The organism is Psychrobacter frigidicola (genome assembly GCF_007997305.1).
In the GTDB taxonomy this organism is placed as follows: Bacteria; Pseudomonadota; Gammaproteobacteria; order Pseudomonadales; family Moraxellaceae; genus Psychrobacter; species Psychrobacter frigidicola.
In genome coordinates this window covers 749,729-807,399 of sequence record NZ_VORZ01000001.1, presented here as the reverse complement: position 1 = coordinate 807,399, position 57,671 = coordinate 749,729, and the positions used below count along the sequence as shown (strand labels likewise).

At 42.9% G+C, this 57,671-nt stretch carries 44 protein-coding genes, 1 other RNA gene and 1 pseudogene (2 of these 46 running past the window's edge); 23 read left to right on the top strand and 23 right to left on the bottom strand.

From position 1 onward, the window contains the following. The 4 genes and pseudogenes from ES754_RS03290 to ilvA all read right to left on the bottom strand — a co-directional run. A protein-coding gene (locus ES754_RS03290; RefSeq protein WP_147222025.1) for a low molecular weight protein-tyrosine-phosphatase crosses the window boundary here: on the bottom strand, positions 1-44 show its 5' end (the start). Its footprint begins 454 nt before the window's first position; the window shows 44 of its 498 coding nt (coding positions 1-44); it begins with the start codon at positions 42-44; the stop codon falls past the left edge of the window. A 223-nt stretch (positions 45-267) separates the two neighbouring features. Next, complete coding sequence (locus ES754_RS03285) at positions 268-708, bottom strand: RNA-binding S4 domain-containing protein (protein ID WP_147222023.1); 441 nt, start codon at positions 706-708, stop codon at positions 268-270. 117 nt (positions 709-825) lie between these two features. Further along, positions 826-984 (bottom strand): annotated as a pseudogene (locus tag ES754_RS12190) (excalibur calcium-binding domain-containing protein); the annotation flags it as partial. A gap of 327 nt (positions 985-1,311) precedes the next feature. Further along, the gene (gene ilvA, locus ES754_RS03275; protein ID WP_147222021.1) at positions 1,312-2,865 is read right to left on the bottom strand and encodes a threonine ammonia-lyase, biosynthetic; all 1,554 of its coding nucleotides are present in this window, start codon (positions 2,863-2,865) and stop codon (positions 1,312-1,314) included. 342 nt (positions 2,866-3,207) lie between these two features. Between ilvA and rpiA the strand changes: the two genes are divergently transcribed. After that, positions 3,208-3,867 carry a ribose-5-phosphate isomerase RpiA gene (gene rpiA, locus ES754_RS03270; protein WP_147222019.1) on the top strand — a complete coding sequence of 220 codons (660 nt, stop codon included), beginning with the start codon at positions 3,208-3,210 and terminating at the stop codon, positions 3,865-3,867. Between the two features lie 104 nt (positions 3,868-3,971). Here rpiA and argF read toward each other — a convergent pair whose 3' ends face one another. From argF to dnaB, 3 genes are all read right to left on the bottom strand, one after another. Beyond that, positions 3,972-4,895, bottom strand: a complete 924-nt coding sequence (gene argF / locus ES754_RS03265; protein ID WP_147222017.1) for an ornithine carbamoyltransferase — start codon at positions 4,893-4,895, stop codon at positions 3,972-3,974. A 215-nt stretch (positions 4,896-5,110) separates the two neighbouring features. Beyond that, positions 5,111-6,217, bottom strand: a complete 1,107-nt coding sequence (alr, locus tag ES754_RS03260) for an alanine racemase (RefSeq protein ID WP_147222015.1) — start codon at positions 6,215-6,217, stop codon at positions 5,111-5,113. Positions 6,218-6,380: 163 nt separating this feature from the next. Further along, positions 6,381-7,781, bottom strand: coding sequence for a replicative DNA helicase (gene dnaB / locus ES754_RS03255; protein WP_147222014.1), 1,401 nt, complete (start codon positions 7,779-7,781; stop codon positions 6,381-6,383). Positions 7,782-8,117: 336 nt separating this feature from the next. Here dnaB and pdxA point away from each other — a divergent pair, with 336 nt between their 5' ends. The 3 genes from pdxA (at position 8,118) to ES754_RS03240 (ending at position 11,168) form a co-directional block, all read left to right on the top strand. Next, a complete protein-coding gene (pdxA, locus tag ES754_RS03250) occupies positions 8,118-9,197 on the top strand; it encodes a 4-hydroxythreonine-4-phosphate dehydrogenase PdxA (RefSeq protein ID WP_147222012.1) in 1,080 nt (359 codons plus the stop codon). A gap of 153 nt (positions 9,198-9,350) precedes the next feature. Continuing rightward, a complete protein-coding gene (gene rsmA, locus ES754_RS03245; RefSeq protein WP_147222010.1) occupies positions 9,351-10,214 on the top strand; it encodes a 16S rRNA (adenine(1518)-N(6)/adenine(1519)-N(6))-dimethyltransferase RsmA in 864 nt (287 codons plus the stop codon). A 117-nt stretch (positions 10,215-10,331) separates the two neighbouring features. After that, the gene (locus ES754_RS03240; RefSeq protein ID WP_147222008.1) at positions 10,332-11,168 is read left to right on the top strand and encodes a symmetrical bis(5'-nucleosyl)-tetraphosphatase; all 837 of its coding nucleotides are present in this window, start codon (positions 10,332-10,334) and stop codon (positions 11,166-11,168) included. Between the two features lie 70 nt (positions 11,169-11,238). On the opposite strand, the gene ES754_RS03235 is transcribed toward ES754_RS03240, so the two are convergent. The 8 genes from ES754_RS03235 to ES754_RS03200 form a co-directional block, all read right to left on the bottom strand. After that, positions 11,239-13,698, bottom strand: coding sequence for a site-specific recombinase (locus ES754_RS03235; protein ID WP_147222006.1), 2,460 nt, complete (start codon positions 13,696-13,698; stop codon positions 11,239-11,241). A gap of 374 nt (positions 13,699-14,072) precedes the next feature. Continuing rightward, complete coding sequence (locus tag ES754_RS03230) at positions 14,073-15,854, bottom strand: acyl-CoA dehydrogenase C-terminal domain-containing protein (RefSeq protein ID WP_147222004.1); 1,782 nt, start codon at positions 15,852-15,854, stop codon at positions 14,073-14,075. Positions 15,855-16,112: 258 nt separating this feature from the next. Further along, on the bottom strand, positions 16,113-17,906 hold the full coding sequence (locus ES754_RS03225; protein WP_147222002.1) for an acyl-CoA dehydrogenase C-terminal domain-containing protein: 1,794 nt from the start codon (positions 17,904-17,906) through the stop codon (positions 16,113-16,115). 296 nt (positions 17,907-18,202) lie between these two features. After that, a complete protein-coding gene (locus ES754_RS03220) occupies positions 18,203-19,894 on the bottom strand; it encodes a putative bifunctional diguanylate cyclase/phosphodiesterase (protein ID WP_147222000.1) in 1,692 nt (563 codons plus the stop codon). Positions 19,895-20,024: 130 nt separating this feature from the next. Continuing rightward, on the bottom strand, positions 20,025-20,921 hold the full coding sequence (locus tag ES754_RS03215; protein WP_147221999.1) for a 16S rRNA (uracil(1498)-N(3))-methyltransferase: 897 nt from the start codon (positions 20,919-20,921) through the stop codon (positions 20,025-20,027). A gap of 301 nt (positions 20,922-21,222) precedes the next feature. Beyond that, positions 21,223-22,071 (bottom strand): methylenetetrahydrofolate reductase [NAD(P)H], encoded by an 849-nt coding sequence (gene metF / locus ES754_RS03210; RefSeq protein WP_147221997.1) that lies wholly within the window; start codon positions 22,069-22,071, stop codon positions 21,223-21,225. A 29-nt stretch (positions 22,072-22,100) separates the two neighbouring features. Then, complete coding sequence (gene ahcY / locus ES754_RS03205) at positions 22,101-23,525, bottom strand: adenosylhomocysteinase (RefSeq protein ID WP_147221995.1); 1,425 nt, start codon at positions 23,523-23,525, stop codon at positions 22,101-22,103. A 359-nt stretch (positions 23,526-23,884) separates the two neighbouring features. Further along, complete coding sequence (locus tag ES754_RS03200; RefSeq protein ID WP_147221993.1) at positions 23,885-25,822, bottom strand: TonB-dependent receptor domain-containing protein; 1,938 nt, start codon at positions 25,820-25,822, stop codon at positions 23,885-23,887. Positions 25,823-26,229: 407 nt separating this feature from the next. Here ES754_RS03200 and ES754_RS03195 point away from each other — a divergent pair, with 407 nt between their 5' ends. Next, complete coding sequence (locus ES754_RS03195) at positions 26,230-28,173, top strand: mechanosensitive ion channel family protein (protein WP_227677725.1); 1,944 nt, start codon at positions 26,230-26,232, stop codon at positions 28,171-28,173. 70 nt (positions 28,174-28,243) lie between these two features. On the opposite strand, the gene ES754_RS03190 is transcribed toward ES754_RS03195, so the two are convergent. The 5 genes from ES754_RS03190 to ES754_RS03170 form a co-directional block, all read right to left on the bottom strand. After that, on the bottom strand, positions 28,244-28,885 hold the full coding sequence (locus tag ES754_RS03190) for a DNA-3-methyladenine glycosylase family protein (RefSeq protein WP_147221989.1): 642 nt from the start codon (positions 28,883-28,885) through the stop codon (positions 28,244-28,246). 145 nt (positions 28,886-29,030) lie between these two features. Further along, the gene (locus tag ES754_RS03185) at positions 29,031-29,762 is read right to left on the bottom strand and encodes a Smr/MutS family protein (RefSeq protein ID WP_147221987.1); all 732 of its coding nucleotides are present in this window, start codon (positions 29,760-29,762) and stop codon (positions 29,031-29,033) included. An 89-nt stretch (positions 29,763-29,851) separates the two neighbouring features. After that, the gene (gene trpC, locus ES754_RS03180; RefSeq protein ID WP_147221985.1) at positions 29,852-30,763 is read right to left on the bottom strand and encodes an indole-3-glycerol phosphate synthase TrpC; all 912 of its coding nucleotides are present in this window, start codon (positions 30,761-30,763) and stop codon (positions 29,852-29,854) included. 87 nt (positions 30,764-30,850) lie between these two features. Continuing rightward, positions 30,851-32,017 carry an anthranilate phosphoribosyltransferase gene (gene trpD, locus ES754_RS03175; protein ID WP_147221983.1) on the bottom strand — a complete coding sequence of 389 codons (1,167 nt, stop codon included), beginning with the start codon at positions 32,015-32,017 and terminating at the stop codon, positions 30,851-30,853. A 68-nt stretch (positions 32,018-32,085) separates the two neighbouring features. Continuing rightward, entirely contained in the window at positions 32,086-32,709 is a 624-nt protein-coding gene (locus ES754_RS03170) for an anthranilate synthase component II (protein WP_147221981.1), read from the bottom strand. A 450-nt stretch (positions 32,710-33,159) separates the two neighbouring features. Between ES754_RS03170 and glnA the strand changes: the two genes are divergently transcribed. Continuing rightward, positions 33,160-34,569 carry a type I glutamate--ammonia ligase gene (glnA, locus tag ES754_RS03165; protein WP_147221979.1) on the top strand — a complete coding sequence of 470 codons (1,410 nt, stop codon included), beginning with the start codon at positions 33,160-33,162 and terminating at the stop codon, positions 34,567-34,569. A gap of 230 nt (positions 34,570-34,799) precedes the next feature. After that, positions 34,800-35,567, top strand: a complete 768-nt coding sequence (locus tag ES754_RS03160; protein ID WP_147221977.1) for a DUF4124 domain-containing protein — start codon at positions 34,800-34,802, stop codon at positions 35,565-35,567. Between the two features lie 172 nt (positions 35,568-35,739). On the opposite strand, the gene ES754_RS03155 is transcribed toward ES754_RS03160, so the two are convergent. After that, positions 35,740-36,453, bottom strand: a complete 714-nt coding sequence (locus ES754_RS03155) for an SIMPL domain-containing protein (RefSeq protein ID WP_147221975.1) — start codon at positions 36,451-36,453, stop codon at positions 35,740-35,742. 287 nt (positions 36,454-36,740) lie between these two features. On the opposite strand from ES754_RS03155, the gene ffs reads away from it, so the two are divergent. The 13 genes from ffs to ES754_RS03090 all read left to right on the top strand — a co-directional run bounded on the left by ffs (position 36,741) and on the right by ES754_RS03090 (position 53,421). Further along, an RNA gene (gene ffs, locus ES754_RS03150) (signal recognition particle sRNA small type) lies at positions 36,741-36,837 on the top strand. Positions 36,838-37,123: 286 nt separating this feature from the next. Further along, on the top strand, positions 37,124-37,720 hold the full coding sequence (locus tag ES754_RS03145; protein WP_147221973.1) for a LemA family protein: 597 nt from the start codon (positions 37,124-37,126) through the stop codon (positions 37,718-37,720). 79 nt (positions 37,721-37,799) lie between these two features. Beyond that, complete coding sequence (locus ES754_RS03140) at positions 37,800-40,826, top strand: M48 family metalloprotease (RefSeq protein WP_147221971.1); 3,027 nt, start codon at positions 37,800-37,802, stop codon at positions 40,824-40,826. A gap of 111 nt (positions 40,827-40,937) precedes the next feature. Continuing rightward, positions 40,938-41,816, top strand: a complete 879-nt coding sequence (locus ES754_RS03135; RefSeq protein WP_147221969.1) for a hypothetical protein — start codon at positions 40,938-40,940, stop codon at positions 41,814-41,816. Positions 41,817-41,894: 78 nt separating this feature from the next. Continuing rightward, positions 41,895-43,004 carry a 3-phosphoserine/phosphohydroxythreonine transaminase gene (gene serC, locus ES754_RS03130; RefSeq protein WP_147221967.1) on the top strand — a complete coding sequence of 370 codons (1,110 nt, stop codon included), beginning with the start codon at positions 41,895-41,897 and terminating at the stop codon, positions 43,002-43,004. A gap of 195 nt (positions 43,005-43,199) precedes the next feature. Then, positions 43,200-44,231, top strand: a complete 1,032-nt coding sequence (locus ES754_RS03125) for a LysM peptidoglycan-binding domain-containing protein (protein WP_147221965.1) — start codon at positions 43,200-43,202, stop codon at positions 44,229-44,231. Between the two features lie 444 nt (positions 44,232-44,675). Beyond that, positions 44,676-46,508 carry an extracellular solute-binding protein gene (locus ES754_RS03120; RefSeq protein ID WP_147221962.1) on the top strand — a complete coding sequence of 611 codons (1,833 nt, stop codon included), beginning with the start codon at positions 44,676-44,678 and terminating at the stop codon, positions 46,506-46,508. 162 nt (positions 46,509-46,670) lie between these two features. Further along, on the top strand, positions 46,671-47,450 hold the full coding sequence (gene gloB / locus ES754_RS03115) for a hydroxyacylglutathione hydrolase (RefSeq protein WP_147221960.1): 780 nt from the start codon (positions 46,671-46,673) through the stop codon (positions 47,448-47,450). Positions 47,451-47,548: 98 nt separating this feature from the next. After that, complete coding sequence (gene yejB, locus ES754_RS03110; RefSeq protein WP_147221959.1) at positions 47,549-48,616, top strand: microcin C ABC transporter permease YejB; 1,068 nt, start codon at positions 47,549-47,551, stop codon at positions 48,614-48,616. Continuing rightward, the gene (locus ES754_RS03105; protein WP_227677727.1) at positions 48,616-49,716 is read left to right on the top strand and encodes an ABC transporter permease; all 1,101 of its coding nucleotides are present in this window, start codon (positions 48,616-48,618) and stop codon (positions 49,714-49,716) included. The genes yejB and ES754_RS03105 overlap by 1 nt, the downstream gene beginning before the upstream one ends. Position 49,717: 1 nt before the next feature. Next, positions 49,718-51,430, top strand: coding sequence for an ABC transporter ATP-binding protein (locus ES754_RS03100; protein ID WP_147221957.1), 1,713 nt, complete (start codon positions 49,718-49,720; stop codon positions 51,428-51,430). A 164-nt stretch (positions 51,431-51,594) separates the two neighbouring features. Continuing rightward, positions 51,595-52,008 carry an alternative ribosome rescue aminoacyl-tRNA hydrolase ArfB gene (gene arfB / locus ES754_RS03095; protein ID WP_147221955.1) on the top strand — a complete coding sequence of 138 codons (414 nt, stop codon included), beginning with the start codon at positions 51,595-51,597 and terminating at the stop codon, positions 52,006-52,008. A gap of 225 nt (positions 52,009-52,233) precedes the next feature. Beyond that, a complete protein-coding gene (locus ES754_RS03090; RefSeq protein WP_147221953.1) occupies positions 52,234-53,421 on the top strand; it encodes a sugar transporter in 1,188 nt (395 codons plus the stop codon). Between the two features lie 104 nt (positions 53,422-53,525). Here ES754_RS03090 and folE read toward each other — a convergent pair whose 3' ends face one another. Then, positions 53,526-54,122, bottom strand: a complete 597-nt coding sequence (folE, locus tag ES754_RS03085) for a GTP cyclohydrolase I FolE (protein ID WP_227677728.1) — start codon at positions 54,120-54,122, stop codon at positions 53,526-53,528. A gap of 333 nt (positions 54,123-54,455) precedes the next feature. Here folE and ES754_RS03080 point away from each other — a divergent pair, with 333 nt between their 5' ends. Together ES754_RS03080 and ES754_RS03075 are read left to right on the top strand one after the other, a co-directional pair. Next, entirely contained in the window at positions 54,456-55,271 is an 816-nt protein-coding gene (locus ES754_RS03080) for an enoyl-ACP reductase FabI (protein ID WP_147221950.1), read from the top strand. Positions 55,272-55,410: 139 nt separating this feature from the next. After that, positions 55,411-56,112: a YoaK family protein gene (locus ES754_RS03075; protein ID WP_147221948.1), complete on the top strand. Its 702-nt coding sequence runs from the start codon at positions 55,411-55,413 to the stop codon at positions 56,110-56,112. 42 nt (positions 56,113-56,154) lie between these two features. On the opposite strand, the gene ES754_RS12075 is transcribed toward ES754_RS03075, so the two are convergent. Continuing rightward, positions 56,155-56,316: a hypothetical protein gene (locus ES754_RS12075; RefSeq protein WP_170231070.1), complete on the bottom strand. Its 162-nt coding sequence runs from the start codon at positions 56,314-56,316 to the stop codon at positions 56,155-56,157. 246 nt (positions 56,317-56,562) lie between these two features. Here ES754_RS12075 and ES754_RS03070 point away from each other — a divergent pair, with 246 nt between their 5' ends. Further along, positions 56,563-57,671, top strand: the 5' portion of a protein-coding gene (locus ES754_RS03070) for an SLC13 family permease (RefSeq protein WP_147221946.1). 313 nt of this gene lie beyond the right edge of the window; the window shows 1,109 of its 1,422 coding nt (coding positions 1-1,109); the start codon lies at positions 56,563-56,565; its stop codon lies off the right edge, out of view.

Sequence of the window (57,671 nt, the reverse complement as noted above, 5' to 3'; positions counted from 1 at the left end):
CAAACCAACAATACAGAGGTGGGTGTAGACGCTTTAATCAGCATAGTATGACCTTTTATGACAGCAAAAAAAACATGCCATAAGAAACCAATATTGATAATGTGGTTTATTAGCATGCAAATAGGTAAGTAAATCAGCCCTCAGCCTAACCCTTAATACCTTGAATGGCAATAGTCTAAGATAGACAATAGGGTCATTAGTCATATTGAGGCTGATCTTATAGTTTATTCAATATTTCAAATAGCGTGTGAGTAAAATTTAAATTTTTTAATCTTGATTGCTCTTAAAGCGCTGCAAATCACGGCGTTGCTTTTTATCAGGTTTACTATCAGGACGTGCGAGATTAGCAAGTTTACGCTGCTCGCTATGATAAGCGCGGCGCTCAATGCTATCTTCAGTCTCTGTGTAGAGCACTTGAGCGGCGCTAGCATTCCCGCGCTGAAGGGTTAAAGCCTCGACAATGACAGTTTTTTCAGTCATAGCCGTAGCTGAGCCTTGTCTGATATTAAGCTCATCGCCAATCGCTACTTCTTTACTGGTCTTGACCCGACTGCCTGCATAATGCACACGCCCGCTTTCAATGGCTTCTTTAGCTAGGGTGCGCGTCCGGTAAAACCGTGCTGCCCATAACCATTTATCAATACGCATGCGCACGGCATTAGGTTGGCTATGACTGGGCTGATTGTGGTTTTTATTATGTTTACTCATCAAAACCTCACTGATATCAATAACGTAAGACAATAATGGTGATTTTTTTATCAATTAAAAGGGTGGTGCACTATTAAAATAAGAGTCAATTTGACCATTTCTTTGTACTGCCATGCGTTATTTGCACCACTGTTGCTCACAGGGAATGCCATCATTATTACCATCCATTTTAGTATTTGGACAGTGTTGTATGAAGTAAGTCGCTTCCGCGCATGACGTCATTTGCGTACAATGCTGTCTGCCATCACAACTAAAACTTGACGTTGCTGTAACTGGCAGCGTAGGTGATGAATTCACAGTTGCACCTGATATCGAACTGGGGTCTTCATCAACATAAGACGGTGGTATATCCTCAAAATCATCGAAGTTAACAGAGGTAAGTTTGGAGGTCGTCGATGTATTGGACGCCACATTAGTCGTAGTGTTCATGTCAGCGTTATCGGCTTGAATTATTCTATAACCTACAAGAGTCAAAGTAAGCAACACCACAACCATCAATAATTTTTTCATATCTGCTCAATATTTAACCGCATGAGACACTTTCCAACAATAATCTTATCAATTGAAAAGTGTCTAACCTAACCGGTGTGTTCGCTATTTTAATTACTTTAAGAATAACTGATAGCCGACATTGTCACTGATGGTCGTACAGTCATAGCCGATATCTAGTAGGGCATCTTGTAGCAAGCGTGAATTATTTTCAGAGGCTTGTAGACCTACTAATACCCGACCTTCAGCTGCGCCATGATTGCGATAATGAAATAAAGTAATATTAAAGTCGTCGCCTAACTTTTCTAAAAAGGTTAATAGTGCGCCTGGACGCTCGGGAAATTTTATTTTTAATAACTGCTCATTTTCAACATGGGCATGACCACCTATTAAATGACGAATATGTGATTTAGCAATATCATCATCGGTTAGGTCATGGGCGGGATAGCCATCAGCTGCCAATTGCTCACTAATAATTTGCCGTTCTTTATCGCCTTCTTTTAAGGCAATACCGACAAAAATAGCGGCGGGCTCCATCGAGTCTGGTGACAGTTGGTTGTCCGCACGATAGTTAAACTCAGTAATATTACGACCATGTAAACTGCGGCAGAAGTCTAAGAATGCGCCAGTTCTCTCAGGAATAGTGACCGTAAAGATGGCTTCTTTTTTCTCACCAATCTCAGTACGTTCAGCGATATAACGCAAGCGGTCAAAGTTCATATTGGCACCGCAAATGATACCGACGCAATTTTTATCTTGTAGGTTATTGGCCTTAAGGTATTTTTTCATACCAGCAACGGACAACGCACCCGCTGGCTCAACGATGCTACGATTTTCTTCAAACACATCTTTGATAGCGGCGCAGACTTCATCATTGGTACAAGTGATAACTTCTGGCTCAACCACAGCGCCTGAACCATCGCTTTTTTGGGTACGTACCACATCAAACGGCAATTCGCCAATTTGGGCAACCGCAACCCCATCGACGAATAAACCGACTTGCTCAAGTTTTACCCGCGTGCCGGCTTTAAGTGCCGCTTGCAAACAGGCAGATTGGTCGGATTCTACCGCGACAACTTTAACATGAGGCGCCACTTCACCCAAAAATGCCGCAATACCAGATATCAGACCACCACCGCCTACCGCCACAAATACATAATCCATATCGCGCCATTGTTGGGTTAACTCAAGTCCAATAGTACCTTGGCCAGCAATCACCAATTCGTCATCATAAGGCGGTACAAAGGTCAGACCCTCACGCTGTGCGCGGTCAATGGCGTAACGGTTAGCCTCATCAAAGCTATCACCGTGCAAATCAACATTACCGCCCAATGCTTTGACCGCACTCACTTTAATGTCAGGCGTGGTGGTGGGCATGACAATGATATTATTCAGCCCAAGTTTACGCGCAGAATACGCCACGCCTTGCGCATGATTGCCCGCTGAGGCGCAAATGACCCCACGTGCTTTTTGCTCGTCGCTCAACTGACTGATACGATTATAAGCACCACGCAATTTGAATGAAAAAACCGGTTGCAAGTCTTCACGTTTCAGGCGAATGTCATTAGCAAAACGCTGGGTCAACTTGGGTGCAGGCTCAAGTGGGGTTTGAATGGCCACATCATAAACGGTGGCTTGCAAAATGGCGCGTACCCAGCGTGACAACATAATGACTCCTAATCTAGGTGATTAATAAACGAATACTAAATGAGTATAAAAATTAAATAGATTAGCCTATGCTGATTTTTGGCATCTTGCAAGGCACAATTGCAGTTTTTAATATCATTTTTACAGGACGATTTAGTTTATAGCGTGCTTTATAATAAAAATGGCTTATAAATGAAGTCTAAATAGCGATTGAGTATCAACTAGGCACTCACTAAACAGCGACTCCATTAAAATCAGCGTCACACCGATATCTGTCATAGCCAGCGGTTAGCGCTATCAGCTATAATAGCCGCGCATTTTGCCTCTTTTATAGTGTTACCTTTACCTTGCCAAGGATTTATAATGAGTGATCAGCACGCACAAAAGCAAGCCGCTGCTAAGGCCGCGCTACGTTATATTGAAGACGATATGATACTTGGGGTGGGAACAGGCAGTACGGTGAACTGCCTGATTGAATTGTTGCCCAGTCTTAGGCTTACCGGTGCAGTTGCCAGCTCACAAGTAACCGAAGACAAACTGCGCGCGCTTGGCATAGAGATAGTTGATCTAAACTTTGCGGGTACGCTGGATGTATATATTGATGGCGCGGATGAAGTGAATGCTGATTTGCAGCTGATTAAAGGTGGCGGTGGGGCGTTGACGCGCGAAAAAATAGTTGCTGCGGCCTCTAATAAGTTTGTATGTATGGTCGATGATAGTAAAATGGTGGAGTTTTTGGGCCGCGAATTCCCCGTACCCATTGAAGTATTGCCGCAAGCGCGCTCTTATGTGGCACGCCAGTTGGCGCAGCTAGGCGGTGAGCCGGTATATCGTGAGAACTTTGTTACTGATTATGGTAATGTAATTTTAGATACGTATGATTTGGATGTCAGTAACCCATTGGCGCTTGAGCAGCAATTAAATAATATTGTTGGTGTGGTCTGTAATGGTGTATTTGCCGCCAATCAGGCGGATATCTTGCTAAAAGCAGGTAGTAATGGGGTTAAAAAAATAATGCGCTAATTTATTAATAATGTTTGCGTAATGATTTACAGCTCAATATATATGAATAATAAAAAAGGCAGATTATGATATGTAATCTACCTTTTTGTGTGATTAATGTTCAGTTAATGAGACAGTTTAATTTTATCTTTTAATAAGAATTCCATCAATGCTTTTTGCGCATGTAAGCGATTTTCGGCTTCATCCCATACTACTGAGCGTGGGTCGTCTAACATATCGTGAGAAATCTCTTCGCCGCGATGGGCTGGCAAGCAATGCATAAATACGACGTCAGGATCAGCTTTGTCTAATAGTGAGGGCGTCACTTGATAAGGAGCAAATCGGCGCGCGCGTGTGCTTTGCTCGGACTCTTGTCCCATACTTGCCCAAACGTCAGTGACAATTAAGTTAGAGTCTTTAGCAGCATCTTGTACATTTGGCACTAGGCTCACGCAGTGCGAAAAGCGTTCCATTAGTTTTGGGTCGGGCTCAAAACCATAGGGAGCCGCCACGCGCAACTCAAAACCAAATTGATTGGCAGCTTGCATATAGGATGCGCACATATTATTGCCGTCACCGACCCAAGTAACGATCTTATTTTCGATACTGCCGTGATGCTCATAATAAGTTTGCATGTCGGCAAGCAGTTGGCAGGGATGAAATTCGTCAGTTAGTGCATTAATGATGGGTACGCTAGAATACTCAGCAAAAGTTTCAACTTTTTCGTGCCCAAAGGTACGAATCATGATGATATCAACCATACTCGATATCACACGTGCTGAGTCCTCTAACGGCTCGCCGCGACCAAGTTGGGTATCATTGGGCGATAAAAATATGGCGCTACCACCGAACTGTCCCATGCCGGTCTCAAAAGAGATGCGGGTACGCGTGGATGACTTCTCAAAAATCATGCCCAAGGTACGGCCAACAAACGGCTGATAAATCTCACCGGCATGTTGCATTTTACGCAATACGCTGCCGCGTTTGATAAGGTTTTCTAGCTCTTGTTTGGTTAAATCAGATAAGGTCAAAAAATGGCGCAAACTCATAGCAATCGATCACAGTCAATGAAAAAAGATACGTTATCACCTACTAATCGGCATAGCACAATGACCGATATGGCAATGATAACAAACTTTTAGTATAGCGTAATTAATAGCAATGTAAACGTCAGATTTCGTCAAAATAAATACAGGACTCAAGCCAATAGTTCAGGATTACTACTAAGTGTTGTATTCTAGCTTTGCCTCTAAATATTGAAGCTTTAAATACGTTTTGGGCGCGCACTCAAGCGGCACAGTAGCTCATAGCCAATAGTACCGGCATGAGTAGCGACTTCGTCAACTTGCGGCATTGCACCCCATAGAATTACTTTACTATTTAATCCAATATCTGTAGGAATATCACTGACATCAACGACAATCATATCCATTGCCACTTGGCCGCAGATAGGACATGAATAGTGTTGGTTCCTTACGTCATCAATAATGCAAACATAAGCACCCTCACTGAATAGACGTGGATAGCCGTCGCCATAGCCAACGCTGATCAAGGCGATTCTAGTCTCTTTGGTCGCAGTCCAGCGGCTACCATAGCCGACAGCGTTACCAGCGTTAAGTGTCTGCAAAGCCATGATTTGCGCGCTAAAATCCATCGCTGCTCGCAAGTCTAAATCAGCTGCACATTGATTATTAACTGGCGAGCTGCCGTATAACATAATGCCAGGACGCACCCAATCGTAATGGTAGTCAGTAAAATTGACAATACCAGCTGAATTACAGAGCGAGCCTTTAATTTCAACACAGACGGTTTCTTGTAGTAGCTTTAGCATGCTTGAGAAACGCTGTATTTGGACGGCATTTAAGGGATGGTCACGGTTGTCAGCATTAGCAAAATGAGTGGTTAGAATTAGCTGATAACCCGCAGCATGTAATTGTTCTGCCACCTGTACAATGGCATTGTCATCAAAACCCAGACGGTTCATACCCGTATTATATTTCAGCCACACCTGCCGAGTTGGGCTATCCATTTTTGGTATATTATCAAGCGCCCATTCTAACTGCGGTGCATGGTGAATCACACAGCTACAATCATAATCGATAGCCTGTTGCCACTCATCCGCGTAAAACACTCCTTCGATTAAACCAATTGTCTTATCCCAGCCTAACTGCCGTGCTTCTAGAGCTTCATCGAAAGTGGCCACTCCAATCCCATCTGCCTGTTGCAATGCGGGCAGTACCGCTTTGACACCATGACCATAAGCACTGGCCTTGACCATAGCCAAAACCTTGGCATTAGGGGCGCGCTGTTTGACTTGATTTAAATTATGAGTAATGGCGGCAGGATGGATGGTAATCGTAGCGGTGCGCATAGTTGACTTCTTTGTTAGCAGGGTGGTAAAGCTACTGATGAATTAAAGCTATTCTCGTTAACAGCGATTGACGTTCAGTAGCAACTTGTTGTTAATTGCTGTATTAAAAATAAGGTTAGGCTTATTTTTAATTGTTTTGTCTAATATTGACCATAAGTGAGCATTACTCATCATCAAAACTAGCCCCTTGATAATACTCAGGGGTTAAGTTAGTAAAGCGCGTAAATTGCCCTTCAAAAGCCAAGCGTATAGTACCAATAGGACCATTACGCTGCTTACCAATGATGATTTCAGCCACGCCTTTATGGTCGGAGTTTTCATTATAAACCTCGTCACGGTAGATAAACATAATCAAATCGGCATCCTGTTCGATGGCACCAGACTCACGCAAATCTGACATGATAGGACGTTTATTCGGACGGTTCTCCAAGCTACGGTTCAGCTGTGATAGGGCAATTACTGGGCACTCAAGCTCACGTGCTAGGGCTTTAAGACTACGCGAAATCTCCGAGATCTCCCCAACGCGGTTGGTATCAAGACCAGGTACTTTCATCAATTGCAGATAATCGACGATGATAGCGCCTAATTTTCCATCGTGGTTTTTGGCGATACGGCGACAGCGTGAGCGCAGCTCTGATGGCGGTAGGGCAGTACTGTCATCGATATACAAATGCTTGGATTGCAGATGTTGAATAGCGTTCATCATCTTCGCCCATTCATCTTCATTCATTTGGCCTGAACGCAGATGGGTTTGATTGATCGCGCCCCACGATGACAATAGACGCATAACAATTGATTCTGCTGGCATCTCCATTGAAAATACCACTACTGGCAAGTCTTCATTGAATAAAATACCTTCTGCTAAGTTCATCGCAAAAGTAGTCTTACCCATAGAAGGACGTGCCGCAACAATAACCAAATCACCTGCCTGTAGCCCTTGAGTTTTATTATTAAGCTCCACGAACGGGGTTTGCAAACCAATCATACCATCAGGGTTGGATTTCAGCTCCTGAATTTTATCAATAACATTAGTCAATACCGAAGTGATACCAACGGGACCGCGCTGTTCAGCACGCTTATTATGCTGCTCATTAATACTAAAAACTTTAGCCTCTACACTATCTAGAATATCACTCACCGACTGATCTTTAGGGTTATAAGCTAAAGTCAGCATGTCATTGCCAGTGGTGATGAGCTGGCGTAAGGTTGATAACTCACGCACGCGCTGGGCATAGGCGGTCAGGTTAAATAGAGTCGCCGGGCTTTGGCTTAAAATATCAGCTAAATAGCTGTCACCGCCGGCACTTTTTAGCAGTTTTTGTGCTTCCAGCCAATCATGCACCATGACCGTATCATACGGCTCATTCACTGCTGCTAAGTGGGCAATCGCTGCAAAAATGTGCTGATGGCGTCCGGCATAAAAGTCGTCTTTGGTGACAATATCAGCAATTTTGTCATACGCCTCTTCAATACTCATCAAAGAAGCCAATAATGCCTTTTCGATATCAATATTATGCGGCGGTTGCTGATTCAGTAAGTCGTCAGTTTTTTCGGTGTCTGCCATGAGTGCCTAATTTATTTATAAGTCAGTATTTTATAAGTCATTATTTTTAAAAGGTAGTATAGACAGCTAGTAACACATTGCGGTCAAGAATATGTCGGGTGTCTACCATAGGTGTACCAAAACGCGTTCTAATAGCTCTGTATTTGATGCTACAATCAAAAGCGAAAGTCTACCACATTATGACCGTTCTGAGTTCTGCTATGCCAACTTTCTATATATTCCTCAGTCAGCTCCACCGCTTGAACAGTCAACTCAGATACCAATTAAAAGACTACCATTTAAATAAAAAACACAATAAAAACCGATATTTACTCTATTAATAAGGATGTTTATCATATGCAAAAACTACCGTTATTGATTACTACTGGCGAACCTGCTGGTATTGGTATGGATGTTGTACTGATTTTAGCGCAAGAAGGAAAATTGCAAGACTTTGCTCGCCCTATTTGGGTAACAGCCGATGCTGAGGCTATGCAGACGCGGACAGATAAACTGGTTGCAGCTGGTGTGCTAAATATATGTCCTGCTTGGCAAAAAGTCGATGCCCAAGTAGATGCTCATGATTTTATAGAGAAGCTATCACAGCAGCCGACTGCTACGGATACAGATAGCGCATTTATATTACTCGATGTGCCTTGCGGTGCCCCTGTGGTTGCGGGTCAAATTGATATTAATAATGCGATAATGGTAGCGCGGCAATTAGAGATTGCCCATCAGCTAGCGGCAAGTCATACCGTAGCTGCTATTGTTACTGGCCCTCTACAAAAATCAGCGTTGATTGATGCCGGTATTAAGTTATTAGATGGCACGATGTTCAGCGGTCATACTGAGTTTTTTATGCAGCAAAGTGGCTGTGATAAAGTGGTCATGATGCTTGCCAATCAAGCGATGAAAGTAGCACTAGTGACCACTCATTTAGCCCTTAAAGATGTGCCAGCAGCCATCACCAAAGATAATGTACGGCAAACCGTGCAAATTGTGCTGGATGACATGCAGTCAAAGTTTGGTCTTAAAAAACCGCGAATTTTAGTGTGTGGTCTCAATCCCCATGCAGGCGAAGGGGGGCACTTAGGAATGGAGGAGATTGAAATTATTAATCCGGTGTTGCAGGAGTTTATTGCAAAAGGCGCTGATATCTCTGAAGCCATGCCTGCCGATACCTTATTTACCCCACGACATTTACAGGATTGCGATGCGGTGATTGCTATGTTCCATGACCAAGGGTTACCGGTCTTGAAGTCTCACGGATTTGGTGACACAGTCAATTTAACCTTAGGCCTACCTTATATACGTACTTCAGTCGACCATGGGACAGCGCTTGATTTAGCAGGGCGTGGCGGCGCAAGTGCTACTAGCTTATACCAAGCCTTAGTAATGGCAGATGAGATGGCTAACAAAACGCTGCTGCCAGCATAAATGACCATAATATTAAGGGTACAGCGCTTTAGGTAATTCTATTATTATCTGTGTGAACTCATGACCTTTATAAAGAATTAATCGCATTGCTAAAATGCAGCCTGATTATCAGCTGTGCTATAATTTAACGTTAACAATTAACAAGAATTTTTTATGTCTACACCTTCGTTTGATGCCAAGACACTTGCTGCCAGTTTACGCGCCGCAAAACACCAACCACGTAAACGCTTCGGTCAGAACTTCTTGCATGATCGTAGCGTTATCCGTGAGATCGTTGAGAGTATCCGTTTAGAGCGCGATGACAATCTGATAGAGATTGGTCCTGGGATGGGGGCATTAACTGAGCCATTATTGGCTGAAGTCGATGCGATGACTGTGGTTGAGCTGGATCGTGATTTGGCGGATAGCTTGCGCATTCGTATCGGGGCCAATAGCCATCCTAACTTTACGATTATCAAAGATAATGCAATGAATATTGATTATCGGGAATTGTATAGTCCTGAACGCGGTAAGCTACGAGTAGTTGGCAATCTGCCTTATAACATCTCCACACCTATATTGTTTCATTTGCTCAGTTATGCAGATGTCATTCAAGACATGCATTTTATGCTGCAAAAAGAAGTGGTGGAGCGTATCACTGCTGATGTCGGTAGCAAAATCTATGGTCGCTTATCGGTTATTATGCAGTATCATTGTGACACTGATTATTTATTGACCGTCCCAAGAGGCGCGTTTAATCCACCGCCAAAAGTTACGAGTGCGGTTTTTCGTTTGACGCCTCATATTGATAAGCCTATTGTGGCAGAAGATGAGCAGTACTTTGCTATTGTGGTACGTGAGACCTTTAATCACCGCCGTAAAACCTTGCGCGCTATCTTTAAAAACTCAACGTTGCTACCCACGTTAAGCGAAGATGATTTTGCCGTCTGTGGGATTGATCCACAAGCCCGTCCAGAAACGCTGAGTGTCAGTGACTTCGTAGCGCTCAGTAATCATGCTAAAAACTTAGATGCTTAATATTTTAATGGCATTATTTTAGCTACATTAATTCGATAACCGTTATTTAAATAGCCTTTACTTTAATAATAATTATTTAAATAATAACCAACAGTAATCATCAATCATTGAGACTTTATGAGTTTTCGCCATCAATATGTCATCGGTGACCTACAGGGTTGCCATGCTGCATTTCGTCACTTCCTTAAAAAATTAGATTTTGACCCTACCCAAGATAAATTATGGTTTGCTGGGGACTTAGTCGCGCGCGGTGAGGACTCGCTGAATACCTTACGCGATGTTAAGGCGCTGTGTGAGCAAGGGGCGGCTGCAACCGTTTTGGGCAATCATGATTTGAATTTGATTGCTGTGTGGCGCGGTGCAACTAAAATGCGTAAAAAGGACAAAACGGCACCGATTTTTGCCGCTAAGGACAAAAACGAGCTGCTGGAATGGTTACGCCATCAGCCGATACTGGCTTACCCTGATGAACATACGGTATTAGTACACGCTGGTATTCCGCCCCATTGGGATTTAGATGAGGCAGCTGAGTACGCAAAGCAGCTAGAGGCGCAGTTGCAAGGCAGTCTATATCAGCTTGATCGTGTGCTCCCGCATTTATATAACAATAAAGCAGATGATTGGAATGCGGATATCAATGGTTTTACGAAAATACGAGCGATTGCTAACTATTTCACCCGTATGCGTCTATGTAAACAGGACGGTACTTTAGAATTTACCTTTACGTCCAGCCTTGATGATGCAATGCCGGATGATTTTTCGCCATGGTTTGAATGGCAAGTACCCCGTGAGCGGAAGATATTATTTGGACATTGGGCGGCGCTAAAAGGTAAGGTCGACTTACCTTATGCGCGCGCACTTGATGGCGGCTGCGTTTGGGGCAATCATCTATTGGCATATCGCTTAGAGGATGGCAAAGTGTTCACCTCAAGCGCAAAATGTCCTATGCCGTAGCTTTCTTCTTATTGTTTATTGCATGTATCAACTTAAGTAAGCAATGAAAGCCGTCCTAAGCTAGAGCCAATTAATTGGGCAGTTTAGGCGGCTTTTTTGGTTTTGGTAATGGGGTTTTGGCATCGCCAGCAGCTTTGGTATCAGGGCTTATATTGCTGCTTAAGCTACTGTTTTGACCGTCGTTATTAGTCTCTAATGTTTTGGTGTTTTTATCATATTGGATGTCATCGGTGTAGGGAACGCTATTTAACTCTTCATCTATGAGGCCATCGTCGAGATCAACGACCTTTTTGGGTGAAGGGGTAGATAACGTGATATGTGCTGCCTGTCCTACACTAATATCATCACCTGGAGGTTGATTGGCATAATATATGTCTGTTTCCGCTGTGCCTGTTTGCTTAGATTTTGGCAGAATCTTAACGTCTGATAAGCGTCTGATGACGTAATCTCTTGGTAGCGGTTTGCCAGTTTTTTGAGCGGAGTTATCCTCAAAAATCATCCGACCTTGGCTATCAATACGGGCATATTTCATGGGCTTATCACGCGGCCAAATGAAATCAGAGGGATGGCTAACCACATGGCTAAGAATAAGCTTTAGTAACCGGCTCCATTCAAAGAAACGTACCTCTTTAGAGCGCAATGCCACAAATAACGCCAGCGAAAAGCTGACCATTAAGTTGACCATACCAATCAAGGCGACCCCAAGGATAGATACTAGTATTAAAGGCCAGCTCATCTGCGATGAGGACAAGTTGAAAAGTCCATGCGCTAGATTGGCAGAAGCAAAAGCGATATGACGGATATCAATGGGTAAACCGAATAAGAAGCCAACAGTAGCGGTACTGCCTAAAAAGACCCCAAATATAAAGTTACCCATAATAGCGCCCAGATTGGCTTCTATAAAGACGCCTAAACGCTGTAGCCAGGCATGAGGGAGTAAGCTTTTTAGCAACCGATGTCGGTGTATACGCGCCCCAATTTGATTATAAACCGCCAAATTATCATAGTAGCCAGCAATAAGTCCGGATAAGAATAAATACACCCCAGCAATAGCAGCATGGGGTAGGGCTAATGAGGTAAAGGGGTTAAGCTCATGCAGTAAGTGACCAGCCTTATCCGTATTAATCATTGGCACGCCACTAAAGTGTAGCCACATGTATGAGACAAGCAATGCAACCGGAATGGCCATCATGATATTACCCATGATAGCGATAAATTGGGTACGGAGAATATCGACTACCAGCTCTGAGAGTTTAGTCAGCTGATGCGATTTTTTACCAGAGCCGTCGGATATCGTTGAGGCAATAGCGGCAGCCGTCATGGCTGGCTGCTTGGTGGCGACAGTACCACGGATGATATGAATAAACACGAAACCCAAACCATAAATCATACTGTTGACAAAGGCGCGACCCATAGGGGCAATGGCCAATTGATAGGCTAATATTTTTGTGGTCGCCATAAAGGCAATCACAAAGCCGCCAATTGACGCTTTTCTAAACATTTTTCGATAGCCAGCTCTATCGGTACTAATATAGTGCTCACCAACACGACTGGCGTTTTCAGTCACCTTTCGTGATAACAATTTGGTGCTATTGTCGATTAAATAACCAATGCTATAGCGGCGATTGGCCGTAATAACCAAGGTTTGAATCAGCTCAATAATAGCCCGATCACGCTTAAGACCATCAACCGAGACCAGCTTGGTTAAGATACGAATGCGTTGTAAGCTTTGATCGAGGCGCAGCATCATGTTGGTCAGACGAATAGAGATACCCGTTTTATAAATACGCTTACGGACGGTTGCGACAATATCTTCACATTGCTCTAGCATGACGAGTAAGGGTGCGGAACTAACCGCTTGTTCAGGGGTGATATCAGTTAGATTATCTAACTCGTGCGCTTGCCTATATTGATTGACGAACAATACCGCTTCCTGATTTTGGGCAACAAACGACGCAGAATAGTTTAAAATTTGCGGATAAGCTTCCATTAAGTCCGGATGCAGGCCTATGCCACTGACCCGATACGATAAAATAACGATGGCGTTTAGGATATTGTTTTTAGCGGTCGCGACCAAATCTAAATGTTCTTCTTCAACTTTGAGTAACTCGACCAGCGTATCCCATTTGTCTTTGTCAATACTGGCAAGCCAATGTTCATCTTGGCGTTTATCAAATAAGTACCCTACCAGTTCAACGACCGAATCATCTTGCGGTAATAAAGGCAAAAATCGATGACCAATTAAGCGCCGTAGACTACTAAAAAAACCTTCATCTGACATGATGCCGGTATCGGTATATAAGGCAATTTGCCGATATTGAATAATCAGTTTTAATACAAAGCTAGAGAGCCCGTCGCCATATTCTGGATGCTGTTGCAAAATATCGATGAGGGTTTGTATGTTTTTATTGGCAAGTGCTGGATTCTTGTCAGACACTCGCAGCTCATCAATTAAGCGCTTGAGCACTGAGGGATCAGGCACTTCACTTAAGGCGGTAATCTGCTGTAAAATATGTTTTATGTCCAACACCTCGTACCCTTTATAGTTATGTAAATAGCGGTTAGCGGTATTTAGTATTAAGTGATCTAATATTAAATAATCACAGCAGGATGGTTATTCGTAGAAAAAGAACGGACAGCTGATAGGTGTTTTTGTTTTTAGATGCTAAATTTTTAAGTACGACTATTTAAGTACGACTCGAGGATAAACAACCTTGGTTCTAAGGCAGTTTAATCTGAACTGCGTATAGAGGGTTAATTATTTTGTTAGCAGTTATTTTGCAGATTATTTTTGGTAAAAAAAGGACAGTGATAACACTGTCCTTTTTAACACTTTGCTGTTAGCGTGGCAATCACTAATTATCTACCATTGCTCATCATCTGACTAATAGTAAACAGATCTCTTTAAACAGAGGCGCCAAAGTATTTGAGATCGAAGTTCATCATCGGGTCACTACCAGCTTTTACCATTTGTGCATGAGCGTCAATGCGTGGCAAGATACGACCAACGAAGTAATCAGCAAGCTTAGCTTTATTGGTATAGAACTCGCCTTCTTGACCGTTTGCCGCTTCTACCATCATGGCAAACATATACGAGTAGCACAGGTAACCAAAGGCATGCATGTAGTCAACCGCACAGCCATTGATTTCACTTTTACGAATGCCGATATTAGCCAAGACCGTTTTAGTTAACGCTTCAACGGTCTCGGCCGCGTCTAAAGTAGCTTGTTTGATACCATGCTCAGCGCTCATAGAGGCCACATAATCACGAATTTCACCTAAAAAGTTGATGACATATTTACCCTCATTACGGGCAACTTTACGGCCTAATAAGTCAAGCGCTTGAATACCGTTGGCACCTTCATAAATCTGTGCGATACGGGTATCACGAACGATTTGCTCCATACCCCATTCGCGCACATAACCATGACCACCAAAGACTTGCTGGCAATCAATGGTCGCCTCTAGCGCTTTATCCGTTAAGAAGGCTTTAGCAACTGGTGTCAACAATGACACACGGGCAGCAGCAATTTGTGCCGCCTCTGGGTCAGTACTGAATTTTTCGGTATCAAGTTGTTTGGCCACATACATCGCAAAGCAGCGTGACGCTTCAGAATTGGCCTTAGCGTTCAACAGCATTCGACGGACATCAGCATGATGAATAATAGCATCAGCAGGCTTCTCAGGGCTTTGAAGTTGGGTATCGCTACGACCTTGCGCACGATCAAGGGCATAAAGAGCGGCATTTTGATACGCCAGCTCAGAGCCACCAAGGCCTTGCAAGCCCATAGTCACGCGCTCATAGTTCATCATGATAAACATAGAGGACAGACCGGTATTTTCCGCACCAACCATCCAACCTTTGGCATCATCAAAATTCATGACACAAGTGGCTGAAGCTTTGATGCCCATTTTATGTTCAATTGAACCTGCTGCTACAGAGTTACGTGCGCCTAAGCTACCGTCTTCGTTGACCAAGAATTTTGGTACGACAAACAGTGAAATGCCTTTGGAGCCTGCTGGCGCGTCTGGAGTTTTTGCTAATACTAAATGAATAATGTTTTCGGTTAAGTCGTGCTCACCGCCAGTAATAAAGATTTTGGTACCGGAGATGCTAAAGCTGCCATCATCATTAGGCGCGGCTTTAGTCTTAATAATACCTAGATCAGTACCCGCATGTGGTTCCGTTAAGCACATCGTACCTGACCAGTAGCCTGCATACATTTTTTCTAAATAGGTCTGCTTTAGCTCTTCTGAGGCGGCTGCATTTAGACACAAGGTTGCGCCAACCGTGAGGTTAGGGTAGAGCGCAAAAGATTGGTTGGTAGTAAAAACCATCTCTTCGGTCAGCATAGTGACCATTTTTGGGAAGCCTTGACCGCCGTATTCAGGATTACCACCAAGGCCAACCCAGCCTGATTCAGCATATTGCTGGTAGGCTTCTTTAAAACCTTCTGGCGTGGTTACCACGCCATCGCCTTGATACGTCGCGCCTTCTTCATCACCGCTACGGTTAATTGGCAGCATGACATTTTTGGACAACTTTGCCATTTCTTCTAAAATCATATCGACTGTTTCCATGTCGACATGTGCCAAATTATCATTGTTTTGCCAAAACTCAGGGGCTTTAAAAACGTCTGTTAAGATAAAGCGCATATCATTGAGGGGAGCATTATAAATAGACATAAACATTCCTTTGATTCAAATAAATAAAAATTAAGTTTGTTAGTGTTTTCAATTGTTTTGTGAGCTTAACCTTAATAATTGATAGCCAAAGTTTAGCAAATTAGGCTATTAACTTGTGTATCTCTTCGTGAATTGTGCGTGCACGGAAAATTTTATTGACTACATGAATAATTGAAAACGGCAACACACCAAAGCATGTTGCCGAATAGAGTTAGTATTAAAGCTACTATGTTTGAAGCTACTTAACCGTTTGCTCAATTAAAAAGCAAATTGATCAACGTCCATGCTCATGTAGGGCTCAACGCCTGTAGCGATACGCTGTACATACGTAGTAGTGCGTGGTAACAATTTAGCAAAATAGAACTGTGCGGTTTTGATTTTAGCGTCGTAGAATGCTTGTTCGCCCGTACCGTCAGCAATGGCAGTTTGCGCCACCAGTGCCATACGTGCCCATAAGTAAGCCAGAGTCACGTAACCACTAAAATACATGTAATCAACCGCTGCGCCGCCTACTGCTTCAGGGTTTTCGGTGGCTTGTATACCAATATGTGCGGTTAAATCACCCCATTCTTTCACGTGTTGCGCAAGGGGACGGATAAATTGACCCATCTGCTCATTATCTTTATTTTCTTCGCAAAACTGTTGAATTACTTGAACGAAGTTTGCTAAGAGTTTGCCTTGTGAGTCTAAGACTTTACGACCCAGTAAATCAAGTGCTTGAATTTCAGTCGTGCCTTCATATAAACAGGCGATACGGGTATCACGGACGTTTTGCTCCATGCCCCATTCACTGATATAACCGTGGCCACCATACACTTGTATGCCATGGTTGGCGGCCTCTAAACCAGTTTCAGTTAAGAATGCTTTGGCAATGGGTGTCAATAAGGACAGCATTTGATCGGCAAATTCAAGGTCGTCGCCACTGCCTTTTGCAACAGTATCGACGAAATGCGATAAATAATACATTAACGCGCGACCGCCTTCTGCAAAGGCTTTTTCGGTCAATAACATGTTACGTACAGCAGGATGGACGATAATAGGGTCAGCGACTTTATCTGGCGCTTTGGCACCTGATAGTGAACGCATCGCAAGGCGATCTTTAGCGTAAGATAATGAACCTTGGAATGCATATTCAGCTGCTGTTAAACCTTGAATCGCAGTACCGATACGGGCCACGTTCATAAAAGTAAACATGCACTGTAGGCCACGGTTTTCAGGCCCAATTAGATAGCCATTTGCCCCATCGAAGTTTATGACGCAAGTCGCTGAAGCTTTAATGCCCATTTTGTGCTCGATAGAGCCGCATGTTACTTGATTGATATCACCCAAACTGCTGTCTTCATTAACCATGACTTTCGGTACGATGAATAATGAGATACCTTTCGTGCCAGCTGGTGCGCCAGGAAGACGTGCCAAGACTATATGAATAATATTATCCGTTAAGTCATGCTCACCGGCTGAGATAAAAATCTTTTGGCCAGTGATGCTATAAGTACCATCGTCATTCGGTTCCGCTTTGGTACGGATAGTACCTAAGTCAGAACCTGCATGCGCTTCGGTAAGGCACATCGTACCTGACCATTCGCCAGTCACCATTTTTTCTAAATAGGTATTTTTTTGTATATCCGTACCATGATGCTCGATGGTTTGAATCGCACCATGGGATAGACCGGGGTACATCGAGAATGACCAATTGGCGGTACCTACCATCTCATTAATAACGGTGGATAATGAGAACGGCATATTTTGCCCACCAAATGCTTCTTCAGCAGACAATGCTGGGAAGCCAAGTTCACAATACGCTTTATACGCTTCTTTAAAACCTTTTGGGGTAGTGACTTTACCATTATCAAAATGACAGCCTTCAGCATCGCCGCTTTGGTTCAGAGGCGAGAGCTCGTTTTCTGCAAAGCTTGCTGCCATCTCAAACAAACTGTCCATTAATTCACGGTCAGTTTCTTGGAATTCTGGAATGGTTTTATAATGATTTTCACTATCAAGTAGCTCATGCATGACGAATTTGATATCGCGTAGGGGTGCTTTATATTGCATAACGTCCTGTCCTATTTTGAATATGAGGTTTAATATGACCGAATGACACTCTTGCAAATAGCTCTTTTAATCAATGAGGCAATGTTTGCTCGGATCATATTTACTCATAAAAGATAGGCGTTAACAGTGGATTATACAAGTTTGGTGCTAATACTGATAAGTCATCAACCTTTCTTGCATCCTACAGTTAATAAACGACAGTAAGCAAAAACTATCAGTATAAGTAATAAAAAAACTAATTTTTATTAATAAGTTATCATTAATTTCGAAGGGTTTTTCAAGTGGTACAGCTACTTTTATTTGCGCTCTTTAGATAACATTTCTGTAGCAGCGTCAGCAGTGATAGGGCGACTAAACCAGTAACCTTGGCCATAGGTACAATCAATTTCTACTAATAAATTACGTTGTGCTTCAGTTTCGATACCTTCAGCAATTACTTTCATGTCTAGAGCAATCGCCAGGTCTAAGATAGCTTTAACGATAGCAAGTTGGATACGGTCACCCACGATTTTGGAGATGAAACTTTGATCAATTTTGATAAAGTCAAACGGATATTCTTGCAAATAGCTGAGTGAGGCGTAACCGGTGCCAAAATCATCTAATGCTAAGCAAATACCGAGCGCTTTAATCGCATTTAATTGCTGCTTAACGCTAGCATGACGTAGCATTAAGGAAGATTCTGTCACTTCGATATGTAATTGATGCGGATGAATAAAATGCTGAGTAAATAAGCTGCTAACAAAGTCAAAGAACTCAGGATGGCTAAACTCTGTGGCGTCAGCATTAATGCATATATGTTGAGTAAAGCCCATGGCTTGCCAGATGGACAGCTGCTTAGCGATTTGCATGGACATTTGACAGAACAACTCAAACGTTAGTTTAAGTTTAATAATGGCGTCAATAAAGTCGATAGGTTTGAGTAAACCACGTGTCGGGTGCTGCCAACGTACCAAAGCCTCAAAACCAGTTGTTTCCCCGGTTGCAAGCACCACTTTTGGCTGATAATAAGGAATAAATTGACACTCATTGATAGCCGTGCGTATTTCAGATTCTAACTGCAGGCTGTCGCCGTTGACATCCTTTAGCCTTTTATGATACCAACAAACATCGTCACCGCCGTGCTGCTTAACATAATTCAGCGCTTTTTCAGCCTTAGTGATTAAGTCAGTGAGTTGATTGCCATGTTCAGGAAAATAGCTGACCCCGATAGAGACATGCAAGTAAATAACATTGTTGTCAAGTGAAAACGGACGCTCACATATCTGCATCAGACGGTCAAGCTGGTGGCGCACCATATGCGCATCATCAAATTCAAAGAGTAGCGCAAAATCATCACCGCCAAAATGTGAAAAACAGCGTAAGTTATCCATCTCAAGCTGATCGACTCGTGCTACAAAATTTTTAACTAAATTATCGACATTATCAGGCCCTAAAGTGCTGGCAAGGATACGGTAGCGATCGATATTTAGACGCACGACCACTACCTCTTCATAGCTCTCCAATAACAGTTCACTGGTTTGGCTCAAAAATATTTTACGATTGGGTAAGCTGGTTAATGGATCGTAGTTCAGTAAATGTGCCAATTCCTCTTTTTCTTGAATCTCAGCGGAGATATCGCGCACCATGCCGATATGATAAAGCGTTCCTTCAACAGACATTTGGCGAAAAGTCATATGACAGTTTAATGTTCGCCCATAACGGGTTGCCATGGCAAAGTTATTTTCATAAAAACCATCATGGTTTAAATGGCTGATGATGTCCTTCAAAATTGTACGTTCTTGATCAGATAAAAATTCGGCAGCATAAATGCCAAGTGGGCGCCCAATTAAAAATGGTTCATGATAGCCAATCATAATCTCATAGGTCGCATTGACTGATAGGTAGCATAGATTACTGTCTAATATGAATATCGCATCATCTAGACTATCGCACAATTGGGTGAGTAATTGCTGCCTAATGGGTTCAGTAATCGGTGAAAACGTATTCATAACATCGCCTTATGGCAGTTAAGATAAGCGCTACAAAATCAGTACACGATACTAATAATAATGATAACCGTAAAAAATATTATTTTTTATAGGTTGGTAAATACTGGTTTTAGATAACTTTAAACTCTATCTAAGGCATAAGTGCATGCAAGGTAGCAAGTGCGACTACTGGAGCTGTCTCCGTACGCAGCACTCTAGCACCGATTTGCCACGGCATAAAACCTGTACGCTCAGCTTTGGCACATTCATCATCACTAAGGCCGCCCTCAGAACCAATTAATAGCTCAATGTAAGGTTTATCTTGAGCTAATACGGCTTGTTTTAATATTGATAACAACGCCGCTGGCATCGATGGTTGACCTGCTGCAGGCACGCTTAACATCAAACGCAAGTCTGCTGGCTTTTTTAAAATTTGATAATAAGAATCTTGACTAAGTTTGTCGACAATAGGACTGACTGCCATATCTGTATTTAATTGTACATTGTCTAAAGAGGATAGCCACTCATTGATAGGCAAGGGGGCGAGAATAAGGGGTGGACGGTTCAAGCCGCACTGCTCACAGGCGGCAATCGCCACTTGTTGCCAATGCAGTAGTTTTTTATCCACCTGCGCAGGCTTTAGCGATACCTCGCCATGCTGGCTGGTCAGTAGTTGAATGGCGGTGACCCCCAGCTCTGTTGCCTTTTGGATAGCGTAATCCATGCGTTCACCACGGCTCATGACTAAGCCGATTTTACTAATAATAGGTGCCGTGTGATCTTCGTCTATGTACGCTAGCAAGGTCACAGTCGCTTGTTTTTTACTGATGGTTTGCAGCTGCACATGATACTCACCGCCAAAGCCATCGAATAAAATACCTTCATCGCCGATATTTGCGCGCAATACACGACACCAATGATGGTTAATGCTCTCGGTCAACATGATATTAGTACCGATAGAAAAGCTGCTCAACTTATGGTAGCGGTGTTCAGTATTGTTAGAGCGGCTGTCCTGCACATTATCAAGCGCATAAAAAAAACGTCTCACGTTATTTCATTCCTATTATTTAAATAATAAATAATTCTTAATTTTTTTAAATTATTGGTATTAGGTTGATTATTAAAAATATAAGCCTTTTAACAACCAACCTAATACCAATAGTGACTGTTTGCATTGTAGCGCAGTTTGCTGAGGAAATAAAAACCAAGCGATGTTAAATATTGGTGTGAATTAGCTAGGTTAAGCAATCACGTTAGGTGATTGTCTTATTTATTAATATCAAAAAAATTCTATAAAAAAACTGGCGCTCCTAAGAACGCCAGTTGATTAATCAATAAATTTTAAAAGATTAAGAGGTAAGCCCTAATGCTTCCACTAAACGTTTATTGGGCTCAACCTTATTCATGCTATAAAAGTGCATGGCTGGCACGCCCTCGGCAATCAAACGCTCGCATAAGCGATAGACTACATCAAAGCCAAATTCGCGAATAGCCTTGCTATCATCGCCAAAGTCAGCCAACTGCTTGCGCACATAACGCGGGATATCAGCGCCACAGCTATCAGCAAACCGCATAAGATTGCTAGAATTGGTGATCGGCATGATGCCCGCTACCAATGGCTGAGCAACCGTATCGATACCACGTTTCTCTAAGGTATCACGCAGATACAAATAACTATCAGCGTTATAGAAGAACTGGGTAATCGAAGCGTTGGCACCTGCTTGATACTTATTGACCAAGTTGTCGACATCGGACTCAAAGCTACGTGCCTGTGGATGCATCTCAGGGTAGGAAGCCACTTCGATATGGAAGTGATCTCCTGAATGCTCACGAATGAACTTTACCAAATCTAAAGCAAATGGCAGCTCACCCATACCGACTTGACCTGATGGCAAGTCACCACGAAGCGCAACAAGGCGCTTGATACCTAAGCTTTTATAATGCTCAAGTAATTCGGCGATTTGCGCTTTGTCATCACCAATACAAGACATGTGCGGTGCAATATCAGTGTTACCACGTGCACACAAGGCTTGAACAATATCCAAAGTACGACTGCGCGTTGAGCCGCCGGCACCATAAGTCACCGAAAAATACGCAGGTGACAGCTTATTTAGCTCATCATAAGTACTGAGCAGCTTTTCGTGTCCTTGCTCGGTTTTAGCAGGGAAAAACTCAAAAGAAAAAGCGGGCTTACTCACAGTCGTGCTCCTCAGTACTAATATTGATATTAGTATTTATATGCATCAGGTTTGAACGGGCCTTCAACAGGCACGCCTAAGTATTCAGCTTGTTTGGCGGTAAGCTTAGTTAGCGTACCGTTAAAGCCAGCTACCATAGCTGCTGCTACTTCTTCATCGAGCTTTTTCGGGAGTACTCTGACGTATAGATTGTCAAAACGCTCATCGACTGGCAGTTCAGCAAACTTCTCTTCGAACAGATACATTTGCGCCAATACTTGGTTAGCAAATGAGCCGTCCATCACGCGCGATGGGTGACCAGTCGCATTACCTAAGTTCACTAAACGACCTTCAGCCAATAGAATCAGATAATCATTCACATCGTCTGAGCGGAAGATTTGATGGACTTGTGGCTTAACTTCTTCCCAGCGCCAGTTTTCACGCATGAATTGGGTATCAATTTCGGTATCAAAATGCCCGATGTTACAAACGACCGCACCTGGTTTTAGCGCCGCTAGCATGTGTTTGTCACAAACGTGATAGTTACCAGTAGTGGTGACTATCATGTCGGTGTCCTCTAACAGACGAGTATTGATGTTTTCTGCGCCGCCAGTATTGTCGCCATTAATGTACGGTGATAATACTTCGTAGCCGTCCATACAAGCTTGCATGGCACAGATGGGATCAACTTCTGATACGCGTACAATCATGCCTTCTTGACGTAAGCTTTGGGCAGAACCCTTACCAACGTCACCATAACCGATAACTAAAGCGCGACGACCGGCGAGGAACATATCCGTACCGCGTTTGATGGCATCGTTTAAGCTATGACGGCAGCCGTATTTATTGTCATTTTTAGACTTAGTAACGGCATCATTAACGTTGATAGCAGGTACTTTTAGCGTGCCTTTATTGAGCATCTCTATTAAGCGATGCACGCCAGTAGTTGTCTCTTCTGAGATACCATGCATGGCATCAAGCATTTGCTCGTATTCATTGTGAATTAGTGCGGTCAAATCACCGCCATCATCCAAAATTAAGTTTGCATCCCAAAGCTGACCTGACTCTTCACCGCCAACGTGGACTTGTTGACGTAAGCACCATTCGTACTCTTCGTCAGTCTCGCCCTTCCAAGCGAATACAGGAATACCGGCAGCAGCAATGGCCGCAGCAGCATGGTCTTGGGTTGAGAAGATATTACATGACGTCCAGCGTACTTCAGCACCGAGCGCAATCAAGGTTTCGATAAGTACGGCAGTCTGAATGGTCATGTGAATACAGCCGACGATTTTCGCGCCTTTGAGTGGCTGGTCTGCTTCGTAGCGACGACGCAGACCCATAAGGGCAGGCATTTCGGCTTCAGCAAGGGTGATTTCACGGCGGCCGTAATCAGCTAAGCTAATGTCAGCGACTTTATAGTCAGTGAAAGAGGGGTCGATCGTATGGGCAGAGGGGGCTTTAGACACTGCGTCCATAATATGCTCCTATCAGTGGTTAACGTATGATAAAAAGAATAATAACGCAGGTGCCGTTGTTTGCGCTGTCTAATGCTAAGGTTTTTAGTATTAAACAGTTTACCGAGCCTAACATGACAAATTAATCAGTGCTGTTTGATTATAAACCTCAAATGCAACTGTCAATTAATATGGTGCAACACCTCTCGGAGGTCGTTATTGTAATAGATGATGTGTAATTTGTCACCTATTGGCTGATATAAATACTAGAGAGTCATGGTACGTAAAATTGTTTTCTGGTGTTAGTAGCCATAAATAAAGGCCATCGATTGATGACCTTTATTATTAGTAATATAACTTTAAAATACTGCTAAATAAACTTAGAACCAGTTATAGGTTAGTGAGGTGAAATAACTTGTACCGTCTGTGGCATATTCATTACCGAACTGGCTAGCAAGGGTATAATCTTCATCAGTAATATTATCTACCCGCACGTTAGCACGAAGATTGGGAGTGATATAGGCGCTGCCACTTAAGTTAAGCAGCGTATAGCTATCAAGTTCCTTATTTTCGGTAGTAAGTCTGTCATCACTATGTTTTGCTTCGAGGCGAACATCGAACCTAGGTTGCTGATAACCGATATAAACTAAACCACTATTTTTAGGACGGTAGGGAAGTTGTTGATCAAAGTTGGCATCAGTTCTGGTTTTGTTCTTCGCATCTAAATAGTCATAACCTAAACCAAATATAAAGGAGCTTAAATGCCAGTCTGAAGTTAAGCTTAAGCCTTTGATTTTTGCCTCAGCAGTATTAGTGTTGCCACCAATCAAATCTTCAACATCGGTGTGATAGCCTGTTAATCGTGAAGTTTGCATATCATTATCGTATTCAACGAATACTTCAGTATTTTTACTGGTTTCAGGCTTCAAATTTGGGTTGTTATAGCCAGGGTAGTATAAGTCATTGAATGTTGGTGCACGAAATCCAGTAGAGTAACTTGCACCAATGCGCATGCCCGCTAAGGGACGTATGGCCGCTCCTAAGTTATAGGTGCTCTCATTACCGTATTGTGAGTTGTCATCTACACGATAGTTAGCTTGCAAGTCATAATAAGTTTCCGCCAGCTGATAACCAACAAAAGCACTTTTGACCGTTCTATCGTCAGGGTCATAAGGGGTCTGCACAGGAGGAGTGGTGTCAGGGTAAGGTGGATAAACTAAAACATCCGACGCGTCTAGTTTTTGTGACAGCCATTCTGCCCCAACAATTACAGTACCAGGTTGCGCGTTAATACTGGTCTCTAATCGCGCCTGCTCTTGGGTAGTATCGAACTGACTGCCTTCTTGATAGTTAATAGAGTTGTTATCATGAGAGGTCGATTTATCAATACTTTGACCATAGCTTAGTTTAGTCAGCGTCATTGGGGTTTGATATTGCAAATATGCGTTCGCGCTACCGTTTTTTTGATCAGAGTAAGCATTAGGAATAATAGTTCCAGCTGAGTCGAATTCAGTTGTAGAGTCTGAATATAAGCCGCTAATTCCTGCGCTTAGCGAATTCGTGAACTTGTGACGTAATGCTAAACTCACATTGGTAGATTCAAAGCCGTCATCATCAGCGTTATAATCAAAAGCGTTAGCGTTAGCAATCGCGTTGAAACCGTCGGTTTTATTGCGACTGACACCCAAGCTCAATGATGAAGTGTCATTTTTAAGCTGACCAGTTGCGCCGATTTGATAATGATTATTATTGCCGTAACCGACTGTCGTGGAACCATTAGATTGTTCTATGTTATTGCCCTTAGTGAAAATTTGAATCACACCGCCCATTGCATCAGCGCCATAAATACTAGAGCCTGAAGCGCCATATAAAATCTCAATCCGATCAATTTGATCAGCAGATAGTAGATTTAGTGAAGGAGTGCCTGTAGAGATAGAACTGTAACGGATACCATCGATGATTACGAGAACTTGCTTACTATCATAACCACGCATATAAAAATTGCTAATAGTTCCCATACCGCCACTTTGAGTAATATTAATGCCAGGCTGATTTTTTAAGACATCGGTTACGGTTTGACCTTGGAAGTGTTTCAACTCTTCTTTATCAATAACTCGAGTTTGGGCAATAACGTTGCTAGTTCTAGTCGGCGTACGCGTGGCAGTCACAACAATTTTATCGAGCTCAACTTGTGGTAGCGCGTTATCATCAACAGCATTGCCATTATTGGCAGCGGTAGCGCTTACAGCAAATACACCCAGCGCGCTTAAAATACACAACCGCAGATAAGTGGTCGAAGATGAACGTGATAAAGCCATAGTCAATTCCAAAGTTACTGAGTTAAAAAACAACCAAATTAAAGAGCCACAAAAGTAAAAATTAAGAAGCTGAAAATTACAAAAAGTAATAAATATTTTACACGCGCTCATTATCTACAAAATTGCTGCACTTAGAAACAACTTTAACCTAATCTTTATTCATCATAAACTGAGTTAATTTCATATCATGGCTTTATCGACTCAGCTATATGCCATATCAACTTGCCATCATTGATGGTTGTTACCATAGTTCGAACAATACGCCCGTTTTTATTAGCGCCGTAATCCTTTAAAATGAGCTTCGAAATCAATATTACTATTCACATAAAGCTAAGAGGTTTGTTTTGTCTATTGAGCGTTATTTGAGTCCTATTAGCTCGTCTCCATCACTTATATCGCGATTAATCATGTCGCGACTGATAATAGCGATGCTACTCACATTACTATTCAGTCTAATGTTACCTAATGCTGTGCTTGCTGCTGAAGGTGGGGTGCTGGGTATAGGTAATGGTAGTAAGGATGAGACCACAAGCGAGATCGTCCCTGACTCATTCGGACGGGACACGCCGCGCCATACCGTGCAAGGGTTTATCAGTGCATTAAGCGAAAATGATTATCTGCTGGCTAGTAACTATCTTAATCTGTCAAAATCTGATAATCCAACCACGGTTGTGCGTCAGTTTAAGCAAGCGCTTGACACAGGTGGCCGTTTTCAGGCTGACCTGCAGATTAATAACACTCCTGAAGGCAATCTAACCGATCAGCTGCCGCCAAGCCAAGAAAATGTAGGTAGTATTAGTATTGGCGATAATAAAATACCTTTACTATTAGAGCGTGTGGTCCCCAAAAAAGGCGAACAGTATTGGCAGTTTTCAAGCGAAACGCTCAACGCTATTCCAGAAGTGATAGAAAATACCGAACCGACTTTAATATCACGCTATACCATCGATAGTCTTGAAGATAAAAAACTGTTTGGTTATCAATTAGCTGATTTGGTTGCTGCTGTAGCCATCACTGCGGGTAGCTTCTTAATAATCTATATGCTGGTTTGGCTGTGGTATCACCTCTTAAATTTCATTTATCCACGGTTACGTGGCGTTCCATTTCCACTACCTAACAAAGTGATAGTGCCGCTTACTATCGTCATTATGGCGTTGGTTTTATCAGAGGTGATGGTCTATGCTGGCGTGTCAGTGACGCTACGTGAACCGGCCAATCGCTTTACCGAGATTGCCTCGTGGGTGGCTATGACTTGGCTGCTGCTGCGAGTCATTGACTCATTATTTACCCGCGCTGTGAACTTGAGCTATAGAAAAAATTATATTGAACGTGTCTCTATCTTGGGCTTGCTGCGCAAAGTAACCAAAGCTTTACTACTGATAGTTGGCATTATTGTTGTTTTTGGTAATTTAGGTTTTGACTTAACCACAGGTATTGCTGCCCTTGGGGTTGGTGGTTTAGCATTAGCCCTTGGTGCACAAAAAACTATTGAAAACCTCGTTGGTAGCGTCGTTGTGGTAGCAGACTCCCCAGTGCGCATAGGAGATTATTGTAGATTTGGGGATCAAGAAGGTACAGTCATCGACATCGGTATCCGCTCATCACGCGTGCGTACTCTGAACCGCACTGTGGTAACCGTTCCTAATGGTGATTTCTCCTCCATGCAGATTGAGAACTATACTTCGCGTGATATGTTTCATTTTTTGCATAACTTATATATCAAACGCGATGCTGATATTGATGTTATTTTTAAGATGGTCAAAGATTTAGATGAGTTTTTAAATGAGCATGAATTAACCAATCAAGAGTGGAATCAGGCTAATATTTTAGAGCTACGTCAGGACTGCTACATTATTCAACTACGTGCTTATGTCAATTCTCTTGACGTTATCGAATTTTATCCTAAACAAAATATATTATTAGTCGATATCTTAAACTTGGTCAAAAAGTACAAAGTCGAACATGCTTTGCCAACTCAGCAGCTTATTGTCAACCAAAGCGAGCTTGAACACCATTCAGAAAGTGACAATGAAGACAAAACTGCTGACGATGCTGATTATAATAGACGCGATGCTGGGGTCAGTAGCGATAAGGGTACGGATACTAGCCCCGACAGTAATAGTAAGCATCACATTGACATTAATGACTTAAGTAAAGATGCTAGCAGCAAGGGTGCTAAAGTAGCTGATAAGCCACCACATCAATCAGAAAAAAAGAAAAGTATTTTGGATAAATCTAAAAAAAATATTAATCTTAGATTAACAAAACGTAACTTCAAGCATTTCAAACGTATCAATAAACACAATAGTAAAAAAAATAGCCTATCTATATGGAATCAGCCATGGAGTTAATGTTATTTGCAACCAGCCGTATAATAAATCATAGAGAGCCTTAAAACAGTCGGTCATTCACGCCCATCAATCATACAGGTATAGCTTCTCTATCATTCATCTGGCCATAATGCGCCCATAGTAATAAGCTGGCGGCGCTACGGTGCGGTGACCAACCTTGAGTCGCAATTTTTAATTGTTTCGGGGTTGGTCGTCCAGTCAATCCTAATAAATACATCGCTGCTACTTTAATCGCTAAGTCATCAACCGCTAGTATGTCAGCGCGTCCTAGTGAGAACAGTAAATACATATCAGCTGTCCAGCGCCCAATTCCGGTTACTCCTGTCAGTATTTCTAACACCTCTGCATCAGTCATGGTTGTTAGCGCTTCAAAGTCTATATCATGCGCGACCAATGAGCGGGTATAACGGATTTTTTGCCTAGACAAGCCTTGTGCTTTTAAGGTGTCATCATCTGCTTGTATAATAGTTTGCGGAGAGGTCAAGTCGCTATCGTCCAAGCGTTGCCAAATACTGCTAGCCGCTGCAACGGACAATTGCTGTCCTACCATTGCTCGCATTAACTGTTTAAAACCACCAGCATTGCGGCGCAAGTTTGGGGCGCCAACTTGCTCATACATCGCAGCAAATTTTGGCTCGATAGCAATTAGCGCCTTGATGTGAGCAGTTAGCTCTGCTTTAGTTTCAATCGTTGTGTTAATAACTGTGCTCATAAATATATCCTGTTCGGCAAGCAACTGAATAAAATAGCTTAGATAAAGGTAACGCAGTAAATTGAACAATAAAAAAGGACTACCTTTTAGAGGAGTCCTTTTTTATTGAGATAAGCCGTTCACATATAAATAACAAACTTATCAGTTATTTAGCGTCAGGCTTGTTCTTTTTTAACAATACTAATACCGCACCATTACCACCATCTTTTGGCGGGGCCGAACAAAAGGCCAAGACTTCTGGTAATTGACGTAACCAACCATTAACGCAAGTTTTGAGGATAGCTTCGCTACCTTTGCCATGGACAATTTTTACCGAAGTTTCATTGTTCTGCTTGGCTTGGCTTAATAGTTGAGTCATCGCCTCACGTGCTTGCTCAATCGTGCAGCCATGAATATCTACCGCATCATACCAACGCAATTTACCTTGTTTTAACTGGGTAAATATCTTGTTTTGTAGCGTAGGATTCTTATAAGACAAGTACGCCTCACCAGCGACGGGATTAAGCAAAGCTTGCATATCTGATAAGGCTGCACCCAATTGTGCAGCATCGCTACCTTGAGCAGCAGCGCGTTTTGATAGAGTAGTTGCATCGGGTTTTTTAGCTTTTGCAGCATTGGCAGGTGAGCGCACGTTTTTATCATCGAGCTGATTGACGCCATGCATTGCTTGCATAAACAATACTTTGTCATCATCGACATGCTCAGAGTCCATTTGCTTGACGGTTCTTTTGACTTGTTTTTGGCTTAATAACGAAACAGGTTCGGTTGGCTTACCATCGTCACCATCAGGGGATGTGGTATCGCGACCTTTACTAAGTTGGCCTTTAAGCTCTTGGAGCTGTTCTTGCATTTCTTTAGAGAATAGAGAGTTTGCCATAAGAGTTAACGTGTCTGTTTATTGAGTGAATAAAATATTGAGTGAATAAATAAATACGAGTTAATAGGCTCATGTTTTAAGAGGATACTTTACGCGCTCACAGGAACGCTCGCAAGTAAGGATTGTAACGCTTGTCCTGGATGATCGGTCTTCATAAACTGCTCACCGATTAAAAAATGTCGGATATTATGACCTAACATTAAGCGAATATCATCAGCGCTATGAATGCCACTTTCAGTAACAATAAGCGCCTGTGATGCATTGTTTTGATTCGAGTCAGTATTAGTGTTGCCGTCAGCCGCTAGCACTTGTAATAAGGTGTTTTTTAAATCAAGCGTGGTCTGCAAGTCGACCTCAAAAGTATTTAAATTACGGTTATTAATGCCATAAATGTTGTGTTCTGAGCGTGGTATCTGCAAGGCGCGATCCAGCTCCTCTGCCGTATGTACTTCAATTAGCACATCCATGCCTAACTTAATGCTCAGCGCATGCAACTCTTGCACTTGGGTATCATCTAAGCAAGCCATAATAATCAATATACAATCGGCACCCATCAAGTAAGATTGATAAATTTGATAGACATCAATCATAAAATCTTTGCGTAGTATTGGTAGTTTGCAGGCGTCACGGGCTTGGATAAGATAGCTGTCAGCCCCTTGAAAATAGTCTCGGTCAGTCAATACTGATAAACAGCTGGCACCAGCTTGCTCATATTGTTTAGCAAAAGCGGCAGGCTCAAAGTTATGATTGATAATACCTTTGGAAGGTGAGGCTTTTTTAATCTCAGCAATAACCCCAATATCAGCAGCGCGTAGGGCAGCCGCAAAGCCGCGACGTGGCCGAGTATCAGCAGCAACTTGCTCTTGCAGCATCTCAAGTGACAGCACACTGCGAGCGGTGGCCACTTCATCACGTTTGGTGGCAACAATACGTTGTAATACCGATGGAATATCAGGGGTCGTTTCTAATTTGCTATGGTCAGTATTTAGGCTTGTAGTCATGAATATATCCGGCTATCAGTCAGTTTAATGCGGTAAGTATTAGTATGGTTTTGAAGCGTTATTATATTATATTTCTTGGCGGTCAGCTTAAGCGCCAGCAGCCAATTCCTGGGTATAATTAGCCAATGATTCAAGTTTAATCAGTGCTGAGCCATCTTGAATAACTGCCTGTGCTTGGCTGACACCATCAGCGTACGTGCTAGCAATACCTGAAGTATAAATCGCAGCGCCAGCATTAAGGGCAATCATATCACGCGCTTTAAGTACAGAGCGTTCAGTAGTATTACTGCCTGAGAGAGCCGCACGTATCAGCTTCAGGCTCTGTTCAGGTGAATCCACATCAAGCCCAATGAGGGTTTGTGATTCAATACCCGCATCTTCTGGCATCAGCTCATAGACAGATATTTTACCATCTTTTAATTCTGCAACCGTGGTTGAGGTGGCAAGGCTGATTTCATCTAAACCGTCTTTTGCACCCACTACCATCACGTGGCGTGCGCCTAAGTTTTTCATGACTTTCGCGAGTGGCTCGCACAATTGCGGCGTAAAGACGCCAATAACTAAGTTTGGCACGCCAGCAGGGTTAGTCAGTGGCCCCAAAATATTAAAAATAGTGCGCGCCTTGAGCTCTCGGCGTACTGGATTGGCATAACGCATGGCGCTATGGTGATTGGGCGCAAATAAGAAGCCAATACCTTGGTTTTCAATACAGTCCAGCGCTTGTAGCGGGGTGAGTGCCAAGCTGATACCGGCTTGCTCTAGTAAATCTGAGCTACCAGACCGAGTAGAGACCCCGCGATTGCCGTGTTTGGCAACTTGCGCACCGGCTGCTGCCGCAACTAAAGCTGAGGCTGTAGACACATTAAATAAGTTAGCACCGTCACCGCCCGTACCGACGATATCAACCAGATAATCGCAAGCATTAGGGACGATATTGGCCGCTAAATCACGCATGGCGCTAGCGGCAGCAGTAATCTCATCGATAGATTCGCCTTTCATGCGCAGACCAGTCAAAATAGCACCCATCATGGCATTGCTACATTTACCTTGCATGATGATCAGCATGACCTGATGCATCTCATCAAAGGTCAAATCGATATGCTGAAAGATTCTATCTAAGGCGCTGGTTAGTAATTTATGAACTTGCTCATCGGAGAGCTGGGCGATATTTTTAGTAGTATCTTTAGTAGTGTTTTTAGTAATAGTTTCAGCAGTTGTTTTGTCTTGTACGTCCTGTAGGTTAGCCGTGGTCATCAATGTCTCACTTGTTATTATCTTTTATAGGTAGGGTTTAAAAGGTTAGCAAAAAAAGCGATTAGCAATTAGCCTACTTGTGGTAACTCATCTGTGGTTAATACCGCTAAGTTATGAATCTGCAAGAAATTGTTGAGCAGCTGGTAGCCGTCTTCACTTAAGATGGATTCAGGATGGAATTGCACACACTCAATCGCGTATTCTTTATGGCGAAAGCCCATAACCTCTTCAATACTACTATCTGCATTTTGCGTCCATGCGGTTACCTCTAAACAATCAGGCAAACAAGTTTTATCAACCACTAAAGAGTGATAGCGCGTGGCTTGGCTTGGATTAGGTAAGTCCACAAACACGCCCTGATTGTTATGATAAACCGCAGATAAGCGTCCGTGCATCACGGCGCCTGCTTTGATGATTTGTCCGCCGAACGCTTGTCCAATCGCCTGATGACCCAAGCAAATACCCAATATAGGTATCACCCCTTTAAAAGTATCAATAATTTCTAGCGAAATGCCAGCACGGTCTGGGTCACAAGGGCCAGGGCCGATGACAATGATATCAGGAGCAAGTGTTTTAATATCGTCAATTGTGACCTGATCATTACGCCAAACGGTGATGTCCTGTTGCAATTCACCGAAGTACTGTACGATATTGTACGTAAAGCTGTCGTAATTATCGATCATCAGAATCATTATGGTTTCAACTTATTGTTATGGTCTTAATAGGGTTGTGGTTTTATTTTAGATATCTTACCATTATTTTGCTAGCTATCAAATACAGCGTACACCTAAGATAAACGACAATGGGTTATTACTTTTTGCTAATAACTGTTATCTTTAATCGATTAAAGAATATAGCAAGTTTAACCATTATTAATAGCAGTCAGGTAGACAGTTCTTCTAAAAATTTGATGCAGATACCATAACAGTTCAGCATTATTGGTCAGATATTGTTAAAATAGCGCCAACGTTGACCAAGCCGATCAGCCGTTTAAATTAATGAGCAGCCAATAAGTCGGCCAATTACCATGAGCCGTCTTGATAACGAGCACAGCAACTTTAAACAGCTCAGCACTTTTAAGCAGTATTTTTAAATAGTAACTTCCAATCCCAATAATATGATAACCACGAAGGAAACGATTCATGTCGAATAAATTACTAGATCTCATCCAATCCTCTAACGCCAAATGGGTTGATTTTCGCTTTACCGATACCCGCGGTAAAGAGCATCATATCAGCTTCCCAGCTTATACCGTCGACGAAGAAGTGATGGAAGATGGCAAAATGTTTGACGGCTCATCAATCGCTGGCTGGAAAGGTATTGAAGCGTCAGATATGATTTTGCGTCCGGATCCAGAGACTGCATTTATCGACCCGTTCTTTGATGCCGTCACCGTTGTTGTGACGTGTGACATTATTGAGCCATCAACCCTGCAAGGTTATGATCGTGATCCACGCTCTATTGCTCGACGCGCTGAAGAATACTTAAAATCAACTGGAATCGGCGACACGGCCTACTTTGGTCCTGAGCCTGAATTCTTTGTGTTTGATGAGGTGAAATGGTCGATTAATATGTCGGGTGTTAGCCACGAAATCATCGCTGAAGAAGCGGCATGGTCAACCAATAAAGACTATGAATGGGGCAACATGGGACATCGTCCACGTGTTAAAGGCGCTTATATGCCCGTACCTCCAGTCGATAGTTCACAAGATATGCGTGCGGTTATGTGTGAGCGTATAGAAGATATGATTGGTGAAGGTTGTATCGAAGTGCATCATCACGAAGTCGCCCCTTGTCAGTTAGAGATTGGCGTTGCATTCAACACTTTAGTACGCAAAGCGGATGAAGTACAGCAGCTAAAGTATGCAGTACATAACGTTGCACATCAGTTCGGCAAAACAGCAACCTTTATGCCAAAGCCAGTTGTTGGTGATAACGGCTCAGGTATGCATGTGCATATGTCTATCTCAAAAGATGGCGTAAACACCTTTGCGGGTGACGAGTATGCCGGTCTGTCTGAGACTGCATTGTATTTTGTTGGCGGTATTATCAAACATGCGCGTGCTCTAAACGCCATTACTAATCCATCGACCAACAGCTACAAACGTCTGGTGCCGCATTATGAAGCCCCTATTAAATTAGCATATTCTGCTTCTAACCGCTCAGCATCTATTCGTATTCCACATGTTAGCAGCCCAAAAGCGGTACGTGTTGAAGCTCGATTCCCTGATCCAGCAGCCAATCCGTATTTGGCGTTTGCGGCATTATTGATGGCCGGCCTTGACGGTATCCAAAACAAAATACATCCAGGCGAGGCCGCTGATAAAAACTTATACGATTTGCCACCGGAAGAAGAAGCACTTATTCCAACGGTTGCCGAAAATTTAGAAGTGGCGCTGCAAGCTTTAAAAGATGACCATGAGTTTTTATTAAAAGGTGATGTCTTCACCAAAGAGATGCTAGAGGCTTATATAGCGCTAAAAGAAGAAGAGGTACAACGCGTTAATATTACTGTTCATCCAGTTGAGTTTGACTTGTACTACAGCTGCTAATTTATAGCTCGTACGTTTAAAGATTCCAAATAAAAAAAACCAGCTAAGCAGGTCTTAGCTGGATTTTTTTATGACAATTAGTAAAATAGTAATTTAAAATAAAAACAATATATTTGTACTTCTATAAACATAACGGTTATTACCCTAAAAATATCGCATAATAGTGGTGATAGCTATGTATTGTTAACTATGCAACTATCATTAACACGCAATGACAAGGTTGACTGATTATGATTTCATCATCTACATATAAGCCGCTCAAAGCTAACCTACTAGTCGGCTTGATAATTGGCATAGCCAGCCTTTATGCGCCACTAATCAACGCTGCGCCTATTTATAAAGTGGTTGATGAGCAAACAGGACGCGTAACTTTCACGGACAATGCACAAAAGTATGAACAGCAAGGCGGTAAGGAAATTAGTCAAACAGGCATTACCACTGAATCGACTCACCCTATAAGTAATAGCGCTAGCAACAAATCTGTCAATAATACATCAGCGGTACCAGCCCAGCACACTTCTCAGACGTCTAAAGCCGCGCAAGTAAATTATCAGCTAACCATGATAGAACCAAGCGAGGAGCGTGCTTATCGTCGCCCCGCGCAAAATATTGTGGTCACTGTCCAGCTAAGACCTGCGCTACAAACCGGTGATACGGTAAATATTTATTTAGATGGCAATCAGGTAGCGCAAGGTTTAAGTGCGTCCATTGCAACAGTAGATGTTCTGCCTGGTGCGCATAGTGTCAAAGCGGTGGTCAGCAATGAGAAAGGACTGCCTATTAAGCAAGTCGAACGTACGGTTTATGTCATACAAAATACTGCTAGATTGCAAAATAATAAAAGAATAGGCAAGCAGTTATTGGCTTATCAGCAGCTATCATGGCCTCAGAAAGTCTTATTAAAAATGCGTCAAGATGGCAAACAACCTAATATGCAGTCATTTAACACACCACAAGCTGATAAACCAATGACTCTTGAGCAGCCAGCTTTAAAATAACTCGTGGTAAATATTGCTAAACGTTGATTAATATATACTTAAGTCAAGCGAGTTTATACATAGAAAAGCCAATCGCTGATTACGGCGATTGGCTTTTTTGATAACTAATATCAGTCAACGACAGTTACTAGTTAACGAAAACGACTGATTAATCAAACGGCCTGTTCATCGTTTATTTAGTCAACTCAATCGTACCGTTAGCAGTCACAGATATTGTGCTATTACCAGATTCAAAGTTTTGACTCGGGACGGACTCAGCAGACGCGTCTCTCATATTCATCGCACTATACATAGGACGTGGATAGTTGTTTCCTGTGTTTAAATTTACCGTAACTACGCGATAGTTACGGGCATCCCATGCGCGGGTTAGGTTCTTGGCTTGGTTCTGAAAGGCGCGTGAGGCATCAGTCATCAGCTTTTGTTCAAGCGCGTCTTTTTTGTTGTCCGAGACCCCAAAGTTTAGACTTTCCATCACCAAGGTTTCTTGCAAATCAGCTATCAGTTGGCTAGTCGCTATAAAGTCGGTACTTTTCAGGTCTATATTAGCTTGACCTGTCCAGCCGATTATTTTTTGATTTTTATCATAGCGTGGATACGTACGCTGCTGTCCGGTACTGACCGTGACGGTAGGGTAGCGCTTAGCAATGGCTAAGGCTTTATTGATAGAGTTGTTAAGGTTGGTTGCTAGCGTTTTAGCATCGGTCGCTTGTAGTTTTTTATATAAGCTGGCGCGCACCTCATCATTAGCTACTTCTTCTTTGACCTCGGTCTGAAAGCTTAACTGGTCATAGCCTGTGGGCGCTGCCTGTGCGCCACTCATCATGGCAGTAAATAAACAGATGGCGCTAGAGGCGATAGCTGCCTTGTTCAGTAGGGTGTTTTTCATCAGAAACTCCTTAGCAAGGTGTGGGTTAAGTTGAGGTGAGTCGCACTGTTTTAAGCATATGGAAAATTGGGTGAGAGTATTGATAATTTAAAGGGCTACTATGTGAAATGTGTAAAAAGCCCTATCGTTAAAATAGCAAATTTTGGCTAATAAGCTGTGAGAATTTTGTGCATTAGTTTGCTGGTTTATACAGGCTATAATTCGGTATAGATTAGCTACCCTATCAATAATTGACGATAAGGGTTGTAATAATGCAAGAACCTTGTATAATCTGTGGCTGGTGGCTCCATTGGTAGCCTCGCAACATTGAATTATGAACCCCGCCAGGACCGGAAGGTAGCAACGGTATTAATTCTAATGTGTGCCGAGGATGTGCTTTTGGAGTCGCTTTTTTTTGCCTAGAGTTTGATGGAGGTCAGCAAAGATTACTAATTTGAATATTAAGTTATAAACTCCATGAGCGCTATTTTGTTTCTAACATTTAATAAAAACCTAAAAATATATCGATCTAACTATCCCTTTATTCAAAAGGGCTTTTTTTTGTCAATTATTTGGTCAAAACACAACGACTGCTGCTAGATATCTTATCTGACTTTTAAGTATCGCTTATCATTGTGAGTTAATATGCAACTTATTAAGATTTGTCAATATTGACCACTTTGGAATATTTATGAAAACTTTCGTTTGGATGTTTATTACCTTAACGCTATTGGTGGTTGTTGTCGGGGTCACCATATTTAATAACTTGGTGCGCTCGCGCAATCAGGCGAAAAATGGCTTTGCACAAATTGATGTACAGCTCAAGCGCCGTCATGACTTGATTCCCAATTTGGTTGAGACCACTAAGCGTTATTTGCAGCATGAGGAGGAGACGCTCACGCGGGTAATTAGTGCTCGTAACCGCGCGCAGAGCTTGCAACAGTCAAGCCAGCATCAGCCAGAATCTCTTGAGCATATGGCGTTATTTGCCCAAGCCGAAGGCATGCTATCAAAAGCAATTGGGCAGTTTTATGCAGTGATGGAGGCCTATCCTGATCTTAAAGCCGATAGTCTAATTAGGGATTTGACCGATGAATTGACCAATACTGAGAACCGTATTGGATTTGCGCGTCAACATTATAATGACAGTGTGATGTTTTATAATAATGGCCGCGAGGTATTTCCTAATAATTTAGTGAGCACAACCTTTGGTTTTCGTCCGCTGAGTCCTTTGGTGTTTGCCGATAAACAGGCCATTAGTCAAGCACCTACGGTCAGCTTTAGTTAGCTGGTTTAAGTTGGCACATTAATCAGGTTTTTAACTGACTTGGGAGTAAGTTTTGGCTGGGTTTGGGCATGATGGGCGGATGGATTTTTTTAACGAGCAGCGTACTCGCACGCGCCGCAGTCTATTACTTTATGGGCTGTTCTTTTTGATTGTGCTCGCGCATGTGGTTGTTGGTCTTTGGATAATGGCACTATTATTAACCATTTTTACCGGTGGTATTTATCAATGGGTATTGATACTGGTTATTATCTGGACGCTATTTAGCTTTATTGCCGGTAGTTTTGTAGAGTATCAGCGGCTAAAGGCAGGCGGGCGGGCGATTGCTAAGCGGGTTGGTGCGGTTAGGTTGTTTATTGATAACAGTCATGACGCTTGGGTGCACAGTCAAGGGGTGGCGCATCAGCACCAATCGGTGTCGCCTGTTCTTTATACCTCGCGTCATATTGCTGTGCGTCATGAGCGTGATTTTCCGCCCACTTATAAGCGCTATTATGAGTTTGCCCAGCAGTTAGCGATCGCGTCAGGATTGAGCATGCCGATATTGTATGTGCTGCCTGAGGAGCAAGGGATTAATGGCTTTGTCGCTGGGCGCTATAGCGAAGATATGGTGTTAGTGGTGACCCAAGGGGCGCTCGATAAGCTGTCTGATGAGGCGCTGTACGGTCTGATTGGTCACGAATACGGTCATATTTTACATGGTGATGCTAAGTTTAACCTACAGCTGATGGTAGTGCTGGCAGGGTTGCAATTATTGTATGATTGGAGTGACTCTACTGTTCCTGTCTCCGAGCCGCCGCGTGCTATGCCGTCAGCGCAAAGAGAGGTTGATGCGCACGCCCGCAGTATCGAAGCGCAGACGGCAGAGTTTAGTACCCATAGCGAGTGGGTTCGTTATTGGCAGGCACAAGCCCACAGCCAAAACCAAAATTCATATTCCGCTGCCAGCAGTCTGTTAATAATACCGCGAATAGGAATGGATAGTGGTCGTCATGGGCAGCGTAATATTGGCACATTATTATTGCATGGCCTTAGTTTCTCCAGTATGGTCGCCGCCCAATTGATTAAGCATAGCTTTAACCGTGAGCGTGAATTATTGGCCGATGCCACTAGTGTACAGCTCACCCGCTCACCTGCGATTCTTGAGACTTTAAAAGCTATTCATCAAGACCCGCTTGGCTCACGCTTATCAAATATTGCCGATATTAACGGACTCAGTCATTTTTTCTTTGCCAGTAGCGGTTCTGATTTAGGCGATGTTTCATGGCTTGCTACCCATCCGAGTGTGGCTGAACGCATGAGCGCCGTTAATGCCAATGATTATCAGGATTTTGCGTTACAAGTAGCGAGGCAAAAACGCCTCAATCAGAAAAAAATAAAAGAGATTTATGAGCAGCGTCGCCGTGTTGATTGGGGAGATAGCCCGGTTAATAAGCCCATTCAATCGCATAAAAAAACGATAATGAGCGGGGAAAGTGCCAAACGGTCTACTACTAATGGACAAGAAGCAGTTACTGGTAATCTTATTAAGCAGTCAGCGGCTATCACTGCGGCTAATCATACCAATATTGTCATGGCTGCTACTGATATAGGTGGCGATAGAGACAGTGACATTGCTAATGATATGGCTAATAAAATCGCCAATGAGAGGGACAGCGATGTGGGACTGACCTTTACAGCCAGTACGGATGTTGTTATCAATGGTCGCCTAGAAGTTGAGGCGACAGACAGTGTTCTTCATAAAGTACTAAAACCTTGGCAAGCGGCGCTGAATTCCGACTTACCAATAGCGACGTTAATTACTGACTTGCAACAGCTGACGCTATCACATTACCTGCTGAACCATAGCCATCATCCGTTAGGAGCGCAGGCACTGATTGAAGCAGTACTGTTGTGCCACCAAAATCATGCCTTATCAACCCGTTTTAGTTACGATCTGACTGATGTTTGGTGTGGGTTGCCTAAATCTTTTACCACAGCTGACAGCTCTAGAAGTAGCGAGATCCTTGATACTAATGCCAATGTAAACGCCAGTCTCAAGGGTAATAATCAATCTAAAATATTGGCGCATACCTTAGATTTCAAGTTACTAGAAAACGTTGCCAGCCTCGATCGGCGGTTGGACAGCGCTTTGATAATCATGGCTGTGAATCGGCTGCGTAAGCATGATTTATCACAAGCTACGCTCACGCAGTTACAGCAGCAAAGTGCGCTCAGTCACAGTTTTCATGATCATCAGCATTATCAACAACAGCAAAAGTCTCGCATGATGCTCCTCCGCTATCAGCAAGGTCTCATTGAGTTAATTAATAGCCAATTAACCCATAATCTGGCTGAACAAATAACCAACCCCGACAAGAAGCCAATCAATACGCGGTCGTCAAAATCCGAAAAAAAGGCGCAATCCCGACCGATTTTATCCTTATGGCAGGCGTTACATTTGCAGCAATTATTGCCGGTATTGTCTCAAGTCTTGGGGAATGGCAGAGTAGGTTGCGATACTTTATGCACTGATGAGCTGAACGATAGTCAGCTAAATACTGATAAATCACATCATGATAAACCGCTAGAGAGCGCTTCTTATACCGCTATTTTGCAAATAGGACTAGCGTCTATTAATACGCAGCTCGACCCATCCGGTCAAGTGTTTGCAGGATTAAGTGCGGGCCCGCGCTTAATGTTAATTCTAATTGCCTATCGTCTTGCTAGAGATGAGCGGTTACAGAACCAGATGACAGACTATAAAGCGCGGTATGTCATAGGTTTGCGGCGTCATGCACGCTTGATTGATATTGACCTTAGAGCCGTGAGTGACGCCAATTTGCATTGGCTGTTATTAACTGCTCAATGCTTAAATAGTGTGCAACTGCTTGCTATTATTGAGAGCGTATCAGGCTTTGTGACACTGCCAAAATCAGGGACGCCTATGGCGCATCAAGCAGATAACAAGCCGCAAAGTAGCAGCCAAATAGCTTATAATAGCTACCGGTTATGGCTCAGTAGCTTGCATACGGTCATGCTACACGATACGATCATTAGCCAAGATGAATACGACTGTTTGACCCTCCTTGCCGAGCGTTGGCTGGGTGTGCGCCAGTTGGTTGATTGACGGTGTTAGTTGTCAACAGTTGTCAATAAATACTCTTAGTGTGAGCCGTCGATACGTCAGTCGTTATATATAAATAATTATTTGGAAAAACAAGCAGGATAGTGGCTACCCATGAGTGATACCCAACAGCAGATAGTCTTACAGCAACGCCAAAGGCAACAGCGCCAAATTTTGGCGATGATGGGCATAGGGCAATGGGTACAGCCAACCTCGCCAACTCTAAATATAGCAGATATTCCGGAACTAGAAGTAGATTCAACTATTGGTATTAGCAATGGTGTTGATACTGATGTGAATGGTCGTATTATTGACCATACCGATAATAATTCTGTAAAACAGCTACTACCTAATGACCAGCAACCATCGACATCGCAACCGGTATCTATAGATTCTGCTAGTGACGAGCGTTACTCAGACTATGATTTAGCGACTACTCAACCGTTCTCTAGCGCTGATAGCGTTAATAACATCGAAGAACAAGTATATACGCAAGATACCGCTTCCTTACCAGCGTTATCGCCAGTACCTCTAGCAACAGAAATGTCGTCAGTAAGTCAAGTATCGCAAACAATAGAGCCCCTGCTAGAAAGTATTACCGTCCAAACGCCAGCTGAAATTTCAATGACTGTTGCTCCCTTTGATTTGCAAGCGGGGCGTTATGGTAACTGGGTATTGTTGGTTGATATTCAGGCCTTGTCTAATGACAGCCAACAGCTGTGGCAAAACATCACTCAAGCCTTATCTATCTCTTGTGAGACCAGCTCTTTTCCTATTTGCGCAGGGATGGATACTGCCGAGCTTGCCAATGCCAGTCTTGCAGGATACCTCTTTAAGATTGGTAGAAGTGAGGATATTCAAGTAGCCGTATTAACCGTGCTACCGGAGGGTCTGACCCATCCTAATTTTGTTAGTGTACCCACACTTGATGAGATGCTCATTGATGCCAGTTATAAACGCCAGCTATGGCAGCAATTGGCTAGTCTGCAATAAAAGTAAGATTGATTTTAATCGGTTTTAGGATAAGATTGAGCTAGCAACGACCACTCCATTGTATTTAGGACTAATGTTATGACTACCAAACCTGCACCGCACCGTTTACCTAATTTTTCTGCAGGGCCTGCAACTATACCCACATCAGTGCTGGCGCGCGCTCAAGACGAGCTGCTCGACTGGGAAGGTCGCGGCCTATCGGTGATGGAGATGAGTCATCGTAGCAAGGACTATATTGCCGTGACCAAAAAGGCGGAAACCCAGCTGCGTGCTTTAATGGATATTCCTGATAATTATAAAGTGTTGTTTTTACAAGGCGGCGCAAGTCTACAGTTTTCAGCCATTCCGTTAAACTTATTAAATGGGGGGCGCGCTGACTATCTGACTACAGGGGCATGGTCGGGCAAAGCAATCAAAGAGGCGGAGCGTTATGCTAATCTCGGACTAGGTGAGGTTAATCTAGTTGCAACGGGCAAAGACAATAATTTCACCGACGTGCCACCAAAAAGTGAGTGGAATCTCAGCGAGAATGCTGCTTACTTCCATTATTGTACTAATGAGACTATTCATGGTCTGCAAATATTCGAGCCACCACAAGTTGATGTGCCAATCATTGCTGACATGTCGTCCTCTATTTTATCTCAACCAGTTGATGTCTCTAAGTTTGGAATGATTTATGCGGGTGCCCAAAAGAATATTGGTCCTGCAGGCTTGGTCATCGTTATTATTCGCGAGGATTTACTAGGGCAGGCAAGCGCGTGGTGTCCACTGCTTCTTAATTACGAACATCAAGTAGAAAAAGAGTCGATGTCAAATACGCCAGCCACTTATTCTTGGTATTTAGCTGGACTGGTATTTGATTGGTTAGAAGAACAGGGCGGTGTTGCTGTTATTGGTAAAATTAACCAGCAAAAAGCAGCATTGCTATATGAAACGATTGACAATAGCGCCTTCTATGACAACCCAGTTGCGCATAACTACCGTTCTATCATGAATGTACCTTTTACTTTAGCAGACAACAGTCTCGATAAAGTATTTTTGGAAGAGTCAGAAAAAGCGGGTTTGCTCAATCTGAAAGGTCACCGCGATGTTGGTGGTATGCGTGCGAGTATTTACAACGCTGTGCCACTTGAGTGGGTACAACAACTGGTGAGCTTCATGCAAGAATTTGAAAAAAAGTATGGATAAATAGACCAAATACAGACAGATAATTGTTATTTAAGTCAGCAATATTTACTCTATAAGACTGAAAACGATTGCATGAATCATTATTGTTAGCCTGTAAGCATCGAATCTTGGTTAAAAATATTGAATCATGTATTGCCTCCTCGCCTTCTGTGGTTGAAAAAAAATTTATTGGATTTTAATATTAAGGAGATAGTTTTGAAAATATCAGCTGCAAATACTATAAATACAGCAGCCGCAGCGTATAGCTTAAGAAGTGCGGTGCTATTGAAGACAGGTACTGCGCTATTGTTAGGCGCATTATTAGTCAGCCATGCCCAAGCTGCAACGCAGCATGTAGTAAAGTCTGGGGAGACCCTGAGCAATATCGCAGTACGCTATGATGTCTCACAAACTGCATTAATCGATGCCAATGGTATGAAAGTTACCGATATTCAAATAGGGCAAACGTTAGAAATACCCGATAAAGATAAGCGCCTTAATTCGTATAAAGTCAAAGCTGGTGATAGTTTAAGTAGCCTTGCCAAAAAACACAGTGTTGACTTGACTGAGCTTGCGCGTGTTAATAATATAAGCCCGCAAACGAAATTATTAATTGATAGCACACTTGTTATTCCTGCTGATATAACTTCTACTACTCCTAGAAAAGAAGCTAAAACAGCACCAGTAACTGCTCTAAAGGTTAGTGAAAATAAAGATAAAACAGCGGTAACGGTTCAACCTAAAGTGGTATCTATTGTTAAAGCGGAGCCAATCTCTCCTAGTCAAAAACCTGCTGTTTTATCTAAAGCAGTGCCAGCTACCGTTGTTGTCAGTAGTGCCTCTACGACTCCAAATGACAGTAAAAATACGATCAATAACAGTGGAAAGAACCATATCGTCAAGTATGGTGAAACCTTGTCAAAAATTGCTGGTTTATACAAAGTAGAGATAAGCGATTTAGCGCAAGTGAATGATATGAAAGTGAGCGATACCTTATATTTTGGCAAGTCTCTAGTACTGCCAGTAGTTACAACTAAAGCAAATGCTAAGGCAACAACGACGGTTAAAGCGGCGAGTTCAGAAGCACCGATAACACCAGCACCTACAAAATATAAAGTACAGTCGGGTGACACGCTAACAGGTATCGCGAATAAGTTTAAAGTAGACTTTAGGACGATAGCAAAACTAAGTGGTATAGAATATTCTGCACCTTTGAAGATTGGGCAATTGTTAACGCTGCCTAACTAATGATTCCATAGCAACAGTAAACTCTAAAGCATATTAATTAATCTTATCAGCTCAATCGCAATTAAATACGAATTAATCTCAGAGTGTTCATAGAGCAGAGCTATTTTAATATTGTTGTTAATAACAAATAAAAAGACGCCACTATCAATTTGGCGTCTTTTTATTTGTAAATAGTAAAGAAAAATCAAAACTAAGGCTAAAAATCCATCAAGTGACTGATAGTTTCATCCTTACCCTGAATGATTAGGTTAAAAAAGCGAAGTTTGTTATGATGAAATTCTTTGGATTTTATTGTTTTAGCCATTCCGACTTATTTTTAACCGTTATAAATCAGTATGTAAATAAGCCAAGTGTCTATTTCCACTATTAAGTTTGCCATAACACCAGTTGTCGTTAAGACGCTATGATGAAGACACGCTAGTAAAAAATTGTGATAAAAAAGCCATGATAAAAAAAGCCTTACTAAATGTAGCCTTATTAAGCATCGTTATTAGCTGGATGCCAGGTGTTACGGCTGCGCCCATTACCACTACGGCGTTTGGGCATAATAGTACTGCCGAGTATGTCAATGCGCCTCATATGCCCTATGCCAATCCCAATGCGCCAACGGGTGGTACATTATCACTTGAAGCACGCGGAACCTTTAATGCTGCCAATAAGTGGATGACCACGGGCGTCGCTGTGACTGGTACTGACTATCTATACGATACCTTAATGACAGGCTCTTTAAACGAGGCTTTTACGATGTATCCGCAGCTGGCAACTGGCGTTACTTATGATCCAGAGGATGCCAGCTGGATTATTTATCATGTCGATCCAAAAGCGAAGTTTTGGGACGGCACGCCGGTTACCAGCGCTGATGTTAAAGCAACTTATGATGCGTTGTTAACAAAAGGCCCGATGTTTATTCGTAGCTATTTAGGCGATATTAAAGAGATACAGACCCTAGATAAGCAGCGAGTGAAGTTCGTTTTTGTCTCCGGTGATAACAAAGAAATCCTATTAACCGTTGGTCAGTTTCCAGTCTTTGCCAAGATGTCCATTGATAGCAGCTTTGAGAAGATAAGCTTGACCCCGTTGATGGGCAGTGGTCCTTATAAGCTTGGCCGCGTTGATGCTGGACGTTCGGTCAGTTATGTACGCGACCCTAATTATTGGGGGCGGGATTTAATGGTTAATCGAGGTCGTTATAATTTTGATATGATTAAGTTTGTCTATTATCAAAGCGATGAGGTTGCCTTTGAGGGTTTTAAATCCGGTCAATACCGTTTTCGTCCTGAGAATAAAGCAGCAAACTGGGCAACTGGTTATAACTTTCGTGCGGTCAAAGCGGGGATGATTCATAAAGAATCTATCAGCAGTCAAAATCCAGTACCGATGCAAGGGCTGGTGATGAATATGCGCCGGCCAATATTTCAAGATATTCGGGTGCGCGAAGCTTTAACCGCTGCTTATGATTTTGAATGGATGAATAAAACTTTATTTCATGGGCAATATGAGCGCTTGCAAAGCTTTTTTTATGGCTCAGAGCTCGCCGCAACAGGCACGCCATCAGCGCAAGAGATGCAAGTATTAACGCCGCTACTTGCTGAGCTTGAGCCGATGCAACGACAAGCAGTAGTGGCGGAGTGGCAACTACCAATCAGTGATGGCGGCGGTTTTAACCGTGACGGATCACTTGCGGCACGGCAACTATTGCTAGATGCAGGGTTCTATTATAAAGATATGCATCTTTATCAGCCTGATGGTCGGCCTGCTAAAATTGAGATGCTAATGACCGGTGATACAATGGGCCGAGTATTGTTGCCTTATCTGCGTAATTTGCAACGCTTAGGTTTTGATGTCACTCTACGTCAAGTCGATGGGCCGCAATATGCAGAACGCAAGCGCCGTTTTGATTATGATATGACTGTCGATGTGTTCGCTCAGAGTTTGTCCCCTGGGGCCGAGCAAGCAACATTTTGGGGGAGCGCTGCCGCGGATGAAGTTGGTAATTACAACACTATCGGTATCAAAAATCCGGCGATTGATAAGGTGATCACGGCGCTTAGTAATGCTAAAAGCCGTGATGAGATTGTTTTATATACGCAGGTGCTTGATCGTCTCCTGCGTTCAGGTCATTATCTGGTGCCATTATATGGCAAATCTAAGACTACCGTCGCCTACTGGAATCAATACCGCCACGCAGAAAATCTACCTACTAATGCCGTTGGGGTTGATTATTGGTGGGTTGATAAGCAAGCTGAGGCACGTGTTGATAAGTATCTGCGAAAATAAAAGGTTGTATTAATACACTGCTGTATTGTACATATAGCTTTTATAGTCTGGCTTTATCGTTGTTAGCCCGATAAACTTTAATATAAAAAATACAGCTCTTGATAAATATCATTTTTTATAAAGACAGCTTTTAATAAATAAAACCTCTAATAAGGATTTAGCATGAGTATTCGTATCCATCCAGTCAAAGCGTTTAATGACAATTACATCTGGACATTAATTAATGAGAGCAATAAACAAGCCATTGTGATAGATCCTGGCCAAGCTGCGCCCCTTATTGACTATCTGGAAGCAAATGGGTTGGAGCTGACTTCGATTTGGACCACGCATCATCATCATGATCATATTGGCGGCGTGGCTGAGCTACAAGAGCATTTTCCGATGACTCATCTTGTCGCCCATAGTGAGCATAATGTGGATGAAGATCAAACGATTAAAGACGGCAGCACAGTCAGCGCTTGGGGCTTTTCAGCACAGGTTTGGGATATTCCAGGGCATACTGCTAGCCACATGGCCTATATTCTAGATATCGATGGGCTTAAACATTGCTTTTGCGGTGATACGTTGTTTAGTGGCGGCTGTGGTCGTGTCTTTACCGGCACTATTGAGCAGTTATTTGAAAGCTTTAAGCGATTGAATGGTCTGCCACCTGAGACCTTACTGTATCCAGCACATGAATATACAGCTAGTAACATGCGCTTTGGACTATCCATTGAGCCTGAAAATGCTGCTATACAGCAAGCCTTATCACAAGCTGAAGAAAAAACAGCACAGGGTATTCCCACATTACCAGTCACTTTAGAGCATGAGCGTGCAGTCAATGTGTTCTTACGTACAGACAAGGCTAGCGTGATAGCAGGAGTAGCGTCTAAGACCAATCTTGAAGACGATAAACCGTTAACCGTATTTGCGGCATTACGTACGCTTAAGAATAATTTTTAATTGCTACTATGGCTATTTTTAAGGACTATTCTTAATTATTGCTTCTCACTATCATTTTTAGCTAGAGCCATGTTTTTCTACCCTAGGAAGCTGCCATCATGGGTCGTTATATCTTTAAAAGATTATTGCTGATATTACCAACGCTATTTTTAATTTTGCTGGCGAATTTTATGGTGGTACAAGCGGCTCCCGGCGGTCCTGTCGAACAGCAGTTGGCACTCATAGAGCAAGGCGCTAAGGATCAGGCGCTTAATGCTAATATTGGTGCAGGTAGCTCTGGTGCTAATAGTACCTATCAAGGGACGCGCGGTCTATCGGATGAGATGGTCGCCGCTATTAACGCCCAATACGGCTTTGATAAATCAGCGCCCGAGCGTTTTTGGCTGATGCTCAAGAACTATGCCAAGCTTGATTTTGGCGAGTCGTTCTTTAAGGGACAGTCGGTGACAGACTTGATAGTAGAGAAGCTGCCGGTATCAATATCGCTTGGATTGTGGAGTACGCTGCTGATTTACCTGATTGCCATTCCGCTAGGTATTTATAAAGCCATGCATCATGGCTCAGCGATGGATAAAGCCACGGCAATGCTGCTCGCAGTTGGACATGCCATACCAGTATTTGTGTTTGCGGTAATTTTATTGGTATTCTTTGCCGGTGGCAGTTATTGGCATATTTTTCCGCTACAAGGGCTCACCTCAGAGAATTTTGACCAATTATCTGCACTGGGTAAGGTTAAGGATTATTTTTGGCATTTAGCGCTGCCGCTGCTGGCAAGTACGGTTGGCGGCTTTGCCGGGCTAACTTATCTGACTAAGTTTAGCTTTTTAGAAGAGCTTGGTAAGCAATATGTGCTGACCGCGCGTGCTAAAGGCTTAGGCGAGCGCCAAGTCCTGTATGGTCATGTGTTTCGTAATGCCATGCTGATTATTATCGCCGGTATTCCAGCGGCTATCGTTGGCATATTCTTTGCCAGTAACTTTTTGATTGAGATTATCTTTAAGCTTGATGGCTTAGGGCTGCTCGGTTTTGAGGCCATTCAACAGCGCGATTATCCGGTAATTTTTGGCACGCTATTTATTTTTACCTTAGTCGGCCTGTTATTGCAGCTTATTAGTGATTTAAGCTATCACCTAATTGATCCACGCATTGATTTTGAGGGGCGCTAATGTCACATGATTTGTCGCCTAAAAAACCTGACGCTACCGTATCTACTGTACCCATACCTCATTTATCTAAGCCAAAAAAACGCCGCTTAAACCCTATCTGGCAGGCGCGTCTTAATCGTTTTCTTCATAATCGACTTGGTATGATATCGCTTGTTATTTTTACGCTAGTCTTTGTGATTTGTATGGCAGTTAATGTGATTGCTAATGACAAGCCGCTATTGGTGCAGTATGACGGTGATTATTATTTTCCGGTATTAAAAGCTTATCCAGAGACGACTTTTGGCGGTATATTTGAGACTGAGACTAATTATAAAGACCCTGCGGTACAAGCATTGATTGGTGCAAATGGCTATTATCTGATGCCGCCTATTCCTTTTGCTGACCAAACGCCTAACGTTGAATTGGCTATTCCCTATCCAGCTGCGCCCAATAGCCAAAATTGGCTAGGCACAGATGATATGGGGCGTGATGTGTTGGCACGAATACTGTATGGCTTGCGAGTATCTTTGATATTTGGTCTAGCGCTGACCATAGCGGGGGCGATGATTGGTATTGTCGTTGGCGCTATCCAAGGCTATTATGGCGGTTGGGTTGATTTGGCCGGTCAGCGCTTTATGGAAGTGTGGGGCGGAATGCCGCAACTGTTTATGATTATTATTTTGGTCAGTCTGTTTAGTCCAAATATCACGGTTTTATTTGCATTGATGTTGCTATTTGGCTGGATGGGTTTAGTAGGTTTAGTGCGGGCAGAGTTCTTGCGTGCGCGTAATTTTGATTATGTGCGCGCTGCTCGTAATTTAGGTGTGTCTGACAGTCAAATCATGCGTCGACATATTTTGCCCAATGCCTTAGCGTCGAGCTTATCGCAGTTGCCGTTTATTTTGACAGCCAATATTATTGCGCTGACCTCACTAGATTTCTTAGGGTATGGTCTGCCACCTGGCTCGGCCTCATTAGGGGAGTTAATGGTGCAAGGTAAAAATAACCTTGATGCGCCGTGGCTGGCTTTATCCGGATTCTTTAGTTTAACTCTGATTCTATCGTTGCTTATCTTTATTGGCGAAGCGCTGCGTGATGCGTTTGATCCGAGGCGTTCTTAATATGATAACGACCAATACTAACATCCATACTCATACTAATAATGCGCTGAAAAATAACAGTGTATCGCAAAGTAATACTGACAAGCTCGATATTAATAAGCCTAGTGCTACGATTCTAACCGTTGATAAGCTGAGTATTGTTACGCATACAGGGGAGACTCTGGTTGATAAATTATCTTATCAATTGCGACAAGGGGAAACCTTAGCCATTGTTGGTGAGTCCGGTTCTGGTAAGTCAATAGCCAGTTTGGCTTTGTTGGGTTTACTGCCTGACAATCTTATTACTACCGGCGATGTACAGCTAGCAAATGCAACTGGCATGGCTAAGCTACCGATAGCCAATGATAGCGCCCGTAATAAATCGCTGCGTGCTATTCGTGGTCAGCGTATCGGTATGGTATTTCAAGAGCCAATGACGGCGCTCAATCCACTGCATACTGTTGCCAAGCAAATCGCTGAATCATTGCATCTAAACGGCACACCCAAAAAGCAATGGCGCGCGCAAACTATTGCTTTATTAAACGATGTCAATATTGCTGATGCTGTTGATAAGCTCAATCGCTATCCGCACGAGCTATCAGGTGGGCAGCGGCAACGGGTCATGATTGCCATGGCATTGGCGCAGCAACCTGATATTTTAATCGCCGATGAGCCAACAACGGCGCTTGATGTCACCTTGCAGCATGAGATTTTAGCGCTGCTGGATAATCTAAAGCATGAGCGCAATATGGCAATGATTTTAATCAGCCATGACCTTAACTTAGTGCGTCGTTATAGCGATAATCTTATCGTTATGCGTCAAGGGCAGACCATTGAACAAGGTGCGACGGCAACGATTTTTGCTCATCCAAAAGCCGACTATACGCGTACGTTAATGCAGCAAGATTTTGGTCACGCGCTAAGTATAATCAATGATGGGGACAATCAAAATGACGTCTTAGCGGTCAAGAATTTAAACGTAAAATTTCCAGTAGAGAAAAGCCTGTTCGGTAGTGCTACACGTTGGTTTGATGCCGTCAAAGGCTTGGATATGACTTTGCAGGCAGGGCAGGCGCTCGGTATTGTTGGCGAATCTGGCTCCGGTAAAACCACGATTGCGCTGGCGTTAAGTCAACTGCTTAGCAATCAGGCACAAGTCAGTGGTCAGATAATCATTAACGGTCAAGACATTACGGCATTATCTAAGCGTGAGCTACGTAAGTTCCGAGCACAAATCCAGATGGTATTCCAAGACCCCTTTGCCAGTATTAATCCGCGTATGACCGTATTACAGATAGTTGAAGAAGGTTTACTGGTACAGGGTGTTGATAAAGCAACACGTGAGCAAGCGGTGATGGCCAGCCTTAATACTGTACATTTACCTAGCGAGCTTGCGCAGCGTTATCCGCATGAGTTATCGGGTGGTCAGCGCCAGCGAGTAGCGCTTGCACGGGCTTTGGTTATGAAGCCAAGTTTGCTCATTTTGGACGAACCGACGTCCGCACTTGATAGTACCACGCAAGTGACGGTGGTCAATTTACTGCGCGAAATTCAACAGAAATTGCAAATTAGTTATGTGTTTATCAGCCATGATTTAAAAGTTGTGCGCGCTTTATGTCAATATATTATGGTATTAAAAGAGGGTATGTGCGTTGAGTCAGGCGCTACTGAAGCGGTGTTTAATCAGCCGCAGCATCCGTATGCTAAGCGCTTATTGCAGGCAAGTACCCTATAGCTTTGATTGAATTACCTTCATGACATATGCCAAACAGACCACGACTTCTGTAGCTTTATTGCTTACCTTGTCTTTTGTAGGTCAGATATCTTGCAAGTGGCAGCCTATTCAATAATGGTTTATGATAATCAATAAATACCAATTATGTTACATAAAAGCAGACCATGATTTTTATCAGTAATAATATCAGCCTTAATGATTACGAGGTAGAACTCAACGCCATACGCGCTCAAGGAGCTGGCGGTCAAAACGTCAACAAAGTCTCCTCTGCTATTCACTTACGTTTTGATATTGCCGCTTCAAGCCTTAGTGACTCGCAAAAACAACGTCTATTAGCCAGCAAGGACAGCCGCATTAGTAAAGAAGGTGTGCTGATTATTAAAGCTCAGCAATTTCGTACGCAAGAAAAAAATAAGAGTGATGCCTTTGAGCGCTTGCAGCAATTTATAATCAATGCCACCCACGTTAACAAAACCCGCAGACCCAGTAAACCGAGCAAAAACGCTCGGCGCAAACGCATGGACAAAAAAACGCAGCGGGGCATGACAAAATCGTTACGGGGTAAAGTGGATTTTTGATTCTACTGGTTCTGTTTCTATTGATTTTAAATCTTTTATCGTTATCGAAAAATTATTCTAAATTCTACTATTTTCTTGGTATTAGACCCTACCATCCTAATATTATCTATATTGTTATATATCTAAATTTTTATACCTATCAATATTTATAAATTTAAGTATTCATACCCATTTTCGGGTCAATCGTGCTGCATAGGCACCTGTTTTTATTTTTTATTGGATTTTATGAAAAACAATCTTGACGCGGGCTCAGACCCTATCCGCACTCAATACTTTCGCGTGTTCTTAATGGGGTTTAGTGCATTCATCGTGAATACCACAGAGTTTGTCCCTGTAGCTTTGTTAAGTGATATCGCTCAAGATTTTTCAATTACTACCGCAGAAACTGGATGGATGCTGACGCTGTATGCATGGATTGTCGCTGCCATGTCATTACCGCTTATGTTGCTGACAGGCAAGCTTGAACGCAAGCGCTTGCTACTGGCATTGTTTGTGGTATTTATTGCCAGCCATGCCCTGTCCGTTTTTGCATGGAGCTTTCAAGTACTGCTGATTAGTCGCGTTGGGATTGCTTTATCACATGCGATATTTTGGTCGATTACGGCGGCGATAATATTGCGCGTTGCCCCTGAAGGTAAAAAGGCATTAGCGCTTAGTGTGCTTGCTACTGGTACCTCATTAGCGATGGTGCTGGGTGTGCCTATAGGGCGTCTGGTTGGTCAATGGTTTGGTTGGCGCACTACTTTCGGTGGTATTGGGGTGATTGCATTTGTGGTGTTTATTCTGCAAGCGAAATTGCTACCAACCCTACCCAGTATGTTTGAGGGGTCTGCCAAAAAAGTTCCAGAATTACTCAAAAATCCATTACTGGTTGGTCTATATCTGTTATGTTTTTTGGTTTTTACCGCGCATTATGCCGCTTATTCTTATATCGAACCTTTTATGCGTCAGGTGGGTTCAATCAGTGAAAACTTGGCCACTTTAGTACTACTGCTATTCGGTGGCGCAGGACTTATTGGCAGTTTTATATTCAGTCGGTGGGGTGATAAATCGATTACGATGTTGATGTTGGTATCAACAGTACTGATACTTCTGTCTCTTCTTACGCTATCGCTGGCAGTGACTTCAATATGGGCGCTCAGCTTGAATTCGTTACTTTGGGGCGCAGCACTGATGTTGCTCATTATCTCCATTCAAGCGCGGGTCATTATGATTGATCTCAAGGCTCAAGATATGGTGATGTCCATGTTCTCCGGCATTATTAATTTAGGTATCGGTACCGGTGCGCTGCTTGGAGGCTATGCCGTCACCCATATCTCGCTGTCGAGTGTAGGGTACGTTGGTGCTGCTGTCGCTAGTGTGGCACTGCTACTAATGATATTTATGATAAGACGCTTTTCTGCACTACGCTAAGTGTTATGGTTGCATTTTAAGCATTAAATAGTTTGAAAATTAACCAAAAAAAGGACGCCTAAGCGTCCTTTAACATAACTAACTAATAAGTATTTTCTAATAGTTTAAAAAGCCGGTTGCCGCTTAGGAATAGCGCCCAAGAACTCATTACGTGCTTGATTGTCGTGTACATACTCGCCCAGCATCGACGTGGTACGCGTGGTGGAATGCTGCTTATTGACACCGCGCATCATCATGCACATGTGCGCCGCATCCATCACTACCGCGACACCGCGGCAGCCAGTCACATCCATAATCGTCTGTGCCACCTGCTCACTTAAGTTCTCTTGAACCTGTAAGCGGCGAGCAAACATATCGACGATACGAGCAAATTTAGACAAGCCTAAAACTTGCCCGTTTGGTAAATAACCAATATGAGCAATCCCATGAAAAGGCAGCATATGATGCTCACATAAGGAATAAAATTCAATATTTTGTACTAAGACCAGCTCACGATTGGTCGATGGAAACAGGGCATCATTAACTACCGCGTCTAAATTTTGGCAGTAGCCTCGGGTTAGATGCGCAAATGCTTTTGCAGCACGAATCGGGGTATCTTCTAGACCTGGGCGCTCTAAGTTTTCACCGGTTGAGCTGATCAGTTGACGATAAGATTCGACGCTTTCTTGATAATCTGTTGTTATGATTGGGGTGTTACTCATAAGGTTGGCAGCCATCCAAAATGTGGGTATAGCTTAACGCTAAATCCTTGTTTACAAACAATGGTTATAAAGGATTTATGTAAAAATAGTGCAAGCTTGGAAGGGTTGTGATTATACTTGAAAACAGGGCAACTTCATACCGCTATCAATAATCCCCCGCGCTTTAGCGTTCAACGTCTGCTAGTAAAGAGTCAATAGTTTACGACTGTTTACTTAATTTAATCTGTGTATAATAAGACAATTTTTTTGATTGTATTATTAGTATTTCATAAGCATTTAATCGGTTTCGTTAATAATATCAATTTGACTCAAACTCATAACAAGGATAATACTATGCTACTTCAAGGACAACGCTTTGTCGTTACGGGCATCGCCAGCAAACTTTCTATCGCATGGGCGATCGCTGAAGCGCTACATCGTGAAGGTGCATCGTTAATTTTGACGTATCCAAACGATAAAATTAAAAAGCGTGTGGATATGGCAGCAGAGCATTTTGAGGCTGACTTAGTACTTGAATGTGATGTGGCGTCTGATGCGTCTATTGCCGCCTGTTTTGAGCAAGTCACTGCGCATTGGGGTGATGGCATTGATGGTGTAGTTCATGCCATTGGCTTTGCACCGATGGATCAGCTCGATGGTGACTTTACCAATGCTACGACGCGTGAGGGTAGTCAAATAGCCCACGATATTTCAAGCTATAGCTTTGTCGCCCTTGCTAAAGAAGCGCGCGCCCTGCTCGCAATGCGTCACGGTTCTATGTTGACCTTAACGTATGAAGGTAGCATCTCGGTATTGCCAAATTACAACGTGATGGGTATGGCAAAAGCCAGTCTTGAGGCCAGTGTCCGTTATTTAGCCACCTCAATGGGCGGTGAAGGTATTCGTGTGAATGCGATTTCAGCGGGTCCTATTCGTACTCTTGCCGCTAGTGGCATTAAATCATTCCGTAAAATGCTGGATATCAGTGAAAAAATTGCACCATTGCAGCGTAATATCAGCCAAATGGAAGTCGGTAATGCGGCGCTATTCTTACTATCGCCATGGGCGTCGGGTATCACTGGTGAGATTATGTTCGTTGATGCCGGCTTTAATACCGTTGCTATTAGTGAGCAGTTAATGATGCTTGATCTTGATGAACCAAAAAAATAAATTGAGAAATCAGTGGCTGCCTATTTGGTAGTAATAGTTAACTATTCGCTATAGTAAATATTAGGAAGACAGCCAATAGGCTGTCTTTTTTTAGTTATACTATAGGCCTTTTTTGGCGACAAGATCTTAGGCGGCGGATATGATAACCAGACTTCCAAAATGGATATTTTGGGGTGGGGCGGTGTTAGCTTTTAGTGCGGGCTGTGTTAATACTGCTGCGCTCATGGGCTTTACCAATCTGTCAGTGTCGCACGTTACGGGTAACGTCAGTTTATTTGCCGCTGCCGTCGCGCATTTTGATGGGCGCAGTATTCTATATATTGGTGCGTCATTGTTATCGTTTTTGGCAGGAGCAATATTAAGCGGTTTTGTGATTGGTCACAAAACTTTAAAGCTGGGTAGAAGCTACGGTCGTGCCCTATATATTGAGGCGGGGCTATTGTTGATTAGCTATTTTTTATATCAACAACATGATTACTTAGGGCAATTAGCGGCAGCAATGGCTTGTGGGCTACAGAATGCGATGGTTGCAACCTATAGTGGCGCAGTTATTCGTACCACTCATTTAACAGGCTTAACCTCAGATATGGGCGCAACCATAGGTAACTGGCTGGCTGGACGACCCATCAGTAAGCCTACGTTAGGATTTCAGGCAATAATTTGGTATTGCTTTTGCGGTGGCGGGGCAGTGGGTGCATTTTTATACGCTAGAGTTGGTTATGGCGCGCTATTTGTACCGATTGCTATTGTACTGACGGCTGCATTCTTTTATAACTATGCCTCAGAACGTCTACCTGAAAAACGTCAGCCCAGACGCAAAAGACGCCCATCGGATAGATAGGCGTCTTTCAGTTTTGTCTATTGGTTAAAAGAAGATAGATATTTATTTATCTTCTTCCTCTTCATGATCCTCGTGCTCATGTAAGCCTTGCATCATATCAAGCGCGCATTCATCGGTACGCTGTTGATCTTTTTCAGCAAGATCGTCTTGATTGATATCCTTCGGTGCCATTTTAGTTGTTGGATCAACTTTGCTACGTGCCATAAGATACTCCTAGTTGTTGTTATTGTTCAATATAATATTTTATTGAGATTATATCTAAAGTCTATACTTTAAGTATCGGACAGCACTCAGGTTTTGTACAGGGTTTAATAAGGCTAGTTTAGTATTGATATGTAATGCACTATCTGTTTAACTAAATAATTGTTTATCGTCGATAGAATGATAAGCGTACTGTTACTATTTACTCCGTGATTTTCTCTCCGAGCACCATTGTAATAAGGAAATTCTATGTCAGAGCAAAGGCTAGACAGTCATCTGCCCGATGATGGCAACGAATATTTATTTACCGACACTTTTCCAAAAGGTACGGGTAAAGGTTTAATCGTAGTTGCGATTGCTGCGATTATCAGTATGATTATTTATAACGTGCTGCCTTATGATATCAACGCTAATAAAGGCCTTGCCATGCTGTTTTTTATTGGCGTGCTATGGTTGACCGAAGCAATACATGTGACTATTACCGCGATATTGGTTGTGGTAATAGGGGCGCTTATTGGTCTGCCGGACTTCGATGCTGAAATTGGCTTACAAAGCTTTGCTAACCCAATTATTTATTTGTTCTTTGGTGGTTTTGCTTTAGCAGCAGCGCTGCACGTACAGCAATTGGATAGAAAAATTGCGCTCAAGATTCTATCGCTGGCTGGTGGCAATCTTAGAACTGCAGTATTTTTAATATTTGCCGTCACTGCCTTTTTATCGATGTGGATATCGAACACAGCTACTGCAGCGATGATGTTGCCATTGGTGCTGGGTATTTTAACGAAGGTTGACCGTGAAAACGACCGTGGCACTTTTGTATTCGTGCTACTGGGTGTTGCTTATTCTGCTAGCCTTGGTGGTTTGGGCACGATTGTTGGGTCACCGCCCAATGCGATTGCTGCCAAAGCGCTCAATATTGCTTTTATTGACTGGATGAAGTTTGGTATTCCAATGATGTTGGTACTGTTGCCAGTATTACTAGGGGCGATGTATATTTTCCTTAAACCTAATCTTAACCGTCAGGTAACGCTTATTGAAGATGAGCCTATCGCATGGAATAAGCCCCGTGTGCTAACCATCATTGTCTTTATAGTAACCGCATTAAGCTGGATATTCTCTAAGAAAATCGGTGCGGCATTAGACATTACCGATACCGATGCGGTTGTCGCCTTGACAGCAGCAGCAGCGGTGGTCAGTTTAGGCTTAGTATCATGGAAAGAGGTCTCTGATAATACTGATTGGGGCGTGCTCATGCTATTCGGTGGTGGTATTGCGCTATCAACAGTTCTAAAAGTCTCAGGTGCCTCGTTGGTACTAGGTATGACCGTTGCTAATGCGTTGTCCGCTGCACCGCTTAT

Excerpts from the sequence above, each read along its gene's own strand:
- ES754_RS03285 (WP_147222023.1), bottom strand. The coding sequence starts at position 708 with ATGAGTAAACATAATAAAAACCACAATCAGCCCAGTCATAGCCAACCT.
- ilvA (WP_147222021.1), bottom strand. The coding sequence starts at position 2,865 with ATGTTGTCACGCTGGGTACGCGCCATTTTGCAAGCCACCGTTTATGAT.
- rpiA (WP_147222019.1), top strand. The coding sequence starts at position 3,208 with ATGAGTGATCAGCACGCACAAAAGCAAGCCGCTGCTAAGGCCGCGCTA.
- argF (WP_147222017.1), bottom strand. The coding sequence starts at position 4,895 with ATGAGTTTGCGCCATTTTTTGACCTTATCTGATTTAACCAAACAAGAG.
- alr (WP_147222015.1), bottom strand. The coding sequence starts at position 6,217 with ATGCGCACCGCTACGATTACCATCCATCCTGCCGCCATTACTCATAAT.
- dnaB (WP_147222014.1), bottom strand. The coding sequence starts at position 7,781 with ATGGCAGACACCGAAAAAACTGACGACTTACTGAATCAGCAACCGCCG.
- pdxA (WP_147222012.1), top strand. The coding sequence starts at position 8,118 with ATGCAAAAACTACCGTTATTGATTACTACTGGCGAACCTGCTGGTATT.
- rsmA (WP_147222010.1), top strand. The coding sequence starts at position 9,351 with ATGTCTACACCTTCGTTTGATGCCAAGACACTTGCTGCCAGTTTACGC.
- ES754_RS03240 (WP_147222008.1), top strand. The coding sequence starts at position 10,332 with ATGAGTTTTCGCCATCAATATGTCATCGGTGACCTACAGGGTTGCCAT.
- ES754_RS03230 (WP_147222004.1), bottom strand. The coding sequence starts at position 15,854 with ATGTCTATTTATAATGCTCCCCTCAATGATATGCGCTTTATCTTAACA.
- ES754_RS03225 (WP_147222002.1), bottom strand. The coding sequence starts at position 17,906 with ATGCAATATAAAGCACCCCTACGCGATATCAAATTCGTCATGCATGAG.
- ES754_RS03220 (WP_147222000.1), bottom strand. The coding sequence starts at position 19,894 with ATGAATACGTTTTCACCGATTACTGAACCCATTAGGCAGCAATTACTC.
- ahcY (WP_147221995.1), bottom strand. The coding sequence starts at position 23,525 with ATGGACGCAGTGTCTAAAGCCCCCTCTGCCCATACGATCGACCCCTCT.
- ES754_RS03200 (WP_147221993.1), bottom strand. The coding sequence starts at position 25,822 with ATGGCTTTATCACGTTCATCTTCGACCACTTATCTGCGGTTGTGTATT.
- ES754_RS03195 (WP_227677725.1), top strand. The coding sequence starts at position 26,230 with ATGTCGCGACTGATAATAGCGATGCTACTCACATTACTATTCAGTCTA.
- ES754_RS03190 (WP_147221989.1), bottom strand. The coding sequence starts at position 28,885 with ATGAGCACAGTTATTAACACAACGATTGAAACTAAAGCAGAGCTAACT.
- ES754_RS03185 (WP_147221987.1), bottom strand. The coding sequence starts at position 29,762 with ATGGCAAACTCTCTATTCTCTAAAGAAATGCAAGAACAGCTCCAAGAG.
- trpC (WP_147221985.1), bottom strand. The coding sequence starts at position 30,763 with ATGACTACAAGCCTAAATACTGACCATAGCAAATTAGAAACGACCCCT.
- trpD (WP_147221983.1), bottom strand. The coding sequence starts at position 32,017 with ATGACCACGGCTAACCTACAGGACGTACAAGACAAAACAACTGCTGAA.
- ES754_RS03170 (WP_147221981.1), bottom strand. The coding sequence starts at position 32,709 with ATGATTCTGATGATCGATAATTACGACAGCTTTACGTACAATATCGTA.
- glnA (WP_147221979.1), top strand. The coding sequence starts at position 33,160 with ATGTCGAATAAATTACTAGATCTCATCCAATCCTCTAACGCCAAATGG.
- ES754_RS03160 (WP_147221977.1), top strand. The coding sequence starts at position 34,800 with ATGATTTCATCATCTACATATAAGCCGCTCAAAGCTAACCTACTAGTC.
- ES754_RS03155 (WP_147221975.1), bottom strand. The coding sequence starts at position 36,453 with ATGAAAAACACCCTACTGAACAAGGCAGCTATCGCCTCTAGCGCCATC.
- ES754_RS03145 (WP_147221973.1), top strand. The coding sequence starts at position 37,124 with ATGAAAACTTTCGTTTGGATGTTTATTACCTTAACGCTATTGGTGGTT.
- ES754_RS03140 (WP_147221971.1), top strand. The coding sequence starts at position 37,800 with ATGGATTTTTTTAACGAGCAGCGTACTCGCACGCGCCGCAGTCTATTA.
- ES754_RS03135 (WP_147221969.1), top strand. The coding sequence starts at position 40,938 with ATGAGTGATACCCAACAGCAGATAGTCTTACAGCAACGCCAAAGGCAA.
- serC (WP_147221967.1), top strand. The coding sequence starts at position 41,895 with ATGACTACCAAACCTGCACCGCACCGTTTACCTAATTTTTCTGCAGGG.
- ES754_RS03120 (WP_147221962.1), top strand. The coding sequence starts at position 44,676 with ATGATAAAAAAAGCCTTACTAAATGTAGCCTTATTAAGCATCGTTATT.
- gloB (WP_147221960.1), top strand. The coding sequence starts at position 46,671 with ATGAGTATTCGTATCCATCCAGTCAAAGCGTTTAATGACAATTACATC.
- yejB (WP_147221959.1), top strand. The coding sequence starts at position 47,549 with ATGGGTCGTTATATCTTTAAAAGATTATTGCTGATATTACCAACGCTA.
- ES754_RS03105 (WP_227677727.1), top strand. The coding sequence starts at position 48,616 with ATGTCACATGATTTGTCGCCTAAAAAACCTGACGCTACCGTATCTACT.
- ES754_RS03100 (WP_147221957.1), top strand. The coding sequence starts at position 49,718 with ATGATAACGACCAATACTAACATCCATACTCATACTAATAATGCGCTG.
- arfB (WP_147221955.1), top strand. The coding sequence starts at position 51,595 with ATGATTTTTATCAGTAATAATATCAGCCTTAATGATTACGAGGTAGAA.
- ES754_RS03090 (WP_147221953.1), top strand. The coding sequence starts at position 52,234 with ATGAAAAACAATCTTGACGCGGGCTCAGACCCTATCCGCACTCAATAC.
- folE (WP_227677728.1), bottom strand. The coding sequence starts at position 54,122 with ATGAGTAACACCCCAATCATAACAACAGATTATCAAGAAAGCGTCGAA.
- ES754_RS03080 (WP_147221950.1), top strand. The coding sequence starts at position 54,456 with ATGCTACTTCAAGGACAACGCTTTGTCGTTACGGGCATCGCCAGCAAA.
- ES754_RS03075 (WP_147221948.1), top strand. The coding sequence starts at position 55,411 with ATGATAACCAGACTTCCAAAATGGATATTTTGGGGTGGGGCGGTGTTA.
- ES754_RS12075 (WP_170231070.1), bottom strand. The coding sequence starts at position 56,316 with ATGGCACGTAGCAAAGTTGATCCAACAACTAAAATGGCACCGAAGGAT.